Below are 57671 nucleotides of genomic sequence, written 5' to 3'. Positions count from 1 at the left end.
CGCGCGCAACGTTGCATTCTGCTTTTCGACGAAAAGCTCCGGGGAACACGACAGCACCCAGCCGTTACCAGGCATCGCGATCAATGCGCCGTACCGAACGGGTTGACGCGCCCGCAACCGCCGATAAAGCGCGATAGGCGAGCCGAATACGTCGAAGCCGAGCCGGTATGTGTAGTTGACCTGATAGGACTCGCCGTCGCGCAGGGCGGCATGAATTGCGCCGATGGCCGCATTGAACTCCGCGGGTTCGACACTCTCGCGCACATTGGCTGTGCCCGCCACAGACGGCTCTGCGAGGTCGCCGTCTTGTTTTACGAGCCACGCGTCCACTTCGTCGCGTGAGAGTTTCTCGCAACGCTCGAACAATAAAAAACGCAGCGTGGCGTCGCCATGCTGCGTTTTGAACGACGGATCTGATGCCCCGCCGAGAAGATGCCGGCCGAACTCGTAGTCGGCGAGCACGATAGCGTGCAGGCCGTGGCGTGCATCCGATTCGGCGGCCTCGCAAACGGCTTCCATCTGCGCGGGGTCGGCGCATACCCGTTCATGCGCGAAACCGGTGTACAGCCTGCTCGAGCGGCGCGCCGCCGACGCGTCGCAATCATCGAGCAATGCAAATACAGCGCCGCGCTCATCTGCCGTCATGCGTACCGCCAACTTCTAACTGCCGTTAATCGAAGAAGCTCTTCACCCGATCGAACCAGCTCTTGCTTTGCGGGCTGTGCCGCGCGCCGCCTTCCACCAAAGCTTTTTCGAACTGCTTGAGCAGATCGCGCTGCGGTTCCGTGAGCTTGACCGGCGTTTCGACCTGCACATGCACGTACAGATCGCCGGCAATGCTCGAACGCAAGCCCTTGATACCCTTGCCGCGCAACCGGAACGTCTTGCCCGACTGCGTGCCTTCGGGCACCGTGAAGCTCGCGCGGCCCGCGAGCGTGGGCACCTCGATTTCGCCGCCCAACGCCGCCGTGGTAAACGGAATCGGCATCTGGCAATGCAAATCGTCGCCGTCGCGCTCGAATACCGAATGCTGCTTGATATGAATCTCGACGTACAGATCGCCTGACGGCCCGCCGTTGATGCCCGGTTCGCCGTTGCCGGCCGAACGGATGCGCATGCCGTCGTCGATACCTGCCGGAATCTTTACTTCGAGCGTCTTGGTTTCCTTTACCTTGCCCGCGCCGTGGCAGTGCGCGCACGGCTCAGGAATATAGGTGCCGGTGCCGTGACACTTCGGACAGGTTTGCTGGATGCTGAAAAAGCCTTGCGACATCCGCACCGCGCCCGAACCGCTACAGGTCGGGCAGGTTTCCGGCTTGGTGCCGGGCTTCGCGCCCGAACCGTGACAGACTTCGCACGAGACCCAGCTCGGCACGCGAATCTGCGTGTCGTAACCGTGCGCCGCCTGTTCCAGCGTGATTTCCATGCTGTAGCGCAGATCGGCGCCGCGATACACCTGCGGGCCCGCACGTCCGCCGCCGCCTCGCGCCGCGCCGCCGGCCGCCTGGCCGAAGATGTCGCCGAAAATATCGCCGAACGCATCGGCAAAGCCGCCGAAGCCTTGCGCACCGGCGCCGCCCATGTTCGGATCGACGCCCGCGTGACCATACTGGTCATATGCCGCACGCTTTTGCGAGTCCGAGAGCATTTCATAGGCTTCCTTCACCTCCTTGAAATGCTCTTCCGCATCCTTGTTGCCCGGATTGCGGTCGGGGTGGTGCTTCATCGCCAGCTTGCGATAAGCCTTCTTGATTTCGTCGTCGCTCGCGTTCTTTGCGACGCCCAGAACCTCGTAGTAATCCCGTTTCGCCATATCGGTTCAACGCCCCTCGCGAGAGTGCCGCGCGGTGGCTCCTCTTGAATGCTGGAGTCTCACGACTCGTCCGGTCGTGTTTCGTGCCGCCTGAACGCGGTTCAAAACAACGGCCTCCATAAAACAAATGTGCCCGGAGAGCCTAAAAGGCTCGCCAGGCGTGATAACCGCTCTTGCACGTTCCCGCGTTCAGATGCCCGCGGTCCTTCGTGCAGCCGGGCCGCACACATGACCCGTGTGCGGCTTTACGGTCGGAATGCGACCTGGCTTTAGTCTTTCTTGACTTCCTTGAAGTCGGCGTCGACCACGTCGTCCTGCTGCTGGCTCGCGCCACCAGCCGACGGGCCTGCGCTCGCGCCCGCCGCGCCTGCTGCCGCAGCTTCGGCACCTTGCGCAGCCTGCATGTCGGCGTACATCTTTTCGCCCATCTTCTGCGAGGCAGTCGCCACCGCTTCGATCTTGGCTTCGAGTGCAGCCTTGTCGGTCGAACCGCTCTTCAGTGCGTCTTCCAGGTCCTTCAGCGCGGTTTCGATCTTTTCCTTCTCGCCGGCTTCCAGCTTGTCGCCGTACTCGGTGAGCGCCTTCTTCGTGCTGTGGACGAGCGCGTCGCCCTGGTTGCGGGCGTCGGCCAGCTCACGCAGCTTGTGATCTTCTTCCGCGTTCGCTTCGGCGTCCTTCACCATCTTCTCGATTTCGGCTTCGGACAGACCCGAGTTCGCCTTGATCGTGATGCGGTTTTCCTTGCCGGTCGCCTTGTCTTTCGCGCCGACGTGCAGAATGCCGTTCGCGTCGATGTCGAAGCTCACTTCGATCTGCGGCGTGCCGCGCGGTGCCGGCGGAATGCCTTCAAGGTTGAACTCGCCCAGCAGCTTGTTGCCCGCCGCCATTTCGCGCTCGCCCTGATACACCTTGATCGTCACGGCGCTCTGATTGTCGTCAGCCGTCGAGTACACCTGCGAATGCTTGGTCGGGATCGTGGTGTTCTTGTTGATCATCTTCGTCATCACGCCGCCGAGCGTTTCAATGCCGAGCGACAACGGGGTCACGTCGAGCAGCAGAACGTCCTTGCGGTCGCCGGACAACACCTGACCCTGGATCGCGGCGCCAACGGCCACGGCTTCGTCCGGGTTCACGTCGCGGCGCGGATCTTTGCCGAAGAATTCCTTAACCTTTTCCTGCACCTTCGGCATGCGGGTCATACCGCCGACCAGAATCACGTCGTCGATTTCGCCGACCTTCACGCCTGCGTCCTTGATAGCGACGCGGCACGGTTCGATCGTGCGCTCGATCAGTTCTTCAACCAGCGCTTCGAGCTTGGCGCGCGTGATCTTCAGGTTCAAGTGCTTCGGACCCGACGCGTCGGCCGTGATGTACGGCAGGTTGATTTCGGTTTGCTGGCTCGACGACAGTTCGATCTTTGCCTTTTCAGCCGATTCCTTCAGGCGCTGCAACGCGAGCACGTCTTTCGAGAGATCGACGCCCTGCTCTTTCTTGAACTCGCCGATGATGTAGTCGATGATGCGCTGGTCGAAGTCTTCACCGCCGAGGAACGTATCGCCGTTCGTGGACAGCACTTCGAACTGCTTTTCACCGTCGACATCGGCGATTTCGATGATCGACACGTCGAACGTACCGCCGCCCAGGTCATACACGGCGATCTTGCGGTCACCCTTCTCGTTCTTGTCGAGACCGAACGCGAGCGCGGCTGCGGTCGGTTCGTTGATGATGCGCTTGACTTCCAGACCGGCGATGCGGCCTGCATCTTTGGTTGCCTGACGCTGGCTGTCGTTGAAGTACGCGGGAACCGTGATCACAGCTTCGGTGACCGGCTCGCCGAGGTAGTCTTCAGCGGTCTTCTTCATCTTGCGCAGCACTTCCGCGGAGATTTGCGGCGGAGCGAGCTTCTGATCGCGTACTTCGACCCATGCGTCGCCGTTGTCGGCCTTCATGATCTTGTACGGCATCAGGCCGATATCTTTCTGAACTTCCTTCTCTTCGAAGCGGCGGCCGATCAGGCGCTTAACCGCGTACAGCGTGTTCTTCGGATTCGTGACCGACTGACGCTTGGCAGGCGCGCCGACGAGAATCTCGCCGTCTTCCATGTAGGCGATGATCGACGGCGTGGTGCGTGCACCTTCCGAGTTCTCGATCACCTTGACCGAATTGCCTTCCATGATCGCCACGCACGAGTTGGTCGTGCCGAGGTCGATACCGATGATTTTGCCCATTTTTACTAATCTCCTGACTTTGATCGCTGCGGGAATCGCCCTGTTTGCCGTCCGGCGGCAAGGCAATCCGCCCTAAATTCATACCTGCACTCAACATAAGTGCGTCCGCATCGTTTTCAAGACCTCTTTTGCGATGCGGTCTTTAATTTTTTTCAATCGACCGAACTTTTGCCCGAATCCGCTCCGTCGGTTTGCGAACCGCCTGCGGCATTGGCCGGGCGGATCTTCTCGCGCGCCGCGGCGACCGCCGCCTCGAACTGCGCGAGGCCGTGCCAGCCTGTCGCCCTACCCAGCCGTTTGCCGCGGTGAAAGAAGAACCACGTCGGCACACCATGAAGCATGAAACGCCGGCCAAGCTCGCGGTGCTCGTAGACATTGCTGTGAAACCACCGCAAGCCGAGCGCACGGATCGCGTCCGGTTGCGCAAGCATGGCCTTCTTGGCGATCTCGCAGTTGAAGCAGTCGAGTCCCCAGAAGAACACCACCGCGAGTTGGTCACCCGCTTCGGCGAGACTGGCGTCGAATGACTCGGCGCTTAGCTCCTGCATGTCAAACGCCGAAAACGCGGTTGCGTCGACGGGAATTTTGGCCATGACGATGCCTACTTGATGCCTACTCGTTGTCTACGGCTGTGTCTAGCGAACGCCGGCGAAACCCGAACGGAATACGGAGCAAACCGGCCTTACTTCGGCGCGGCGACAGTGACGAGCGCCGGGCGCAGCACGCGATCGGCAATCACGAAGCCCTTTTGCAGCACGGCAACAACCGTGTTCGGCTCCTGGTCTGCCGGCACCATGGAGATAGCCTGATGGCGGTGCGGGTCGAACTTCTCGCCCACCGGATTCAGCGCGACGACGCGGCCCTTCTCCAGCGCGCCTGTGAGCTGACGCAGCGTGAGTTCGACACCTTCGCGCACTTTCTGAAGGTCGTCGGTCGAGTGAGCGACGGCTGCTTCCAGACTGTCGATCACCGGCAGCAGATGCTCCGCGAAGCTCTCGATTGCAAACTTATGTGCCTTCGCAACGTCTTCTTGCGCGCGGCGGCGCACGTTCTCCGTCTCGGCTTTCGCGCGCAGGAAGCTTTCCTGCAATTCGGCGATCTTCGCCTGCGCTTCGGCCAATGCAGCTTCCGCACCCGTCGCCGGCGTGTCCGTGGCGACGCTCGCAGCGGCTTCCTGCTCCGGAGTGACCGCCTCGGCGGCCTGGCGCGCGGTTTCGTCCGCGGGCGTGGGATTCTGGCTCGTCGGGTTCTCTTGCGTGTTTTCCATGTCGCTGAAAGTCGTTAAAAAATTAAAAGCCAACGGCAGCAACGGCGCATGACACCAACGCGATTTGTGCGTTGCAAAATCGCGACAGTTATCCAGGCGCGCTACCACGTATCGAAACGGCAGTTGGGGCCGCAAATGCGCCATTTCAAGCGCCTTCGCCGAAATTTTCAAACCGGCAGCAGCCGGCCGAAACGCGCGGTTACAACCATGAGTGCGCGGCGATCAGATTCAGATTGAGCGCGGCGTGCAAGTGACCTATGCTCCAGTTACGCGGCGGAAAAACAGCGTTAACCCTAATCTGACATAAACCTTTCCGCCTTTTTGCAATTTCCACCTGGCTAGCTCGTTTCTTTTCCGCACCATCCCAAAAGGGGGTACCGTGAAACTGACCTTTGCAATCTCGGTGGTCGCACTGGTACTCGTTGCGGGCACCACGACCATCTGTATGTCTGGGGCGGTCAACGATCACACAACCGAATACGGCGGCGTGAACGCGACCATGGAACAACTGTTCAATCCCCACCTGAAAATCTGTCGATAGTCCGGCGGTCGCGCTTGGTCGGGCGGCCGTGTAGTGCCTCGGCCGGCTCTCGATAGGTCTTGCGGCGTTCGTGCTCGGCCTGCCGCTTTTGCCGGCTCTCGTCCGTCTCGGCGTAAAGCGTCTGCGCGACGCTTGCTGGGCCGCGCACGTCGCATACGCCCAGCACCTGCACTTGCCATACGAATCGCTCGATTTCGATCTCGACGAGATCGCCGACCCGCACGTCCTTGGCCGGCTTCACGTTGGCTCCGCCTATGCGGACGCGCCCCTTCTCGACCGCGTCCGCGGCAAGCGATCGCGTCTTGAAGAAGCGTGCCGCCCAAAGCCACTTGTCGATGCGCAGCTTCGCGCCCGGTTCCGTCGAAATTCGGTAGTTCATAAGCGTGCTCAAGCCGGAGTGTGATGCGGTACGGGGACCGCCTGCACCGGCCAGCCTTGCAGATTCTGCGCGACGATTTCGCCAAGCGCGGCAATCCACGCCTGCGACGCGTTCACGCAAGGAATGCGATGGAACTCCTTGCCGCCGGCATGCAGGAACTCGTCACGCACTTCCATGCCGATCTCTTCGATCGTCTCGAGGCAATCAGCGGTGAAGCCGGGACAAAATACGTCAGCACGCCGCACGCCTGCTGCCCCGAGCTCCTTCAGCGTGGGTGCCGTATACGGCTGCAACCACTCCGCCTTGCCGAAACGCGACTGGAACGTGATCCGGCATTCCACCGGCGTGAGGCCGAGCGCCTGCATCAGCAGCGCGCCTGTCGTCTGGCACTGCTCGTGGTACGGATCGCCAAGATCGAGCGTTCGCTTGGGCACGCCATGAAAACTGAGAACGAGCTTGTCGCCGGCAGCGAAATCCGGACGGCCATGGAGATGCCAGTAGTGGTGCACCTGCGCAGCGAGCGCTGAAACGTACGCGGGATGATCGGCGTACTGGCGCACCGTGCGGATCTCGGGCTGGTTACGCATGCGCTTCAGGGCGGAGAACGCGTCGTCGAATGCGGTTGCCGTGGTCGACGACGAGTATTGCGGATACATCGGCACCAGCAGCACCCGTTCGGCACCGGCGAGCTTCAGCTGATTGAGCATGGCGGGAATGCCGGGCGTGCCGTAGCGCATGGCGTACTCGACGAGCACCGTGTAGTCATTCAATTGCAGCAGGTGGCGCAAACCTTCCACCTGCTTTTCCGTGTAGACGCGCAGCGGCGAGCCTTCGGGCATCCACACGGCCGCATATTTCTTCGCGGATGCGCGACCCCGGAACGGCAGGATCAGAAGCCGCAAAATGATTTGCCATAGCAGCGCCGGAATTTCCACCACGCGAGGATCGGAGAGGAACTGCGCGAGATAGCGGCGAACCGCTCGAGGCGTTGGCGCGTCGGGCGTGCCGAGATTGATCAGCAGCACGGCAACGCGGTGCGACGTGGCGTTCTGCGAGGGCCGCTCGAGGTCGAAGCGCATAGGCAGCAGGGACAACCGCTCAAGGCGGGAAGTGGAATCAGGTGAGATTCATTATAGCGGCGCGCCTCGTGGCCGCGCGCCCTGGAGACCCCTGGCCGTTCGGCCAATTGGCAGGCGGCGCCGGCTCGCGCATCATGTACTGGATGAAACGCCGCAGCGCCGACGCGCTACTGCTGACTGAGCGTCAGCGAGAGCAGTCTCGCGGTGATGTCCACGATCGGGATCACGCGGTTGTAGGCCATTCGCGTGGGTCCGATCACGCCAAGTGTGCCGACGATCTTGCCATTCACCTCGTACGGCGCGGTAACGACGCTCATTTCCTCGATAGGCACGAGGTTCGACTCGCCGCCTATGAAGATCTGCACGCCAGCCGCATGACTCGACACATCCAGCAACTGAAGGAGACTGGTCTTTTGATCGAACACATCGAAGAGCTTGCGCAAGCGCGCCATGTCCGAGGAAAGATCCGCGACCTCGAGCAGATTGCGCTCGCCCGAAATGAGCACGGTCTCGCCGGTGTCCGATTCGTCGGTGCTCGCGGTGACGGCCGCGTGCATGAGCGTGGTCATGTCGCCGCGCAACTGGTCGATCTCTTCGCGCAGGCGGCGGCGCACTTCGTCGAACGAAAGACCGGCGAAGTGGGCGTTGATGTAGTTGGACGCTTCGACCAGTTCGGACGGCGTGAAGTCGCGTTGGGTCGCCATCATGCGGTTCTGCACGTCGCCTTCGGGCGTAACGATGATCAGCAGAATGCGCTTGTCCGACAGGCGCATGAATTCGATCTGCTTGAACACGTGGCTGCGTCGCGGCGTGAGCACGACCCCGGCAAACTGCGACAGATTCGAGAGCACGCTCGCCGCCGCAGCGACGATTTTCTGCGGCTCACCGGCCTGCAGCGTAGTCTTGACGGTACGCGTGACTGCTTCTTCGTCTGCGGCCGACTCGACAGTCAACATTGTGTCGACAAAAAGCCGGTAGCCGCGCGGCGTGGGAATGCGTCCAGCCGAAGTATGCGGGCTGATCACAAGGCCCAGATCCTCGAGATCCGACATGACGTTGCGGATGGTCGCCGGACTCAGCTCCAGGCCGGAATAGCGCGACAACGTGCGCGAGCCGACCGGCTGACCTTCGGCAATGTAGCGCTCGATCAGAGTTTTTAGGAGGGTTTGTGCGCGAGGATCTAGCATGACGGAAAATTTTAGCTCAATGGTGCGACTACCGCGAGCGCTAACGGCGCCCAACACCGGCGGATCAACCGCCGCTCGCCAGGACTGCGTCTTGCGCTGGTTTCAGCGCCGGTCTCAACGCCCGGTGCCGCGTTCGGTCCGGTGCGCCGCCAGCCCTGTTGCCGACGGCCCCGCCCGCAGCGCGCCGTTGCAGTTTGCAGGGCGCGCATGTCATCAAGGCTTCACCATTCTAACGATAATCCCTAACTGCGCTGGCGGCCTGCCCGTGCCGGCGGGCCACCGGGTCCGCGCGCGGTTCTTTTCGGGCCTTACCTATGGTGTAATGCCGGCATGCAAGTAACCAGCCAGTTCAAGACCGTGGCGCTCGTCGGGCGCAACAACACCCCGGGCATTCGCGAGCCCCTGACGGCGCTCGCCTCCTGCATCGCGAAGCGCGGCTTCGAAGTCTTTTTCGAAGCCGACACCGCCGCGGAAATCGGCGTCACCGAGTATCCGGCGCTGCGTCCGGCCGAGATCGGCGCGCGTGCAGATGTGGCGATCGTGTTGGGCGGCGACGGCACGATGCTGGGCATCGGGCGGCAGCTGGCGCCTTACCGCACTCCGCTCATCGGCATCAACCACGGACGGCTGGGTTTCATTACCGACATCCCGATCTCGGACATGAGCGAGATCGTGCCGCAAATGCTGGCGGGCAACTTCGAACGCGAGGAGCGCGTGCTGCTTGAGGCGCGCATCATGCGCCAGGGCAATCCGATCTATCACGCGCTTGCCTTCAACGACGTGGTGGTCAATCGCAGCGGCTTCTCCGGCATGGCGGAACTGCACGTTTCGGTGGACGGGCGCTTCATGTACAACCAGCGCTCGGACGGCCTGATCGTAGCAACGCCCACCGGCTCGACGGCTTATGCGCTGTCGTCGCAAGGGCCGATTCTTCATCCGCAGCTGCAGGGCATCGTACTCGTGCCGATCGCGCCGCACGCGCTGTCAAACCGGCCCATCGTGTTGCCGGACGATTCGAAGGTCAGTATCCAGATCGTTTCGGGGCGCGAGGTCAACGTCAATTTCGACATGCAGTCGTTCACATCGCTCGAACTGGGCGACGCGATCGAAGTGCGCCGCTCGCGTCATACGGTGCCCATGCTGCATCCGGTCGGCTACAGCTATTTCGCGACGCTGCGCAAGAAGCTGCACTGGAACGAATACCCGTCGCACGAAGAAGACGGCAAGCTCTGACCGGCGGAATGCCCGGATACAAGCGCCGCCAGAGAAACCCGAATATCAGGCTCACAGACCACCTTCATGCTTCGCCACCTCTCGATACGCGACTTCGTCATCGTCGCCGCGCTCGATCTTGAATTCGACAGCGGCTTTACCGTTTTTTCCGGCGAGACCGGCGCCGGCAAGTCGATCCTCATCGACGCGCTGGCACTCGCGCTCGGCGCGCGCGCCGACGCGAGCGTCGTTCGCACCGGCGAGAGCCGCGCCGACATCACCGCGGAATTCGACACGCACGCGCAGGTGGATCAGTGGCTCGACGAGCAGGCGTTCAGCGCGTCGGCAGCCGACGGCCAGAACGGCGGCACGGTGATGCTGCGCCGCGTAGTGGATGCAAATGGGCGCTCGCGCGCTTTCATCAACGGCACGGCCGCGACACTGGCGCAACTGCGCAAGGTCGGCGAAATGCTGGTGGATATTCATGGCCAGCACGCGCACCAGTTGCTGATGCGTCCCGACGCCCAGCGCGAACTGTTCGATACCCACGCGGGCCTGAGCGAACTTTCCGCGGGCGTCACGCGCGCGTGGCGCACATGGCGCGAGAAGGTTCAGGCGGTCGAGCATGCGCATACGCGCGACCGCGAGTTGCAACTGGAACGCGAGCGGCTTGCCTGGCAGCTTGCGGAGCTGGACAAGCTGTCGCCCCAGCCGGGCGAATGGGAAGAAGTTAACACGGAGCATCGGCGGCTGTCGCATTCGGCGAATTTGATCGACGGCGTGCAAGGCGCGCTGACTGCGTTATCCGAATCGGACGAAGCCATGATCACGCATCTTGCGTCGATCGTGTCGAAGGTGCGCGACCTCGCGGAAATCGATCCGGCCTTGAACGACGTGCTGGCCGCGCTCGAACCCGCCGAGATTCAACTTCAGGAAGCTGCGTACTCGCTGAGCCACTACGCACAAAAGCTCGAACTCGATCCCGACCGGCTTGCCCAGGTCGAAAAGCGCCTCGACGCATTGCATTCGGCGGCGCGCAAGTTCCGCTTGCAGCCCGAAACGCTGCCCGACGAACACGAAACACGCCGTGCGCAGCTTGCCGCGCTTGACGCTGCCGCCGACCTCGATAGCCTGCATGCAGCAGAAGCGAAGGCGCGTGAGGTATTCGTCGCGGAAGCTAAAAAGCTGTCCAAGGCACGCGCAAAGGCCGGCAAGGCCCTCGGCGCGGCGGTCACCACGGGCATGCAGGAACTGTCGATGAAAGGCGGCAGCTTCGAAGTAGCGCTCGTGCCGCTGCCGGAAGGCGGCGCGCATGGGCTGGAGCAGGTCGAATTCCGCGTTGCCGGGCATGCAGGTGTGCCGCTGCGGCCGCTTGCTAAAGTCGCATCGGGCGGCGAACTCGCGCGGATCAGCCTTGCGCTGGCCGTGATTGCCAGCGCCGCAAGCCCGACGCCCACGCTGATCTTCGACGAAGTGGATACGGGCATTGGCGGCGGCGTCGCCGAAGTGGTCGGACGGCTACTGCATCAACTCGGAGAAGCGCGCCAGGTGCTTTGCGTGACGCATTTGCCGCAGGTCGCCGCACGGGGCGATCATCATTTCCAGGTCGCGAAGACCGGCAATGGCAAGGGCGGTACGGTCAGCAGCGTCGTTTCCCTCGACAAGGCGAGCCGCGTGGAAGAAGTCGCGCGAATGCTCGGCGGGCTCGAAATCACGCCGACCACTCGCAAGCACGCGAAGGAAATGCTGGCGGCTTAGTCGCCCCGAGGCTGCGGCGAAGGCCGGCCTTCAGCGCGGGCACAGGTCTTTACCGCCGCAGCGGCAAGGGGCAAGCGCCGGCAACACGCGCTTGTGCCGCGGCCCGCCATAACGCACGTCTCCTTCAACGCTCGCCAAACACCCGCTCCCAAAGTCCGAGCACGGCATCGCGTTCCGTCGCGACGAGAGCCGGCTCCACGCGCGCCTTCTCCATCCCATCCAGCCGCAGCTTGTGCTGCAGCTTCCGGTACGTGCGGTAAGCCGCGCCGACCGTCTCGGCTTCGGCCTCGCTCATCAGCCCGAGGCGCGACACTTCGCGCAGCAAAGCAATGTTCCCGGTATTGCGGATCAACTCGGGATCGCGCGCCGCGTGCAGCAAGACCCAGTACTGCACAGTGAATTCGATATCCACCATGCCGCCGCGATCATGCTTGAGGTCGAACAGCGTCGTATGGTTAGGGTGCCCGGCTATCACCCGCTCGCGCATCTCGACAATCTCGGCGGCAAGCTGCGCGGCGTCGCGCGGCGTGGTCAATACCTGTTCACGGATCGCCTCGAACTGCGCGCCGATCTGCGCGTCGCCCGCACAGTAACGCGCGCGGGTCAGTGCCTGGTGCTCCCAGACCCACGCGGTGTTGGCTGCGTCGCCCTCGCGCAACTGATAGCGGCGGAACGCGTCCAGATCGGTGACGAGCAAACCCGACTCGCCGTTCGGCCGCAGGCGCAGGTCGATATCGAACAATGTGCCTGCGCCGGTCGCCGTGGTCAGCCAGGTAATGAGCCGGCGGGTGTACGTGGAATAGATATCGGCTGCGGCGTCGTCGGGATCGTCGTAGAGGAAAATGACGTCGAGGTCGGACGCATAGCCCAACTCTTTGCCACCCAGCTTGCCGTATGCGATCACCGCGAAACGCGGCACCTCGCGGTGGCGCTTCGGCAACTGGTTCCACACGGCTTCGAGCGTTACATCGAGCACAGCATCGGCGAGTTCGGACAGGCGGTCGCTCACATGTTCGACGCTCAGCTTGCCGGCAAGGTCGATCAGCAGAATCCGGAACACTTCGGCCTGGTGCGCATGGCGCAGCAAGTCCATTTGCTGCTCGACGCCGTCCGCGGCGGCAAGCCGCAAGCGCAACGTGCGCTTGAACTCCGACCAGTCGAATGGACTATTGATCGCTTCGTCGTCGAGCAGCTCGTCGAGCAATTGCGGATGGCGGATCAGATAGCCGGCCGCCCAGCGCGAGGCGCCCAGCACCGACAACACCCGATGCAGCGCTTGCGGATATTCGGTCAGCAGCGCCAGATACGCACCGCGCCGGCTCACGGCTTCGAGCAGATCGAAAAGACGTGCGAGCGTATCGCCGCGCCGCTCGGGCGGCTCCAGCGTGCGTGCGGCTTCGAGTGCGCGCTGCGCGACGATGTCGAAACGCTGCCGGCTGCGCTCCGCGAGCCCCGCATAACGCGACGATTGCCACACGCCGCGCAGCCGCGCGAGCAGATCGCCCGGCTCCGCCACACCCAGTTCGACGATACGCGCGCGCAACGCATCTTCGGCGCTGTCGTCCGAGAGTGCGCTGCTCCAGACCCAGGCCGCCGCGCCGTCTTCGGGGGCGCCGCAGCCATCGCGGCCGCTTACCTTGTCGGCAAATATCTGATCGAACTGCTGTTCGACAAACTCGCGATGCGCGTCGAGCCGAGCCATCAACGTCGAATAGTCGTCGCAGCCCATGGCACGGGCGAGCGCCGCACGGTCCTCGGGATCGACGGGCATCGCGTGAGTTTGCGCGTCGTTGCGATATTGCAGCCGGTGTTCCAGTTCGCGCAGGAACCGATACGCCTGCGAAAGCTTCACGCAGACCGACGTGTCGATCAACCCATGCGTCGCGGCGTGCCGCAACACGGCGAGCGTCGGACGCACACGAAAACCGGCGTCCTGGCCGCCGCGGATCAACTGGAACACCTGCGCGCTAAATTCGATTTCGCGGATGCCACCGCGCCCTAGCTTGATGTCGTCGGCCTTGTCAGGGCGCATCGACGCGCGGCGCTGCGCCTCCTGGCGAATCTGCAGATGCAACGCGCGAATCGCGCTGATCACGCCAAAGTCGAGATAGCGGCGATAGACGAACGGCGTGACGATCGCATCGAGCTGTTTCGAGAGACGCCGCGCCGCCTCGCTCGTGGCTTCGGAAACGAGCCGGCCCTTGATCCACGCATAGCGTTCCCACTCGCGGCCCTGCACGTAGAAATACTCTTCGAGCATGCCGAGGCTGCAGACGAGCGGCCCCGAATCGCCGTTCGGGCGCAAACGCATGTCGACGCGAAACACATAGCCATCGGCGGTGACTTCAGCGAGAGCGCCGATCAGCCGCTTGCCGAGCCGTGTGAAAAAGTCCTGCGTGGCAATCGCCGCGCGCTGCCCGCCGCCGGTCTCGCCGTCCTCTTCATATATGAAGATCAGGTCGATGTCCGACGACACGTTCAGTTCCCGACCGCCGAGCTTGCCCATGCCGACCACACCCAGCGTGAGCCGCTCGCCCTGCGGGCCGCGCGGCTCGCCAAAGAGGGCCTCGAGTTCGGCGGAAAGCACGGCAAGCGCGCGCTGGATTGTCGTCTCGGCCAGATCGGTCATCGCTCCGGTGACTTCGGCGACGTCCGCCTCGCCAGCCAGGTCGCGCTCCATCACGGCGCAAAACACCTCGGTGCGCAACCGGCGCAGCGCCCGTTTCAGTGCCTCTTCGGTCAAGGGAACGGAAGCGCCGCCGGCGGCCTCCGCGCAAAGCATGTCAAAGCGGGCGTCGATGCGCTCGCGGGTCAGCGGCGCGGACGCAAGCTCCGCCACCTGCACGGCGAGTTTGGGATGCGCCGCGGCGGCGCGCGCCGCATAGTGCGAATAGTCGGAACTCAGAAGAGTAGCGTGAGTCATCAAAGGTCTGGCTCGCTCGTTGCTTGATTGTCGGGGACTGTGCGCCAGAGTCATGACCGCTTCGTCGCACCACGACTTCCCGCACGCGGATGAAGCTCGCGCGGCGGCGTGCTGACAGGGCTTGCACGAAGTCCTGCCGACGCTTTCCCGTGTGTTACATTTCGTCGTTAAATCGCAAAACTACCATACGCCCACCCGCCGCAGCATGTCCGAGCGAAACGAATCCGCCGACCCGCAGGAAACCGGGCAGGCCCGGCCTCTGAGCGGAAGCGACCACGTCGTGCTGCGCCGGACTCTTCACGTCGTTCTGGCGCTGGCGCTCGTCCTCTATTTCATCGCGGCTGGACTGTACCTCGGCTTGCGCTATGTGGTGTTGCCGCGCGCCGACGCTTTCCGCCCGCGCATTGAAGCCGCCGTCTCCGAAAAGCTGCACGCGCAGTTCACCATCGGCAAGCTGGCGCCGCATTGGACCGGGTTCCAGCCAGGGCTCGACATCACTAACCTGGTGATTCGAGACCGTGAAGGCAAACCCGCGCTCACCATACCGCACGCCACCGCGAGCTTGTCGTGGCGCTCGCTCTGGCAGTTCTATCCGACGCTCTCCAGCCTGATCGTCGATCAACCGGATGTGCTGATTGCGCGCGGCGGCGACGGAGAACTGTCGGTCGCCGGCGTGCCGGTGCCGACTCGTCACAGCGGCAACGACACGTTGTCGACGTGGCTCGTGCGACAGCAGGCGATCGTCGTGCGCGGCGGTGTGCTGCGCTGGCGCGACGTCCAGCGTGACGAACCGGAACTCGCGCTGCGCGACATTCGCATAGCGATTTTGAACGACGGCTACGATCACCGTCTTGCGCTGCAGGCGCCGCCGGACGGCCGGTTGCTACACGGCCCAATCGATTTCCGCACGCATTTCCGGCACACGCCGCTCGCGGCGATCGGCAAGCCGATCAACTGGAAGGGACAGGCCTATGTGTCGACCGGGCCGGTCGATCTGCCGACGCTTGCGCGTTACGTCAGGTTTCCGATCGAAACGTTCGCAGGCCGCATCGACAACGCAATCTGGGTCGATTTCGCCGACGGCCGCATGAAGTCGGCCAGCGGCCAGATGGCCGGCGCAGATGTCGCGTTACGCGTGCGGCCCACGCAGCCGAAGCTGCTTGTGCCGGTCGCCCATTTCGGGTGGCGCATGGAAGCCGATCAGGGCGACTACAAGCTTCAACTGAGTGACATGCGCGCCGAACTCGGCCAGCCGCCGCTCGAGGACGGCACGCCGCTTACGCGCACACTGACGTTCAACACGCTCGACGGACGCTATCGCAAAGCTTCGCAGCAAAACGGACAGCTCATGAGCGTGTCGGGCGACCGCGTGGACCTGGGCATTCTGGCGGAATTCAGCCGCGCGTTGCCGCTGCCGCGGCCCCTTCTGAACGGGCTGGTGCGGTTCAACCCGCGCGGCATCGTCGCCAACTATCTGATCGAAGTGGAACGCGGCAAGCCGGAATCGGGCGAGCCTGGCGGCGACCGTCACGCGACAGGCGCCGAGCCAGTCGAGCGTTATCGCTTCAAGGGCGATCTGCAAGGCATCAGCTTCGCCGCACAAGAACCGCCGCCTGGGCTCACCGCGCGCAATCACCCGCGTGCGGGCATTCCGGGTATCGAAAATCTTTGGGGCACTGTCGACGCCGATCAACGTCACGGTACGGCTTTGCTCGACACGTCCAACGTGGCGATCACGCTGCCAGGCGTCTTCGACGATCCGCGCCTCAAGCTCGACCATCTGCACGGTCGCGCCGACTGGACCATCGGCAAGAAAGCGCCCGGCGACAATCACCCGGCGTTCACAGTGAAACTGGCCGACTTCGGCGTCTCGAATGCAGACGTCGCGGCGAGCGCCACCGCCGACTACAGCAACCCCGGCCACGGCCGCGGCTCGCTTGATCTGAAAGCGGACTTCGAGCGCGCGCAGGTCTCGCGCATCGCCCGCTATCTTCCGACCAGCATCAGCGAAAAGCTGCGCATCTATCTCGGTCACGGCTTGCAGGCCGGCATGTCGCGCGGCGCGACGATCGAGATACATGGCGATCTGACGAAATTCCCCTACTCGCGCGATCCCGACGCGGGCGTCTTTCACATTGTCGCGCCGTTCAAGGGCGGCAAATTCGATCCTTCGCCATACCCGCCGCGCAAGATGAGGAACGGCACGCCGAACGTGTGGCCGCCGCTCGACGGCATCGACGGCGTGTTCGAACTCAAAGAGAAGATGTTGCGCTTCGACATCGACCGCGCACGCTACAAACGCGTGGCGCTGCATGGCGTGAACGGCAGAATCGAGGACCTCGGTACGCGCGAGTCGAACCTCGTGATCAAGGGCGACGGTCTAGGGCCGCTCGCCGACATGCTCGACTACGTGAACGAAAGCTCGCTCGGCATCATGGCGCGGCACCAGACCGAGAAGATCCGTGCCGAAGGGCCGGCCTCGCTCGCGCTCAAGCTGACGGTTCCGCGCACCCCCAAGCCGCATATCGGCGTGGAAGGCGCGATTGGCTTCGAGAATAATCGACTGACGGTAGAAAACGTGCCGCCGTTGTCGCAGGTAAGGGGCAAAGTGCACTTTACCGAACGCAGCGCGCAGACCGACCGGCTCACCGCGCAGTTTCTTGGCGGCGACTTGCGGGCAAGCGGCGGACTGAAGCAGGACGGCACTTACGCGCTCGATCTGGACGGCCATCTCGCCGTCGATGCGGCGCGCGGTCTCGGCCTGCATGGTCCGGCGGCTCAGGTGCTCTCGCGCATGAGCGGCAGCGCCCCTTACGCGCTCAATGTGAGCGGCGCAAAAGGCAGGCTGCCGCAACTCACCATGAACTCGGACCTGACCGGCCTCGCGCTCGACTTTCCGGCGCCGTTCAACAAGCCGGTCGGCGCACCGATGCCGCTACGGCTCGCCGCCGGGCCGTCCACGGTTGCCGGCGAAAGCGGGCTGGAGCGTGCGGAACTCAACTTCGGTCCGATCGCCGCGCGCTACTTGCTGGACTACAAGCCGAAAAGCCCGCCGACGGTGCTGCGCGGCGCAATCGGCGTGAACCGGCCGGCCGACCTGCCTTCAGAAGGGGTAATCGCCGCGGTCGACCTCGAAGCATTCGATGCCGACGCATGGCGCGCGCTCGTTACACAGATGCGCAACAAGGAAGCGCCCGCCGCATCGGCCACGCCTTCCACCCCCAACCCGACTGTCGCGCAATTCCTGCCGAGCCGCTTCGCGCTCCACATCGGCACCTTGACGCTGCTCAAGCGCCATTGGGACAGCGTAATCGTCGGCGCTTCGCACGCTGACGGCAAATGGCAGGCGAATATCGCGTCCAATCAGGTGTCGGGTCACGTTTCGTGGCTGCCGGGCGCCGACAAGGCGTCGCCGGGCACGCTGCAGGCGCGCTTTGCGCGCGTCGTGATTCCGTCGGTGGCCGACAAGGATCTGCTCGGTCAAGCTATCTCGGCTCCGGCGCAGAACATGCCGTCGATCGATCTGGTCGTGAACGAACTGATCGTGCGCGACCGCGATATCGGCCGGCTCGAAGTGCTGGCGCACAATTTCAACGAAGACGGCGTGCCCGTCTGGCAACTCGACAAGCTGGACATTGCAAACCCCTCGGCGACGCTCACCGCGACGGCGAACTGGCGCACGTCGGCGGAACTGGCCAACTCCGCCGACGACACCACGTCGCGGCGCACCGTGTTCGATTTCAAGCTCGACATCAAGGACGCGGGCGGATTGCTCCAGCGCTTCGGCCAGCCGCGCACGCTGAAGGCGGGCAGCGGCACGCTATCGGGCAAGATGGTGTGGCGCGGTGGCCCGACCGCGATCGACTACCCGACGCTAAACGGCAATATGGCCGTCGATCTTCGTCACGGCCAGATTCTCAAGGTCGATCCGGGCGTCGCCAAGCTGCTCGGCGTGCTCAGTCTGCAAAGCCTCGCGCGCTTCGCGACGCTGAACTTTCGCGACGTGATCGGCGAAGGTCTGCCGTTCGAGCACGTCACGGGAACCGCGCAGATTCACAACGGCATCGGCCACACCGATAACTTCGAAATGGTGACCGCGCCGGCCCGCGCCGAAATGAAAGGCTCCGTCGATCTGGCTCAGGAAACGCAGGATCTGCATGTCCAGATCGTGCCGACGGTGAGTGCCGGCGCAGCGGTCGTCGCGGCCGCGGTAATCAATCCATTGCTCGGCCTTGGCGCGCTGGTGGCGGATCTGGCGTTCAGCCAGTCGATCTCGCACGCGTTCGCGCGGGAGTACGCGATCACCGGCTCGTGGTCGAAACCGCACATCGAGCGGGTCAAGAACGATCGGGGTAAGATGGACGCTCCAGCTTCGACCGCGGTCGCGCAGTAAGTGTCTTCGGTTGAAGCGTTGGCTCGAGCTTCAAGTCGGCGGCGGGTTCGACGCTGTCGGTGGGTTACGGAGTGCCCAAGCCAGCCACAAACGACGTACGCGGCGCCAGCATTTCGCGCCGCCGCCTTTGCCGGGAGTTTCTCGAAACGCTCATGAGCGAAACACACGTCTCTTCATCTTCGTCCCCTGCTTTGTCGGCCGCAGCACCTGGCGATTCACAGCTTGGGCAGGCAAACGGCACACAGAGCACGTTCCGCGTCGCGGCGCTGCAGATGGTGAGCACGCCGGATCGCGATCGAAATCTGGCCGACGCCGAGCGCCTGATTGCTGAAGCCGCGGCCGATGGCGCGCAGCTTGTCCTCCTGCCGGAATACTTCTGCTTCATGGGCTTCAAGGACACGGACAAGCTCGCCGTGCGCGAGGCTTACCGCGACGGCCCGATTCAGCGCTTTCTCGCGGATGCCGCGCGCCGTCACAAGCTGTGGGTGATCGGCGGCACGCTGCCGGTCACGGCGCCCGAACCGTCGCGAGTGTTGAACACCACACTTGTATTCGATCCGCAGGGACACGTGGCGGCCCGCTACGACAAGATTCATCTGTTCAACTTCGAGAAAGGCGAGGAATCGTTCGACGAGGCGCGCACCATCTGCCCCGGTGACGAGGTCCGCACCTTCCAGTCGCCCTTCGGCCGTGTCGGTCTGTCGGTCTGCTACGATTTGCGCTTTCCCGAGCTGTACCGGCGCATGGGCGATTGCGCGCTGATGGTGGTGCCATCGGCGTTTACCTACACGACCGGCCGCGCGCATTGGGAGATGCTGCTACGCGCCCGCGCCGTCGAAAATCAGTGCTATGTGCTGGCTGCGGCGCAAGGCGGCAAGCACGAGAATGGCCGCCGTACGTGGGGCCACAGCATGTTGATCGACCCGTGGGGCGAAATCGTGGCAGTGCGTGACGAAGGCGCCGGCGTGGTCGCCGGCACCCTGGAGCGCACACGTATCGACGAAGTGCGGCAGAGCCTGCCCGCCTGGCGTCACCGGGTGCTGAGCTAGACTCATTGACATTGAAACTGCGGCGCCCCTCACCCATATAGTGTTGGTAGTGTTGGTGGCGCTAACCGAATCCTTCGTATCGAGCAGAACATACTTCGCATGAATATCATCGAACCCGGTATCCGTAATCTCGCCACCGCCAAGGACATCCTCCTGACGCCCTACGGTCTCGACGAGTCCCTGCTCACCCGCACACTGGCTGAGATCTTCACGCATCGCGTCGACTACGCGGACCTGTACTTTCAGGCAACCCGCAGCGAAGCATGGAGTCTGGAAGAAGGCATCGTGAAGTCGGGCAGTTTCAGCATCGACCAGGGCGTCGGCGTGCGCGCCGTGTCGGGCGAGCGCACGGCTTTCGCGTATTCGGACGACCTGTCGCCCGAAGCGATCCGCCAGGCGGCCATTGCCACACGTGCAATTGCCAAGGCCGGCGGCGGCAAGCAGAAGATCAAGGTGGCGTCGTCGTTGACCGGCATTGCCGGGCGCGATCTGTACCTGCCCGCCGATCCTCTGCATTCACTCGACGCGACCGCCAAGGTCAAGCTGCTCGAACGCATCGAACACATGGCGCGCGGTCGCGACCGGCGCATCCAGCAAGTCATGGCGGGCCTCGCCGGTGAATACGACGTCGTGCTGGTCGCGCGCGGCGACGGCGGGTTCGCAGCAGATATCCGTCCGCTCGTGCGGGTGTCGGTCACGGTGATCGCCGAGCAGAACGGTCGCCGCGAGATCGGCAGCGGCGGCGGCGGTGGCCGCTTCGACTACAGCTACTTCACCGACGAAGTGCTGTCGCGTTACGTCGACGACGCGGTGCACGCAGCGCTCGTGAACCTCGAAGCGCGCCCGGCTCCGGCCGGCGCGATGACTGTCGTGCTCGGACCGGGCTGGCCCGGCGTGCTGCTGCACGAAGCGATCGGCCACGGTCTGGAAGGCGACTTCAATCGCAAGGGATCGTCGGCGTTCGCGGGACGCATCGGCGAGCAGGTCGCGGCCAAGGGCGTGACCGTCGTCGACGACGGTACGCTGCCGAACCGGCGCGGCTCGCTCAATATCGACGACGAAGGCAATCCGACGCAGTGCACGACGCTGATCGAAGACGGCATTCTCAAGGGCTATATTCAGGACACGCTCAACGCGCGTCTGATGAAAATGCCGGTCACGGGCAATGCACGCCGTGAGTCGTACGCGGCGCTGCCCATGCCGCGCATGACCAACACGTACATGCTCAACGGCGACAAGGACCCGCAGGAAATCATCGAATCGGTGAAAAACGGTTTGTACGCGGTGAATTTCGGCGGCGGCCAGGTCGACATCACCAACGGCAAGTTCGTATTCTCGGCCTCCGAGGCCTACATGATCGAAGACGGCAAGATCACGTACCCGGTCAAGGGCGCGACGCTGATCGGCAGCGGTCCGGAATCGCTGAAATACGTCAGCATGATCGGCAACGACATGAAGCTCGATTCAGGCGTCGGCGTGTGCGGCAAGGAAGGCCAAAGCGTGCCGGTCGGGGTCGGGCAGCCGACGTTGCGCATCGACCGGATGACGGTTGGCGGCACGGCTTAAAACTGAACTCGCCGCATGATTCGTGCATCGATTGCATGAATCATGCGGGTTTTCCGCATTTTCTCGCCCTACAGCTTGTCAGTCGAGCTTAGCCGGGTTATAAAGTCACTCACCCTTTTTGACCAGCGACTCCATTTCGCCATGTCCGCCAAGTTTTATTTTTACTTTTTCTGGTATCTCAGACCGCTGGCGGATCGAGAGGGGTGTTAGTGCACGTAGAACACCGAGAATTCCCGAAAAACCGCCAGCGAGTCTGGCGGTTTTTTTTCGCCTTCCGTCTTTGAACATTATGTTTTGCACGCACCGCCTGCGCGAACACGCTACGAACCGATTCAGGAGAACAACATGCCCCCGCACAACACCGACGATGTCCGCATTCGCGAATTGAAAGAGCTCACTCCTCCCGCGCACCTGATCCGCGAATTTGCCTGCGACGAAGCGGTGTCCGACCTGATCTACAACTCACGCACCGCCATGCATCGCATTCTGCACGGCATGGACGACCGCTTGATCGTGATCGTCGGGCCGTGCTCGATTCACGATACGAAGGCGGCGCTGGAATACGCGGGGCGCCTCGTCGAACAGCGCAAGCGCTTCGCGGGCGAACTCGAAGTCGTGATGCGCGTGTACTTCGAAAAGCCGCGCACGACGGTCGGCTGGAAGGGTCTTATCAACGACCCGCATATGGACAACAGCTTCAAGATCAACGAAGGGCTGCGCACGGCGCGCGAGCTGCTGTTGCGCATCAACGAACTGGGTCTGCCGGCCGCCACCGAGTATCTCGACATGATCAGCCCGCAATACATCGCCGATCTGATCTCGTGGGGCGCGATCGGCGCGCGGACCACCGAGTCGCAAGTGCACCGCGAACTCGCTTCGGGACTGTCGTGCCCGGTCGGCTTCAAGAACGGCACGGACGGCAATGTGAAGATTGCCGTCGACGCAATCAAAGCCGCGTCGCAGCCGCACCATTTCCTGTCGGTCACCAAGGGCGGCCACTCGGCGATCGTATCGACGGCGGGCAACGAGGATTGCCATATCATCCTGCGCGGAGGCAAGACGCCGAATTATGACGCGGACAGCGTCAACGCGGCGTGTTCGGACATCGGCAAATCAGGTCTCGCCGCGCGCCTGATGATCGACGCAAGCCATGCGAACAGTTCGAAGAAGCATGAGAACCAGATTCCGGTGTGCGCGGACATCGGCCGGCAAGTTGCTTCGGGTGACGAACGAATTATCGGCGTGATGCTGGAATCGCATCTGGTGGCCGGCCGCCAGGACTTGCAGGAAGGCTGCGCACTCACGTACGGGCAGAGCGTGACCGATGCATGCATCGGCTGGGACGAAAGCGTTGCCGTACTCGAAGGTCTCGCCGACGCCGTCAAGCAACGGCGCGTGGCGCGCGGAAGCGGCAATTGATCGCTATTCGGCCGCGTCGTGTGACGCAATTGGCAGATGAAAAACCCGGCTCGTCGAGCCGGGTTTTTTGTTTGGTTGGCCAAACGGATGAATGTCGCTCGATGGACCGCCTAAGTACCGTGACAAGTCGTGGTCGCTCTCAGCATGACTTGCGTTGGGCCGAAGCCGCCGGTTACGTGGACACTGCCTCGCATGGCTCGCTTCTTCTTTTTGGAGCTTGCCATGCACGGCTACGTTTCACTCGACCACGCCCGAACCGAAGACTTCAGTGTGAATCCGCGCCGGGTCCACGCCGAGCGCCGCCAGCGCATCGCACTGCGCGCGCATGAACGGCACCGGTCCACAGATGTAGTAGTCGGCATCCGGCACGATGACCTGACCGGCAATTCCTGCTACGTCGAGACGACCGTCGAAATCGTAGTCGACGCCCCGCCGGTCGCCCTCGCCGACCGCTTCGTAGAACACCACGCGCTTCACGTTCGAATGCGACGCGACCGTCTCGTTGAGCCACTGACGGAACGCGTGCACGCGGCCGTTGCGGCATGCGTGAACGAAAGTCACGCTCCGCTCGCTGCCGTCGGCGAGGATAGTTGAGAGCATCGAGGTCATGGGCGTCACGCCCACGCCGCCGCTCATCAGCACCACGGGCGTGGTTTTCTTGCGATCGAGCGTGAAGTCGCCCATCGGCGCGCTCACATGCACGACGGTGCCCTCTTCGACATCTGCGTGCAGCAGGTTGGACACGTGGCCGGGCGCTATGTCTTCGCGGCCGTCTTCGCGCTTCACGGAGATGCGCAGCCACTTGCCATGCGGTGCGTCCGACAAGCTGTACTGACGCGGCTGATCGACACCGAGCTTGTCGACGAAACGTTTCACGCTCACGTACTGACCCGGTTCGAAATCACACGCGGCCGAACCGTCGGCTGGCGTCAGATAGAACGACGTGATTTCGTCGCTCTCCACCTGTTTGCGCGCCACCTTGAACGGGCGGAAGCCGCTCCACGCCGCGCCTTCATACAGCTTCGCCTCGGTGCCCACAAAGATGTTCGCGAGCTGACCATACGCGACTTGCCAGGCGTCGAGCGTGGGTTGATCGACCGCGTCGCCGAGCACGTCGACGATCGCACCCAGCAGGTGGCGGCCCACAATCGGGTAATGCTCGGGCCGTATGTTCAGGCTCGCGTGCTTATTGGCGATCCGCGAGACAGTCGGGCCGAGCGCGCCCAGATTGTCGATGTTGGCTGCGTACGCATAGACCGCGCGCGCCAGCGTTTCGGGCTGGTTGCCGCTTTGCTGATGCGTCTGGTTGAACAGATTCTTCAGTTCCGGATGACGCGCGAACATGCGCTTGTAGAAGTGCTTCGTGATGGTCGTGCCATGTTCAGCAAGCACGGGCACCGTGGCTTTGACGCGGGCAATCTGTTCGGCGGTCAGGGCGGTCATTTGTACTTCTCCTTAAAGATGCACATACAATACATCTTTAAGCCGTGACTTGCTCTGACAGATTGTCGCAGGCCACTGCAGACTGCTGAAAGCCGGCCGTGCGCCTAGTTTTGCCCGCGATCGTGCTGCCAGAGCACGTCCGCGCCGCCGTCAGCGCGATTGAGCACGCGTGCGAGGACAAACAGAAGGTCCGACAGACGGTTCACATACTGACGCGGCGCGGCGTTGACGGCCTCCTCGTCACCGAGGGCGACGATGGAGCGTTCGGCGCGGCGGCAAACCGTACGGCAAACGTGGGCGAGAGACGCCGCGCGCGAGCCGCCCGGCAAGATGAACTCCTTCAGCGGCGGAAGCGCGGAGTTGTAGTCGGCAAGCCAGCCGTCAAGTTGCGCGAGATGGCGGTCGGTAATCATTGTGTGACCGGGAATGCAAAGTTCGCCGCCGAGATCGAACAAGTCGTGCTGGATCGAGATCAGCGCCGCTTGCACGTCATCTGGCAAGGGCTCGCACAGCAGCACGCCAAGATTCGAATTGAGTTCGTCGACGTCGCCGATCGCCGCAATGCGCGCGCTGTCCTTGCGAACCCGCCGGCCGTCGCCGAGACCGGTGGTGCCGTCGTCGCCGGTACGAGTGGCAATCTTGCTCAGACGGTTACCCATGATTTCTCCCTGCGTTCAATGATGAAGCCCGCGTCGATAGCGCACCGGTCGCCGACTGCAGTCCCGGTTTCTTGCACTGTGGCGGCGGCAGACCGGTTACCGCATCATCTGCCGCGTTATCTATGTCTTCTCACCGCGTTAACCATGTTGCGCGGAGCCACTAGCCGCCGCCATTATAGGAGCGTTAGCCGGCGCGAAACCCCAGAAGCAACCGAAGCGGCCCACCCCGGCAGAAAGCGATCGGCGTAAAATGAAGTGCCTGCTGCAAAAAGCAGCTTCGCCTGACAACTACTAACAAACCTTTTCATGCGGCTGACCGGCGTAAGTGCTGAAGCACTAACGTGAATGCACGTTATTGATGGGACCGGCGTAAGTGCTGAAGCACTAACGTGAATACACATTATTGATGGGACCGGCGTAAGTGCTGAAGCACTAACGTGAATACACATTATTGATGGGACCGGCGTAAGTGCTGAAGCACTAACGCCGGTCGACACAGGAGACATGCGTGAATCATTCCGTTTCGCCGGCCACGCTGCGCCGGCCATTCCCTGCCGAATTGCTGAGCGCGCTCACCAACGCCTTCGGTGAGCGCGTGTCGATCGCGCAAGCCGTACGCGAACACCACGGCCGCGACGAATCGCCGTTCGATCCCCAACTGCCCGACGCCGTCGTCTTCGCACGCAACACCGAAGACGTGCAGACCGCCGTCAAGTTGTGCGGCCAGTACAACGTACCGATCATTCCGTACGGCAACGGCTCGTCGCTGGAAGGGCATCTGCTTGCGGTGCAGGGCGGCGTGTCGATCGATCTGTCGGAAATGAACCGCGTGCTGTCCATCAACGCCGAAGACCTCACGGTCACCGTCGAGCCGGGTATTTCGCGCAAGCAGTTGAACGAAGCGCTACGCGACACCGGCCTCTTTTTCCCGATCGATCCGGGCGCGGACGCGAGCATCGGCGGCATGTCGGCCACGCGTGCGTCAGGTACCAACGCCGTGCGCTACGGCACGATGCGCGAGAACGTACTCGGGCTCACCGTGGTGCTGGCCGACGGCCGCGTGATCAAGACGGGCACGCGGGCGCGCAAATCGTCCGCAGGCTACGACCTCACGCGTCTGTTCGTCGGTTCGGAAGGCACGCTCGGCGTGATCACCGAAGTCACCGTGCGCCTTTATCCGCAGCCGGAGGCCGTGTCCGCCGCGGTCTGCGCATTTCCGTCGATGGGCGATGCGGTTCGCGCCGTCATCGAAACAATTCAGATCGGCGTACCGATTGCGCGCGTGGAATTCGTCGACGCGCTTGCGATCCGCTCGATTAACCGGCATTCGAATCTCACGCTGCGCGAGGCGCCCACACTGTTCTTCGAATTCCACGGCACCGAGGCCGGCGTCAAGGAACAAGCCGAACTCGTGCAGGAACTCGCCGCGCAGAACGGCGGCGAAGGATTCGAATGGGCGACCCGTCCAGAAGACCGCAGCCGTCTGTGGAACGCGCGTCACAATGCCTATTTCGCCATGCTGCAACTGAAGCCCGGTTGCCGCGCCGTCACGACCGACGTCTGCGTGCCGATCTCGCGACTTGCCGAATGCGTCGTCGAAACGGAGCAGGACTTGAAGGCGTCGCCGCTGCCCTGCCCGATTGTCGGCCATGTCGGCGACGGCAATTTCCACGTCGCGATCCTGATCGATCCGAACAAGCCGGAAGAACTCGCGGAAGCCGAGCGGTTGAACCATCGCATCGTGCAGCGCGCGCTGCGCATGGACGGCACCTGCACCGGCGAGCACGGAGTCGGTCTGCACAAGATGGGTTTTCTGCTGGAAGAACATGGCGACGTTGCGGTAGACACCATGCGCTCTATCAAACACGCGCTCGATCCGCACAATCTGATGAACCCCGGCAAGATTTTTAGCTGGGCCGCATGACGCGTCGTTTCAAGGCGCGTTGCCGCGAACGATTGGGCAGGACTGAACGCGGCTGAGCGTTATCAAGCCGCGGCGGCCGCAAACGGGCCGCCACGCAAGCGCCGGATAGCGCTGGGTGAAACAGGAGGAGACGACTCACATGAATGCACCCGCCGAACTGTCAGCAGAGGTTCTCGCCCAGCGCCAGCGCGAAGTCGTGCAGGCGCTGATGGCGGTGTTGCCAAACCACTGTCTGCTATATCGCGACGAAGATACCGTCGCGTACGACTGCGACGGCCTCGCCGCCTATCGTCGTCTGCCGCTCGCCGTCGCGTTGCCCGAGACGGAGTCGCAAGTGCAGCGCATCGTGCAGATCTGCCATCGTCTCGGGGTGCCCATCGTGCCGCGCGGCGCCGGCACGGGCCTGTCCGGCGGTGCGATGCCGATTCGCCACGGCGTGGTGGTATCGCTCGCACGCTTCCGGAAGATCATCGAGGTGGACTCTTACGCGCGAACCGCCACGGTGCAACCCGGCGTGCGCAATCTGTCGATTTCCGAAGCCGCTGCGCCGTATGGTTTGTACTACGCGCCGGACCCGTCGTCGCAGATCGCCTGCACGATCGGCGGCAACGTGTCGGAGAACTCGGGCGGCGTGCATTGCCTCAAGTACGGCCTCACCGTGCACAACGTGCTGCGCGTGCGGGCCGTGACAATGGAAGGCGAAATCGTCGAGTTCGGCTCGCTCGCGCCCGACGCGCCCGGCCTCGATCTGCTTGCGGTGCTGATCGGCAGCGAAGGCATGTTCGCGATCGTCACCGAGGTCACCGTCAAGCTGATCCCAAAACCGCAAACGGCGCAGGTCATCATGGCCAGCTTCGACGACGTCGTAAAAGGCGGCGATGCGGTCGCCGGCATCGTTGCCGCGGGCATCATTCCGGCCGGCCTCGAGATGATGGACAAGCCGGCCACGCGCGCGGTCGAGGAATTCGTCCACGCGGGCTACGATCTCGACGCAGCGGCAATCTTGCTGTGCGAATCCGACGGCACGCCCGAGGAAGTCGCCGACGAAATCGTCCGCATGACCGCGGTGCTGCGCGAGCACGGCGCAACCCGTATCCAGATTTCGCGCACGGAAAACGAGCGGCTGCGCTTCTGGTCCGGTCGCAAAAACGCGTTTCCGGCTGCGGGCCGGATTTCGCCGGACTACTACTGCATGGACGGAACCGTGCCGCGCCGCAGTATCGGACCGCTGCTTTCGCGCATCGAGGAGATGGAGAAGAAGTACGCGCTGCGCTGCATCAACGTCTTTCATGCGGGCGACGGCAACATGCATCCTCTGATTCTCTTTAACGGCAACGACCAGGATGAATGGCACAGAGCCGAGGCGTTCGGCTGCGACATCCTGGAAGCATGCGTCGAACTGGGCGGCACGGTGACGGGCGAGCACGGCGTCGGCATCGAGAAGATCAACTCGATGTGCGTGCAATTCTCGCCGGAAGAGCGCGATGCATTTCACGCGGTCAAGCGCGCCTTCGATCCACCGGGTCTGCTGAACCCGGACAAGGGTATCCCCACGCGAGCGCGGTGCGCGGAGTACGGCAAGATGCATGTGCGCGGCGGTCTGTTGCCGCATCCGGAGCTACCGCGCTTCTAACACCACGCAATACGCATAGCCCGCCGCGGCGGCGTTTGCCGCCATCCCACCCTGATTACCCGATGCGGGTCCGCTCCGGGTTGTCAGCGAGCCCCCGCCCGGTACAATCGATCGAAACATAACGAAGCAGGGCATCATGGAAGAGGACGACATCGTCGCCATGTGGTCGGAACGCGTGCGTTCCGCCAGCGCCGCAGGCCGCGCGTTGCGCGTTCGCGGCGGCGGTACAAAAGACTGGTATGGTCAGACGCTGGAAGGCGAGATCCTCGACACGCGCGCTTATCGCGGCATCATCGCTTACGACCCGGCGGAGCTGGTCATCACCGCGCGCGCCGGCACGCCGTTGCTCGAAATCGAAGCCGCGCTCGCCGAACACCATCAGATGCTCGCTTTCGAGCCGCCGCACTTCGGACCGCAAGCCACCTTCGGCGGCTGCATCGCTGCGGGCATCGCCGGCCCGCGCCGTCCGTCGGCCGGTGCGGCGCGCGACTTCGTACTAGGTGCGGTCGTCATGAACGGCCAGGGACAAGCGCTGCATTTCGGCGGCCAGGTGGTGAAAAACGTCGCCGGCTATGACGTCTCGCGCTTGATGGCGGGCTCGCTCGGCACGCTGGGGCTCATCCTCGAACTCTCGGTGAAGGTGCTGCCGCAGCCCCAAGCTGAAGCCACGCTCAAGTTCGACGTGAACGGCACCGACGCTGTCCGTAAGCTCAACGAATGGGGCGGCCGCCCATTGCCGATCACCGCGAGCGCGTGGCGTCACGGCACGCTTGCCGTGCGTCTCGCGGGCGCAGAGAGCGCGGTCAAGTCGGCGCGTGCGTCGCTGGGCGGCGAGGTTGTCGATGCTGTCGAGGCAGAACGCTTCTGGGCAGGCCTGCGCGAGCAGACCGACACATTCTTCGCCGCAATTCCGCCGAAAGCCGCGCTGTGGCGGCTCGCGCTGCCGTCCATCACCGAGCCGCTTCAATTGCCCGGTGCTCAATTAATGGAATGGGGCGGCGCGCAGCGCTGGTGGATCACGGACACCGATGCGCAAACCGTGCGCATCAGCGCGAAGCAAGCCGGCGGTCACGCGACCATCTTCCGCACCGGCCACGGCTATGACCGCGGAGCCGGGGTGTTCACACCGCTGCCCGCGCCGCTGATGAAAATCCATCGCGGCCTGAAAACCGCTTTCGACCCGGCCCGCATCTTCAATCGCGGCCGTCTCTACCCCGACTTCTGAGCGCGCGATGCAAACCAATCTCGCGGACTTCATTCGCAACACGCCCGACGGCGACGAAGCCGACGCCATTCTGCGCAATTGCGTTCACTGCGGCTTTTGCACGGCCACGTGCCCGACTTATCAACTGCTCGGCGACGAACTCGACGGCCCGCGCGGCCGCATCTATCTGATCAAGCAGATGGTGGAAGGCGCCGAAGTCACGCGTAGCACGCAGGTTCACCTCGACCGCTGCCTTACTTGCCGCAATTGCGAATCGACCTGCCCGTCCGGCGTGCAGTACGGCAAGCTGGTAGAGATTGGCCGCAAGATCACCGAGAAAAAAGTGACGCGTCCGCTCGGTCAGCGTCTTACGCGCCGCTTCCTTGCGAGCTTCGTGCCGAACAGCGCGCTATTCACGCCGGCCATGCGTCTCGGCCAGCATTTCCGGGCGCTGCTGCCGCGAAAATTGCGCGACAAGGTGCCCGCGCGACAGCGTCCGCTCGAGTGGCCGACCGCAAGACACACGCGCAAGATGCTGATGCTCGCGGGCTGCGTGCAACCTTCGATGATGCCCAACGTCAACGTCGCCACCGCGCGCGTGCTCGATGCGCTCGGTGTGGAAACGCTCGTCGCGCCCGACGCCGGCTGCTGCGGTGCCGTGCGCCTGCACCTCGGCTATAACGACGAAGCGCTCGTGGACATGCGCGCGAATATCGACGCATGGTGGCCGTATGTCGAACAGGGCGTCGAGGCGATCGTGATGAACGCATCGGGCTGCGGCGCGACCGTCAAGGAATACGCGCATCTGTTGCGCCATGACCCGGCGTATGCGGAGAAAGCGCGCCGCATCGTCGAATTGACACGCGACATTGCCGAGATCCTGCCGGACTTCGAGGAACAACTCGCGTCGATCACGCGCCGCCGCGCGATCCACACGGTCGCGTTTCATCCGCCCTGCACGTTGCAGCACGGACAGCAGGTGCGCGGCACAGTGGAACATCTGCTGACGCGACTCGGCGTCGAAGTGCGCCTGCCCGCCGACAACCACCTTTGCTGCGGTTCCGCCGGCACTTACTCGCTCACGCAGCCGAGGCTCTCGTATGCGTTGCGCGATCAGAAGCTCGAGCGACTGCACGCGCAGGAGCCGCAAATGATCGTGTCCGCGAATGTGGGCTGTATTTCTCACCTGCAGAGCGGCACGTCCACACCGGTCGCGCACTGGATCGAACTGGTGGAGCACATGCTGTCCGTATAATCGGGGCATCGACTTCCGTCCGTTCCCCGTTCGCTCCATGCCAGATCTGATTCATAACCTCGAAGCGGTTAAGCAGCGCATCGCAATGGCCGCACACGTGGCCGGGCGCGACGCGCGTTCCATCGCGCTTCTCGCGGTCTCGAAAACTTTCCCCGCCGAAGACGTGCGCGCGGCGCACGCCGCCGGTCAACGCGCATTCGGTGAAAACTACGTGCAGGAAGCCCTCACGAAGGTCGAAGCGCTCGCCGATTTGCGCGGCTCGCTCGAATGGCATTTCATCGGGCCGTTGCAGTCGAACAAGACACGTCCGGTGGCCGAGCAGTTCAACTGGGTGCATTCGGTCGATCGCCTGAAGATCGCGCAGCGGCTTTCCGAACAGCGGCCCGATAACCTACCGGCGCTGAATGTCTGCCTGCAGGTCAACATTAGCGGCGAGAGCTCGAAAAGCGGCGTGAGCGTCGAGGAAGCCGCCGAAGTCGCCCGGGAAATCGCCACGCTGCCCAAGCTGAAGTTGCGCGGCCTGATGGCAATTCCCGAACCGGTGGGGAGCATCGACGAACAGCGCGTGCCGCATCGCCGGTTGCGCGAACTGTTCGAGCGTTTGCGCGAAGAAGGTCTCGCGCTCGATACGCTTTCGATCGGCATGTCGGGCGACCTGGAGGCTGCTGTGCTCGAAGGCGCGACCATCGTGCGGGTGGGCACCGCCATTTTCGGTGCGCGCGATTACTCGAACTAGCGGCTGCAAACGTGGTTGCAAGCGCGGCTGCAAGCGCGGCTGCAAGCGCGGCTGCAAGCGCGGCTGCAAGCGCAGTTTCAACTGCGGCTGCAAGCTCATTTGTAAGCGCGAACTCATACGCTCAATCAAACCTTCCGGACCATCATGAAAATTGCTTTTATCGGCGGCGGCAACATGGCTGCGGCGTTGATCGGCGGCCTTATCAAGCGTGGCGTCGCGCCCACCGATCTCTATGCGATCGACCCTAACGAAGACGCGCGCAAGCGTAACGAAGAACAGTTTGGTATCAATACCGGCGCCGCCGCCGACGCGGCGCTCACTGCGTATGACGCCGTCGTGCTCGCGGTGAAGCCGCAAATTCTGAAGAGCGTTGCCGAATCGCTCGCGCCGCATCTCAAGGCGTCGCAACTGGCAATCAGCATTGTCGCCGGCATTCGCATGGACGACATGTCGCGCTGGCTGAACGGCCATACGCGGATCGTGCGCGTCATGCCGAATACGCCGGCGTTGATCGGCATGGGCGTCGCCGGATTAGCCGCAACCGCGAGTGTCGACGAAGCGGGCCGCGCGCTTGCATCGCAAGTGCTAGGCGCCGTCGGCGAAACGGTATGGTTCGACGACGAAGCGAAAATCGACGCCGTCACCGCCATTTCGGGAAGCGGCCCGGCCTACGTCTTCTATTTCATCGAAGCGCTGCAGGAAGCCGCGCGTCAGCTCGGCATGAATGAAGCGCAAGGCCGCGCGCTCGCCGTGGCGACCTTCACGGGAGCCGCGCAACTTGCAGCCAATTCGGACGAGCCGCCGAGCCTGTTGCGCGAACGCGTGACGTCGAAGGGCGGCACGACTGCGGCAGCGCTTGCCTCGTTTGACGCAAGCGGCGTGAAGGAAGCAATCGTTCGCGGCGCGCTCGCCGCCGACGCACGTGCGAAAGAAATGGGCGACGAGTTCGGTAAGCAATAAGCGCGGCTATCGCTGGTTACTGTCTATCGCTTACTGCCTGCTGCAATGGGATAGGCCGTGCGACGCGGAGTCTGTTCAACCCACTCCGCGTCCAGCGAAAAACGACATGCGGCCAATGGACAGGCCGCACCAAAACTCAGAACGACGCCACCGCATAATGCGCGGCAATGCCCACGAACAACGCGCCGCCCAGCCAGTTGTTGTGCCGGAACGCCGCGAAGCACGCCATCCGGTCACGGTTGCGAATGAGCGTGTAGTGATAGACCGCGCAGCCCGCCGCAGCAACCCAGCCTAACCAGTACAGAACGCCGAAACCCAGCATCACGCCGATGCCGACGTAGATTCCAAGCGTCACCGCATAGCAGAGCATGATCGCGGCCACGTCGAAGCGGCCAAAAGTGAGCGCCGAAGTACGGATGCCGATTTTGATGTCGTCGTCGCGATCGACCATTGCATATTCGGTGTCGTAAGCGACCGACCAGAACACGTTCGCCAGCAGCATGACCCAGGCGAGCATCGGCACGTGGTTCTGCACGGCGGCGAACGCCATCGGAATGCCGAATCCGAATGCGATACCCAGGTACGCCTGCGGAATCGCGAAGAAACGCTTGGTGAACGGATACGAGCCGGCAACGAACAGCGCGGCCACCGACAACTCTTTCGTCAACGCATTGAGCGGCAGAATCAGCAGAAAAGCCAGCAAGGACAAACCGGCGGCGAGCGCGACCGCTTCCCATGCTTTGACCTTGCCTGAGGTGATCGGACGATTTTCGGTGCGCTTTACGTAGCGGTCGAAATCGCGATCGGCGTAGTCGTTGATCGCACATCCCGCCGAGCGCATCAGCACGGTACCGACCGTGAAGATGACGAGAAGCGGCCACGACGGACGACCGTCGGACGCGATCCACAGCGCGTTGAGCGTCGGCCACAGCAGCAGCAGACTGCCGATAGGCTTGTCCATACGCACAAGGCGCAGATAGAGCGGAAGTCGGGCGAACATGGCGGACTCTGTAAAAGCGGGCGGAATGCGGAAACAGTGCCGACATTTTACGGGATGCAGCCGGCGTCCAGCGTCGTGCGGCCCGCGCGGTGAACGCTCATGCCGCAACTGCGGTTGCGAAAGCGGCGTCGGAAAAGACAAAGCCTCCCGCGAGGGAGGCTTTGACCGGCTGTATCTGAGTGCGTCTGGACGTTTTCGCCTGTGCCGCCGGCCGATTCCGGTTCCTGGAACCGGAATCAGATCGTGCTCCGGCCGGCGACGGACCGGCAAACGAACGGCCGCAGCGCGAAATCAGGCCAGCATCGAGCGCAACATCCACGCGGTCTTTTCGTGCGTCTGCATGCGCTGCGTCAGCAGGTCGGCGGTCGGCTCGTCGTTCGCGGCTTCCGTCGACGGGAAAATTGCGCGCGCGGTACGCACCACCGCTTCCTGACCTTCCACCAGCTGGCGGATCATTTCCTCTGCAGCCGGCACGCCGTCCGCTTCGGGAATGGACGACAGCTTCGCGAAATCCTTGTAGCTGCCCGGCGCATGCACGCCAAGCGCACGAATCCGTTCAGCGATCGAATCGACGGCGAGTGCCAGTTCGTTGTATTGCGTTTCAAACATCAGATGCAGCGTGTTGAACATCGGACCCGTCACGTTCCAGTGGAAGTTGTGGGTCTTCAGGTACAGCGTATAGGTGTCAGCGAGCAAACGCGACAGACCTTCCGCAATCTTCTTGCGGTCCTTGTCGCTGATTCCAATATTGACGTGTTGTACAGCTTCTTTTTTGGCCATGATGACTCCTTTGAAGAGTGATACGAACCGGTGGCAAAGTAACGGCGTGCTATGGACTGACTGACGACGAAGCCGGTAGAACGGGCGCTCGACAGTTTATCGTAGAAAAGTGCCTGACTCGTGTGACGCGTGGTCACTACGGCGCGCACTAGCGGGCGCGCGGTGTTGCGCAACTGGCAACGGTGGCCCGCCCTGCCCCGCCCTACCCGCCCTTCACACATTGCTACGCGCCCACACGCGCCCGCTGTTGCATGTCGCTGCCTGCCATCGCCCGCTACCCGCCCACTGCATGCTGCAGCACCTGCGCCGCGATAACCGCGAGCCCGCTCGTCACAATCGCGAAACCCACGGCTCTGCGCAATCCCAGCGCGTAGTGCAACTGCGCGCGATGAGCGGTTCGTGATTTGCCCGCAGTGGCTTTCATCATCTCGATCATCAGCGTGCTCCTCGGTTAGCGCCGTTCACTCCGTTCACCCATCGCGGGACCCCATTGCGTCCCGCTCGTGCTGCCTGTTACTTCTTGCCGCCTTCCGCGAGTTCTGCCATCGCGGCGATCACGCCTTCGGCATAAGCGGGATCGATGCGGCGGAAATGTTCAACCGCGCGCGCAACGATGTCTTGCGGTACGCCGTTGATGTGACGCGCGATGTTGCCGAACAACCGCTCGCGTTGAGCCGCGTCAAAGAGCGCAAACAGCATGCCCGGCTGCGTGTAGTAGTCGTCGTCCGCGCGATGATCGTAGCGGTCGACCGCACCTGCTGCGAGTGCGGGCTCCAATGCGTTGGTGTCCTGCGCGAAGTCGCCGAAGCGATTCGGCTCGTAGTTCACGTTGCCGCCGAGGTTGCCGTCCGTACGCATTGCCCCGTCGCGATGGAACGAGTGCGGGTTCGGCACGCGCGACGCATTCACCGGAATCTGGTGGTGATTGATGCCGAGACGATAGCGCTGCGTGTCGCCGTACGAGAAGAGACGCCCCTGCAACAGCCGGTCCGGCGAGAACCCGATGCCTGGCACCACATTGGCCGGCGTGAACGCTGCCTGCTCCACATCCGAGAAATAGTTGGCCGCGTTGCGGTTCAACTCGATCATGCCAACGTCGATCAGCGGATAGTCTTTCTGCGACCACACCTTCGTGATGTCGAACGGATTGAAGCGATACGCTGCGGCTTCCGCCTCCGGCATCACCTGGATCGCAAAGCGCCATTTGGGGAAGTTGCCCGCGTCGATGTTGCCCACCAGATCGCGCTGCGCACTTTCACGGTCTTGCGCGACCACTTGCGACGCTTCGCCATCGGTGAAATTTTCAATGCCTTGCTGCGATTTGAAGTGGAACTTCACCCAGAAACGCTCGTTGTTCGCGTTGATGAACGAGTACGTGTGCGAACCGAACCCGTGCATCTGACGGTAGTTTTTCGGAATGCCGCGGTCGCTCATCAGGATCGTGACCTGATGCATCGACTCCGGATGGCGCGTCCAGAAATCCCACGCGGCGATGTTGCTGCGCAGGTTGGTGTACGGGTCACGCTTTTGCGTGTGGATGAAGTCCGGAAACTTCAACGGATCGCGAATGAAGAACACCGGCGTGTTGTTGCCCACCACGTCCCAGTTGCCTTCTTCGGTGTAGAACTTGATCGAGAAGCCGCGCACGTCGCGTTCCGCATCGGCCGCGCCGCGTTCGCCCGCGACCGTCGAAAACCGCATGAACAGCGGCGTTTCCTTGCCCACTTCGGCGAACACTTTGGCCTTCGTGTAGCGCGAAATATCGTGGGTCACCTTCAGCGTGCCGAACGCGCCCGAGCCCTTTGCATGAACGCGGCGCTCGGGAATCACTTCGCGGTCGAAGTGAGCGAGTTTTTCGATCAGCCATACGTCTTGCAGGACGACCGGGCCGCGCACGCCGGCTGTCATCGAGTTCTGGTTATCTGCGACGGGCGCGCCGGCGGCATTGGTGAGCTTCTGTTCTGACATGCGGAACTCCTGGATGGTTTTCGTTGGAAAGGAATGTGGGGAGAAGCGCGGCAAAGCAATGCCGAAGGCTTATGCGAACAATCAGGCCGACAGAGCGCGGTCGACGAGGAGAGAAAGCGCGACCGTGCGCATACCGAGCAAGGCGGCGGCAAAACCGGTGTTGGCGCCGGCTGCGTTGGCGGCGAATGTCTGAGTTTGCGGCGAGTCTGATTGAGTCATGGTGTTCTCCGGGCCTTGGGGATCTTGCGATCCATGGAAAACACTATATCAATACTATTGGAAACGCGTGTTTTATAAATTTAATCTATCCAATAGGCGCACCCCGGCGCACCGCGGCGAAGATTGGCGCGCCGCAGCCAGGCGAAGCGGGGGCTGCGGCGAGAAGCCGTCAGCGCCCGTGCGCCTTGCCGCCGTTCAGTTCACGGCGACCGGCAAATCCAGCTTTTTGACGCCCGGCAGGTCGCAGGCGCTGATTGCGTCGCAAATTGCGTCGATGGCAGGCATCCGTGTAAAACTCTTTCGCCACGCGAGCACGACGCGGCGGTCGGGCACCGGTTCGCCGAACGGGACATACGACAAAAGCCCCGAGTCGATGCCGCCCGCGTGCGGCTTGACCTCGTGCACGGACATGCGCGGCAACACGGTGATGCCCACGCCGCTTGCGACCATGTGGCGAATTGTTTCCAGCGACGATCCTTCGAACGTCTTCTGGATGCCGTCGGCGTTCTGCGAGAAACGCATCAATTCCGGACAAACACCCAGCACATGATCGCGGAAGCAATGGCCGCTGCCGAGCAGCAGCATGGTTTCCTGCTTGAGATCGTCGGCGTCGATCTTCTGACGGTTTTCCCACGCGTGACCCGACGGCAGCGCGACGACGAACGGCTCGTCGTAGAGCGGACGCAGCATCAGTCCGGTTTCGGGAAACGGCAGCGCCATGATTGCAACGTCGATCTCGCCCTGCTTGAGCAGTTCGATCAGCTTCAGCGTGTAGTTTTCCTGCAGCATCAACGGCATTTGCGGAACGCGCTTGATCATCTGCTTGACGAGCGTGGGCAGCAGATACGGTCCGATCGTGTAGATCACGCCGAGGCGCAGCGGTCCGACGAGCGGATCTTTGCCCTGCTTCGCGATTTCCTTGATGGCGAGCGTCTGTTCCAGCACCCGCTGAGCTTGCGTGACGATCTGCTCACCGATCGGCGTGACGCTCACTTCACTGGTACCGCGCTCGAAAATCTGTACGTTGAGCTCGTCTTCGAGCTTCTTGATGGCCACCGACAGGGTCGGCTGGCTGACGAAACACGCTTCGGCGGCCCGGCCGAAGTGCCGTTCGCGGGCAACGGCAACGATGTACTTCAATTCGGTGAGCGTCATTGGGGGACCAATCAGTGCAGTGGATTCGATAGGTTTCAGTTATACACCCATAGGGTCGGTTCGCCAACCCGGTACGCGGGCTTTCAATATCCGCGAAACGCGCCACGGGTGCGGCACCAGGCGAAGGCCGACGGCCGGTGCGTTCGTTTATGCCTTCAGATACTGCTCGCGAGCCCCCAGCCAGCGCGCCAGATGCTGAGTGACGACATCCGGATACGTCTCCAGCAAAGCCGCAGCCGCTTCGCGCGCGGGCTCGATCAGCCATTGATCGTTCTGCAGATCGGCAAAACGAAGCATCGCCGCGCCGGATTGCCGTGCGCCGAGGAACTCGCCCGGACCACGAATTTCGAGGTCCCGGCGCGCGATTTCAAAGCCGTCCGTCGTTTCGCGCATGGTCTGCAAGCGCGCGCGCGCCGTCATCGACAACGGTCCGGTGTACAGCAGCACGCACACCGACGCCGCGCTGCCGCGTCCGACACGCCCGCGCAACTGGTGCAACTGTGCGAGGCCGAAGCGCTCGGCGTGCTCGATCACCATCAACGACGCATTAGGCACGTCGACGCCCACTTCGATCACCGTCGTCGCGACCAGCAACTGCACTTCGTTGCGCGTAAAGGCGTCCATGACAGCCGCTTTTTCAGCCGGTGCCAGCCGGCCGTGCACGAGTCCGACGTTCAGTTCAGGCAGCGCCGCGACCAGAGTTTCGTACGTCTCGACCGCGGTCTGCAGTTGCAGCGTTTCGCTTTCCTCGATCAGCGGACAGACCCAGTAGACCTGACGCCCGGTCAGCGCGGCCTCGCGCACCCGGCCGATCACTTCTTCACGGCGCGCGTCGGACACGAGCTTGGTCAGGATCGGCGTGCGCCCGGGCGGCAATTCGTCGATGGTCGATACGTCCAGATCCGCGTAGTAGGTCATGGCGAGCGTGCGCGGAATCGGCGTGGCGGACATCATCAGTTGATGCGGCTGGAAGTCGCGCGCGCCGTCGGCAGCGTTCTTCGCTTTTGCACGCAACGCGAGCCGCTGCGCGACGCCGAAACGGTGCTGTTCGTCGACGATCACGAGCCCGAGACGCGCGAATTCCACGGCGTCCTGAATGATCGCGTGCGTGCCGATCACGAGTTGGGCAGTGCCGAGCGCCGCGGCTTCGATCGCGGCGCGTTTCTCCTTGGCCTTCAGACTACCGGCGAGCCACGCGACGTTCACGCCGAGCGGCTCCAGCCAGCCGCGCAATTTGCGTGCGTGCTGTTCGGCGAGGATTTCGGTCGGCGCCATCAGCGCGGCCTGATAACCGGCGTCGATAGCCTGCGCCGCGGCCAGCGCGGCCACAATTGTCTTGCCACTGCCGACGTCGCCTTGCAAGAGCCGTTGCATCGGATGCGGCTGCGTCAGATCAAGCGCGATCTCGCCGCCGACGCGCTCCTGCGCGCGGGTCAACGAAAACGGCAACGCCTTGAGCAGACGTGCGACCAAAGCGGATTCGTCGCCCAGCTTGCGGCGCGGCATGGGCGGCGCGGAGCGCGTGCGGCGCTCTTCGTGCGCGCGCTTGAGCGACATCTGCTGCGCGAGCAATTCCTCGAATTTGATGCGCACCCATGCCGGATGCGTGCCGTCGATCAACGCGGTTTCATCGGATTGCGCGCCGGGATGATGCAGCGTGCGCACCGCGTCCATCAGCGAGGGCACGCCAAGCGGCTGCAACCATTGACGCGCGACCGCCTCGGGCAGCAGTTCCGGCAAAGACGTGCGCGACAGCGCGTTGTCGATCGACTTGCGCAAATACGCCTGCGTCACGCCGGCTGTGCTGGGGTAGACCGGCGTGAGCGCTTGCGGCAGCGGTGTGTCTTCGTCGACCACACGCACCACCGGATGCACCATCTCCATGCCGAAGAAGCCGCCGCGCACGTCGCCGCGCACGCGCAGCCGCGCGCCGATCGCCATCTGCTTGACCTGCGAACCGTAGAAGTTCAGAAAGCGCAGCACGAGTTCGTCGCCCGCGTCGTCGCGCAATTTGACGAGCAACTGCCGACGCGGACGATAGGCGATCTCGTTGTCGAACACGACGCCCTCGGTCTGCGCAATGCCGCCTGGCAGCAGGTGGCCGATCGGCGTCAACGAGGTTTCGTCTTCGTAGCGCATCGGCAGATGCAGCACCAGGTCGATGTCGCGCGTGAGGCCGAGTTTGGCGAGCTTGTCGACGGGTTTGGCGGCGGGCTTGGCGGACGATTTCGCCGATGACTTCGCCGCCGATTTCGCCGACGCCCTCGCTTTTCCAGCCGCAGCCTGCGGTGCGGGGGCGGTCATTCCGTCTGGTGTTTGCTGACGCGCTTGCTGCGATGTTCGCCGGGACGCTTCATCAGGCTCGTCACCGGATGTCTGGTCCGCTCGCTTCACAGCGCGCGCCGTCCGCCCGGGTTGCGCCGCGCCGTCGGCCTGCCCGCTTGCATCCGCCGCCGTGCCGCCTCGCGCGACCGGGGCTGCCGGTTCGGCGCTGACTTCATCGGTAGCGGAGGGCAATCGGCGGTCGGACAAAGGCATGGGCTGCTTCGCAAGTACAATATCGGCTGTCAAAAGTATCGAAGGGCGCGTCGCTATCTGGCTGGCGCGCAAGCGCGGGCTCGCGGCACGCCGTGGCGCCCCGCAATCATAGCCGCCCGGCCCGGCCTTCGGCTCAATTCAGTCTCCATTCGCTTCCAGTCGTTCGCATGTTCAAGCTTTCCGATTTCGATTTCGATCTGCCGCCTGAGCTGATCGCGCAAGTCGCACTACCCGAGCGCAGCGCCAGTCGCCTGCTTCAGGTGGACAACGCGGCACATGCCGACGGCGCCGCGCGTCTCGTCGACCGCCGCTTCGCCGAACTGCCCGAATGCATTTCGGCCGGCGACCTGCTGGTCTTCAACGATACCAAAGTCCTGAAGGCGCGCTTCCTCGGCCAGAAGGCCAGTGGCGGAAAGATCGAAGTTCTGGTCGAACGCCTCACCGGCGAGCGCACGGCGCTCGCGCAGATCCGCGCGAGCAAGAGCCCGCAGCAGGGCACGACGATTCGTCTCGCCGATGCGTTCGACGTGACCGTCGGCGAGCGCGTCGAGCCGTTCTACACGCTGCATTTCCCCGACGACTGCCTGACGCTGATCGAGCAGTTCGGGCGTTTGCCGCTGCCGCCGTACATCGAGCACGACCCCGACTCGACGGACGAAACCCGCTATCAGACCGTGTTCGCGCAAAATCCCGGCGCGGTCGCGGCGCCCACGGCGGGCCTTCACTTCGACGACGCGCTGCTCGCGCGGCTCGACACCGCGGGCGTTGAGCGAGCCACACTGACGCTGCACGTCGGCGCCGGTACGTTCCAGCCGGTGCGCGTCGAGAATCTGGCCGAGCACAAGATGCACAGCGAGTGGTATCACTTGCCGCAGTCTCTGGCCGACAGAATCGCGGCGACGAAGGCGCGCGGCAACCGCGTGATAGCAGTGGGCACGACGTCGATGCGCGCACTCGAAGCCGCCGCGCGCGACGCCGAAGCGGCCGGCCGCCCGCTTGCTGCGGCGAGCACCGAGACAGACATTTTCATCACGCCGGGCTACCGGTTTCGCGTCGTCGACCGGTTGGTAACGAACTTTCATTTGCCAAAGTCGACGCTGCTGATGCTGGTGTCGGCATTCGCGGGCGTCGAGACGATTCGTGCCGCGTATCGCCATGCGATCGAGGAGCGCTACCGCTTTTTCAGTTACGGCGACGCGATGCTGTTGACGCGGCGCGACGACCGAGCCGTCTGACGCGCCGTCCACGAGTTTGCAGTTTCCTCAGCCGCCGAACATCTTCGGCGGCGTTTCATTGTTTGCGCCGGACTGTTTTCCGGTTGCCCATGGAGTTACCTCAATGACCTCCGGTCACCACTCGCAACAGACAACCACCGAGCGCCCCGCCAACGGCCTCCACTTCGAATTGCTCGGCACCGACGGCCAGGCGCGCCGCGGCCGCGTCACGCTGAATCACGGCGTCGTCGAAACGCCGATCTTCATGCCCGTCGGCACGTACGGCACCGTGAAAGCCGTCCAGCCGCGCGAACTCGAGGAAATGCATGCGCAGATCATCCTCGGTAATACGTTTCACCTCTGGCTGCGCCCGGGCCTCGAAACGATCGGCGCGCACGGCGGCCTGCACGGTTTCATGGGCTGGAAAAAGCCGATCCTGACCGACTCCGGCGGCTTCCAGGTGTTTTCGCTCGGCGACCTGCGCAAAATCACTGAAGACGGCGTCACGTTCGCGTCGCCGATCAACGGCGACAAGCTGTTCCTGTCACCGGAAGTGTCGATGCAGATCCAGAAGGTGCTGAACTCGGACATCGTCATGCAGTTCGACGAATGCACGCCCTACGCAACGAACAACGTGCCGACTTCGCACAAGGAAGCGGCCGACTCCATGCGCATGTCGATGCGCTGGGCGCAGCGCTCGATCGACGAATTCCAGCGGCTCGGCAATCCGAACGCGCTCTTCGGTATTGTTCAGGGCGGCATGTTCGAGGACCTGCGCGACGAGTCGCTCGCGGGTCTCGCGGAGAAAGACTTCCACGGCCTCGCGATCGGCGGCTTGTCGGTCGGCGAGCCGAAAGAAGACATGATGCGCGTGCTGAATCACATCGGCCCGAAGCTGCCGGCCGACAAGCCGCACTATCTGATGGGCGTCGGCACGCCCGAAGATCTGGTGGCCGGCGTGGCTGCAGGCGTCGACATGTTCGATTGCGTAATGCCTACCCGCAACGCGCGCAACGGCTGGCTCTTCACGCGCTTCGGCGACATCAAGATCCGCAACGCCACGCACAAGAATTCGCTGCGTCCGCTCGACGAGCAATGCGGTTGTTACACGTGCCGAAATTTCACTCGCGGCTACCTGCATCATCTGCATCGCGTGGGGGAAATTCTCGGCGCGCAACTGAATACGATTCACAACCTGCACTACTACCTGGAACTGATGCAGGAAATGCGCGACGCCATCGACGCAAAAATGTTCGAGCCGTTCCGCAAGCGCTTTCACGAGAACCGCGCGCGCGGCATCGACGAGGCGCCTTGATCGCCTGGTTGTTCGGATTCGGCGGAAGAATCCGTCAGATGCTTGCGGAAAACCTTACAATCTACTTTCGCGGACGGCGAAAAACGGCTTTAAACGATTGATCCCAAAGCCGAATCGCCGCGCCGACGCGCGCAATGCCGGTGGTAGAATAACCGGCTGATTTTTTTGATTGAATTGATCTATAACGGAGAGACCAACGTGTCGTTCATTTCCAATGCCTTCGCCCAAGGCACAGCCGCAGGTGGCATCGAATCGAACTTGATGAGCTTCCTGCCGCTGATCCTGATGTTCGGCGTGCTGTACTTCATCATGATTCGCCCGCAAATGAAGCGCCAGAAAGAACATCGCAACATGCTCGCCGCCATGGCCAAGGGCGACGAAGTTGTGACGAACGGCGGCATCGTCGGCAAGGTGACCAAGGTGGGCGAGGCTTACGTCGGCGTCGAAATCTCGGAAGGCACGGAAATCACCGTGCAAAAAGCGTCGGTCACGACGATTCTCCCGAAGGGCACGATCAAGTCGCTGTAAAGGCCTGCTCTCTCGCGTCCGGCGCGGCCTCGCCGGCGATCAGGCAAGCAGACGCCGGATCGCCCGCGCTCATCGCCGGGCGCATCGCTTTCAAGCCAACCTTCCGTTGGACTACTCATGAATCGTTACCCCCTCTGGAAATATGCCGTGATGCTGGTGGCTCTCGTCATCGGCCTCGTGTACACGCTGCCCAACCTGTTCGGCGAAGCGCCGGCGGTGCAGGTGTCGAGCGGCAAGGCAACGGTCAAGCTCGACTCGACCACGCTGTCGGCAGTCGAAGCCGCGCTCGCAGCCAATCAGATCAAAGCAGACGACGTCACGTTCGACAACACGTCGGCCAACGCAAACATTCGCGTGCGCCTGCCCGACACCGACACGCAATTGCGCGTGAAAGACCTGCTGCAGAAGTCGCTGAACAGTGATCCCACCGACCCGCAGTTCATCGTGGCGCTCAACCTGCAAAGTGCGTCGCCGCGCTGGCTGACCGCATTGCACGCGCTGCCCATGTACCTCGGTCTCGACTTGCGCGGCGGTGTGCACTTCCTGCTGCAGGTCGACATGGCGGGCGCGCTGAACAAGAAGCTCGACTCCGACGCGTCCGACGCGCGCACGCTCCTGCGCGACAACAACATTCGCGACGGCGGCGTGAACCGCGTCAACCAGACGGTGGTGATCAATTTCGCCGACCAGGCCACGGCGGACAACGCAGCGAAGCAACTGAGCCGCAGTATTAGCGAGCTCCAGTGGACGTCGCAGAACAGCACTGACGGCTCCGTGCAGCTCGTCGGCACCTTCACGCCGGCTGTGCAAAGAGCCGTGCAGGACGCCGCGCTCAAGCAGAACATCACCACGTTGCATAACCGCGTGAACGAACTCGGCGTGGCCGAGCCGGTGATCCAGCAACAGGGCGCCGACCGCATCGTGGTCGAACTGCCGGGCGTGCAGGACACGGCGAAGGCGAAGGACATCATCGGCCGCACGGCAACGCTCGAAGCGCGCCTCGCCGATCCGGTCAACACGCATCCGAATCCGTCCGACCCGGTGCCCCCGGGCGACGAGCTGTTCACGCACGGCAACCAGACGCCGGTGCTGCTCAAGAAGCAGATCATTTTCACCGGCGACCGCATTATCGACGCGTCGGCGGGCTTCGACGAACATCAGCGTCCGTCCGTCAACATTCGCCTCGACTCGGCCGGCGGCCGCGCGGTGCGCAGCGTGTCGCGCGACAACATCGGCAAGCCGATGGCAATGGTGCTGTTCGAAAAAGGCAAGGGCGAAGTGCTGACGGTCGCGACCATCCAGTCGGAACTCGGCGATCGCTTCCAGATCACCGGCCAGGCCACGCCGCAAGGCGCCGCCGACCTCGCGCTGCTGCTGCGCGCCGGTTCGCTGGCCGCGCCGATGGACATCATCGAGGAACGCACGATCGGCCCGAGCCTTGGCGCCGACAACATCAAGAAGGGCTTCCACTCGGTCGTGTGGGGCTTCGCGGCGATCGCCGTCTTCATGATTGCGTACTACATGCTGTTCGGCGTGATCTCGATGATCGGCCTGTCCGTGAACCTGTTGCTGCTGATCGCGGTGCTGTCGATGCTGCAGGCCACGCTCACGTTGCCCGGCATCGCCGCAATCGCGCTCGCGCTCGGTATGGCGATCGACGCCAACGTGCTGATCAACGAACGCGTGCGTGAAGAACTGCGCAACGGCGCGCCGCCGCAACTGGCCATCCAGAACGGCTACGCGCATGCATGGGCGACGATTCTCGACTCGAACGTCACCACGCTGATCGCTGGTATCGCGCTGCTCGCATTCGGCTCAGGCCCCGTGCGCGGTTTCGCGATCGTGCACTGTATCGGCATTCTGACGTCGATGTTTTCGGCAGTGTTCTTCTCGCGCGGCATCGTCAACCTTTGGTACGGCGGCAAGAAGAAGCTGAAGTCGCTGGCAATCGGCCAGGTGTGGCGTCCGGACACGGCGCCTGCGGGCTCCGCTGCTTATCTCGGCACCGACGACGCAGCGACCGACACGGCTCAGGCCATGCGTGCCGCATCGGCCGCCGCCGTGAAGCCAAAAGCGCCGGCCGCTGCCGCGCAGTCGCGCGCGGGCAAGCCGACCGTACGCCGCCGCAATGCACAGGGCACGCCGAACACGCCGCAGAAACCGGGTTCATCCCGCTGAGTCCCGGAGAACAAGACCATGGAATTTTTCCGCTTTCGTAAAGACATTCCGTTCATGCAGCGTGCGTTGATCTTCAACGCAATTTCGCTGCTGACGTTCCTCGCCGCGGTGTTTTTTCTCGTGCACCGGGGACTGCATCTGTCGGTGGAGTTCACCGGCGGTACCGTGATCGAAGTCCAGTATCCGGGTGCCGCGCCGCTCGATCCGGTGCGTGGCACGCTGAGCAAGCTCGGCTACGCCGACGCGCAGGTGCAGAACTTCGGCACCTCACGCGACGTGCTAATCCGTTTGCCGCTCAAGCAGGGTTTGACGTCCGCGCAGCAAAGCGATCAGGTCATGAGCGCGCTGAAAACCGAAACGCCGCAGGTGCAGTTGCAGCGCGTCGAGTTCGTCGGTCCGCAGGTCGGCAAGGAACTCGCCACCGACGGCTTGCTGGCGCTCGCCTGCGTGGTCGCGGGCATCGTGATCTATCTGTCGTTCCGCTTCGAATGGAAGTACGCGGTGGCGGGCGTGATCGCGAACTTGCACGACGTCGTGATCATTCTCGGTTTTTTCGCGTTTTTCCAGTGGGAGTTCTCGCTGTCGGTGCTGGCCGCCGTGCTCGCGGTGCTCGGCTATTCGGTGAACGAATCGGTGGTTATCTTCGACCGGATTCGTGAGACGTTCCGCCGCGAGCGCAAGATGACCGTGATCGAAGTGATCAACCACGCAATCACGAGCACCATGTCGCGAACCGTCATCACGCACGGATGTACGCAGATGATGGTGCTGTCGATGTTCCTGTTCGGCGGCCCGACACTGCACTACTTCGCTTTGGCGCTGACGGTCGGTATTCTGTTCGGTATCTACTCGTCGGTGTTCGTTGCCGCGGCGCTTGCCATGTGGTTCGGCGTGAAGCGCGACGATCTGATCAAAGACAAGAAAGATCGCGTCGATCCGAACGATCCGAACGCGGGCGCTCAGGTTTGATCGCGTTAAAGTAAGTAACGCATTGGCAACAAAAAAGGCCGGTTCATCGCGAACCGGCCTTTTTGTTTGTGGCGTTGTCCTCAGCGCTTCACTGTCCGACTCGCCGGGCTCGCCGACTGACTGAAACCGCCGACATTCTACCGAAAGCCCAATTTGCGCCGCGCCGCAATCAGCGCCGCGACACTCAGGAGCGCGGCAAAAATCAGGTAGTAACTGGGCGCGGCCTTCGAACCCGTGAAGCCGATCAACCACGCGATGATGAACGGCCCGAAGCCGCCGAAAACGGTCACCGCGATGTTATAGGCAAGCGACATGCCGGTCGTGCGTGTCTGCACCGGAAACATCTCAGACAGCAAACCCGGCAACGCCGCGAAATAGCCTGTCATGAGAAAGCCGAGCACCACCTGGAGTGCGATCAGCGTGCCAAAGGTTGGATGCGCGACGAGATACACGAACGCCGGATAAATCAGTACGAGAAGCAGCACTGCCGAAATCAGCATGATCGTGGTGCGCCCATGCCGGTCCGACAGATGCCCGACCACCGGCGCAAACACCATCTGAATCAGGCCCGTCAGCGCGATGGCGGAGAACGCGACCGAAGGTGCGAGCCCCAGTTGCTTCACGCCGAAGGTCGGCATGAACAGCACGAGGTAAGTCGACACAGTCCCAAGCACCACCGCGCCGATTGCGATCAGTAGCCGCAGTTTCTGACTCGTGAACGTGTCGCGCAGCGGCGTGCTCGTCGTTTCGGCAGCGAGAAACTCCGGCGTTTCATCGAGCTTCGTGCGGATGTACCAGGCGACTGGTCCGATCAGGAGCCCGAAGAAGAACGGCACGCGCCATCCCCATGACGCCATCTGGTCCGGCGTCAGATTGCCCGTCAGTGCGACGCCGAAACCCGCGGCAAGCAGCGTAGTGAGCCCCTGGCTTGCGACCTGCCAGCTTGCGAAAAAGCCGCGCCGCCCCGGCACATGTTCCGCGAGGAAGGCGGTGGCGCTGCCGAACTCACCGCCCGCCGAAAAACCCTGCATCAATCGCGCGATGACGAGAATCACGGGCGCGGCAATGCCAATGCTCCTGTAAGTCGGCAAAACCGCGATGATCAGGGTGCCGCCCATCATCAGCAGAATGGACAGCGTGAGCGCGGCCTTGCGCCCGGCGCGGTCCGCGTATGCGCCAATCACGATTGCACCGAGCGGACGCATGAAGAACGACACGCCGAACGTGCCGAGCGTGAGCAGCAGCGAAACGGTGTCGTTGCCGGCGGGAAAGAACAGCTTGGCGATGACCACGGCGAAAAAGCCGTAGACGACCAGATCGAACCACTCCAGCGCGTTGCCGATCGATGCGGCGATCACCGCCCGCCACGAATTTCGCCGGCTTCCCGCAAGGCTTGCTGCTGTCGTTGCGTTCATGCAGATCTCCAGTTTGCGCGAATATTATGGATGCGGACTCAGGCCCCATCTCGCCGTATTGGATGCGCGCACAACCAACGCGGTGCCAGCGCTCTATGTACCCGAAAAATTAAACCGAGGCGAGCGGCAAATTACGCGCCCGCGCCGCATAACGCTCGCACGGCTTGATGCGCGGCCGGCTCCATGAAAAAACCGCTTCGTCGCGGAAGCGAACGAAGCGGTCATATATTCAGCGAGACGCGAAGCGCTGTTCGTGCTGCGCCGCAACGGCGGCGTCATCGCGTCATTGTGAATCGGTGCGCATGCACGCACCTCAGCGGTTACTGTTGCTTGATGCCTTCAGCCTGAATGTGCAGCTTGGTGTCCATATTGAAGCCGTACTTTGTGCCGAAGTCGATACCGTAGTCCGCGCGGTCGAAATGACCGCTCGCTTCCACGCCGCACACTTCGCGCTTGAGCACCGGGTGCTGCATGCACTTGAACGACTCGACCTTCAGGTTCAGCGGCTTCGTCACGCCGTGCAGCGTCAAGGTGCCGATCACTTCCGAAGGCTTGTCGCCGTCGAACTTGATGTCCGTTCCTTTGTAGGTCGCGGCGGGAAACTTCGACACGTCGAAGAATTCAGCCGACTTCAGATGGTCGTCGAGCTTGCCGTTCCCGGTGGCGATCGAAGCGGGATCCACGTTCACTTCGACGGTACCCGTCTTTGCGGTGCGGTCCAGCGTGACAGTGCCGGAACTCTTCGTGAACTTGCCGCGCCACACGGACAGGCCGCCGAAGTGGTCTGCTTCGAAGCTCGGATAGGTGTGAGTCGGGTCGAGCTGATAAGTGTCCGCGGCGGCGAATGCGCTGAGCGAAACACAGGAGGCCAATGCACCGGCGGCGATCAACATGGATGTCTTCAATTCATGCTCCCAGTCAGTTAAAAACGGCTGCACTGAACCGCGCGGCGCAAGTTATTTATGTGCGGCGACGATATGAAACTTGATGACCACGTCATCGGCAACAACCGACGTGTCTTTCCATTCGCCCGTGCCGATGTCGAATTGCGAGCGCTTGATCGGCAATGAACCGTCGAACGTTTGCGTCGCGCCTTGCTGCGTCACGGTGACCGGCACCACCACCGTCTGCGATTTGCCCTTGATGGTCAGCTTGCCAGTCACTTTGTACTGGTTGCCGCCGGCCGGCGCAATGGCGCTGGAAACGAACGTGGCGCTGGGATAGCTCTTTGCGTCGAACCATTCCTTGCCGCGCACCTGATCGTTGTAGCTCTCGTCGCCTAGATCGTAGCTGCCGACGTCGATGTTCAGCTGAGCGCTGCCTTCGGTCGGCTTGGCCGGGTCGAACTTGATCTGCGCGCTGAATTTGCCGAACTTGCCTTCCACCGGCACGTTCATCTGCTTGGACGTGGCCGTCACCGAACTCTTTGCGACATCGACCTGGGCCAGCGCGCTGCCAGTTGCGGTCAGCGAAAGCGCGGCAAATGCGGCGAGCATATAGCGATAAAACGAGACCTTCATGGTTGTCCTTATTTGAGGAAGGGAAGCATGCGCGACAGCAAGCCGTCGCGGTCCAGCCACTGATGCTTGAGCGCCGCCGCTACATGCAGTCCGACCAGCACCAGCAATGTGTAATTCAGCGCGATATGGACGTTCTTGAGCAATTCCTTCAGATGCGGGTCCGGCGCGATCAGACGCGGCAGCGGAATCAACCCGAGATAGACAACCGGCACATTTGCCGCCGAGCTGTACAGATAGCCGGAAACGGGAATCGCGATCATCAATACATAGAGCAGCACATGCACGAAGTGCGCGGCGCCGCGCTGCCAGGCGGGCATGCGGCGCGGCATCGCCGGAGCGCCATGCGTTGCGCGCCAGAGAATGCGCACGATAGCCAGCGCAAATACCGTCACGCCAATCCATTTATGCCACGAGAAATAGCGCAGTTTGGTCGGCGTGAAGCCAGGGATGTCGGTCATCACCCAGCCGAGCGCAAAGCCGCAGACGATCAGCAATGCGATCAGCCAATGAAAGGCAATGGCAGTCCGCGTGTACGACTCCCGGCCACCGAATGAAGGGTTGTGTGCCATGACAGGTGAACGCTTGCTAAGAGAGGTTAACGGTGCGGCAGGCCCGGCTATTCCGTGCCGATGCAAAGTCTATCGGCGGATAACCCGGTGCCGCGGCCTTCGAGACACGCCAGGCCGCCATGCTACCCGAAGCGGAAAAAGCTGGCTGCGGCAACGCGAAATTTACCGAAAGGCGACTTGGGGCGCGCCTCGCCACGCCGTTGAACAATTGGGGACGGACGCTGTCAGAGCTTTCATTCACAAGGCGCAGCGCCCACGCGCGCGCCTGCAACGCGTTTGGTACTATTGCTGCACAAATTTTTTCGAACTGCGTTATTCGCCCACACTTGCGACCGGCATTGCACGCTTACTCACATATCGTTGGCCCGCTGCCGTATGGAAAATGACAACCTGATTGCGTGCCACGAGTGCGATACGCTATTCCGCAAGCCGCGGCTTGCCGGGCGCAAACTCGCGCGCTGTCCGCGTTGCCGTGCGACGCTCTACAGCGGCGTGTCGCGCAAGCTGGAGGGCATCAGCGCCATGACGCTCGCCGCGCTGATCACATTCCTGATCGCGCAGGGATTTCCCATCGTCGAACTCGAGACCAATGGCATTACCTCGCAGACCACGCTGTTCGGCGCGCTCGTCGCGCTCTGGAACGAGGACATGCAGATCGTCGCCGTCATGGTGTTCTGCTCGACCATTCTGTTTCCGCTCACCGAACTCGTCGCGCTGCTCTACGTTCTGATCCCGCTGCGCTCCGGCTATGTGCCTGCGGGCTTCAACCGCGTCTTGCGCGCAATCCAGTTCGTGCGTCCCTGGGGGATGATCGAAGTGTTCATGCTCGGTGTGCTGATCACCATCGTGAAGATGGTCAGTCTCGCGCGCGTGATACCCGAGGCGGCGCTCTTCGCGTTCGGCGCGCTGACACTGATGTTCGCCGTGGTCGTCACCTTCGACCCGCGCATTCTGTGGGATCTCGCGGACGAACTCGGCGCACGCAGTCAGCGGCCACTGCCGCGCAGTTCGGCCGATAGCGCGGCACTCGCGGTCGGCGCGGTTGCCGGCCCGCCCGCTCCGCCCGCGCTGCAAGTCGACGCTGAGCCGGGCGTAGACCGCGGCCAGGCCCCCGACGCAAGCCCCGGCGTACCGCCGGCGCCGCATCGAGGGTGAGCCGCGCATGAAATACATCACCGCAAGACGCGCGGGCCTCGTCGCCTGCCACGCGTGTGGACGTGTCGAACCGCGCATCCGCTCGATCACGCCGCAGCATTGCTCACGGTGCGGCTCGCGCCTGCACTCACGCAATCCGGACAGCCTCATGCGCACGTGGGCGCTGCTGATCGCGGCGGCGTTGCTGTATATTCCGGCAAATTTGTTGCCGGTCATGCATACCTCGTCGCTGCTGGGTTCGGAGGACGACACCATCATGAGCGGCGTCGTGTACTTCTGGACGTCCGGCGACTGGCCGCTTGCGGTAATCGTGTTCGTCGCCAGCATCATGGTGCCGATGCTCAAGCTGAGCGTGCTCGCGCTCCTCACCATTACCGCGCAGCGCCGCTCGCGCTGGCGTCCGGAGCAACGCACCACGCTTTACCGGATGGTCGAACGGATCGGCCGCTGGTCGATGCTCGACGTGTTCGTGGTCACATTGACGGTCGCGCTGGTGCGCTTCAAGTCGCTTGCAGTCATCACGGCTGGACCGGGCGCGATCGCGTTCGGCTCGGTGGTGATCCTCACGATGATGGCATCCATGCAATTCGATCCACGGCTCATCTGGGACGACGTGGACGGCAGTACTCAAAAACCTCAGGATCTCGAACATGACTAGCCCGCCAGGACCGACGCCCGCCTCCGATGCGCCGCGCAACGATTCGAACGGACCGCAGTTGCCGCCCCAACTCCCAGACCCCCAGATCGAGCCGCGCAGCCGCTGGCTGCCGTCGCTCGTCTGGGTGATTCCCTTGATCGCCGCGCTGATCGGTATTGCGCTCGTCATCAAGTCGGCGACGGAGAAAGGCCCGACCATCACGATCAGTTTCGTCAGCGCCGAAGGGCTCGAGCCCGGCAAAACCAAGGTCAAGTACAAGGACGTCGACGTTGGCGCGGTGAAGTCGATCACGTTGTCGAAAGATCTTTCTCACGTACTCGTGCAGGTGCAGTTGACGAAGGAAGGCGAAGACTTCGCGGTCAAGGACTCCCGCTTCTGGGTCGTGCGCCCGCGGGTGGGCGCAAGCGGCGTGTCCGGGCTCACCACGCTCCTTTCGGGCGCCTATATCGGCGCGGACGCCGGCCATTCGCCCGACAGCGAGAAAAATTTTGTCGGCCTCGAGACGCCCCCACCTATTACCGGCGACCAGAAGGGTCACCAGTTCATCCTGCACGGCGATTCGCTAGGCTCGATCGACATCGGTTCGCCGATTTTCTACCGTCGCGTGCAGGTCGGCCAGGTGGTGGGCTTCTCGCTCGACAAGGACGGCACCGGCGTGACGATGCAGGTGTTCGTGTCCGCACCGTTCGACCAGTACGTCGGCACCAATTCACGCTGGTGGCATGCGAGTGGCGTCGATCTGCGGCTCGATTCGAGCGGTTTCAAGCTGAATACGCAGTCGCTCGCGACGGTGATCGTCGGCGGTTTGTCGTTCCAGTCGCCGCCCGGCCAGGGCGTGGGCGCGCAGGCGCCGAACAACATGACGTTCCGCCTCGGCTCGGACGAGGGCGACGCGATGCGCGAGCCGGACGGCGAGCCGCTGCGCGTCGTGATGAACTTCAACCAGTCGCTGCGTGGGCTGTCGGTCGGCGCCACGGTGGACTTCCGCGGCATCGTGCTAGGTCAGGTGACGAACATCGGCATCGACTACGATCCGAAAACGCGCAGCTTCACGATGCCCGTGACCATGAACATCTACCCGGACCGCCTCGGCAAGCGCTTCCGCGAAACGGCTCCGGCGCCGGGCAGCCTTGCTGGTCAGAACCTGTTGCAACAACTGGTCAAACACGGTCTGCGCGGCCAGTTGCGCACGGGCAATCTGATCACGAGCCAGCTCTATGTTGCGCTCGATATCTTCCCGAAGGCGCCGCCGGCCACTGTCGACGTAGCAAGCGATCCGCTCGAATTGCCGACCATTCCGAACACGCTCGACGAGTTGCAGCTCCAGGTGGCGGACATCGCGAAGAAGCTCGACAAGGTACCGTTCGACCAGATCGGCAACAACCTGAACAGCGCGCTCAAGAATGCCGATCAGCTCTTCAAGCGCCTCGACACGGAAGTCGTGCCGCAAGCCCGCGACACGCTGGCGGCGGCGAAGCAGACCTTCGGCTCGGCGGAGGCGACGTTGCAGCAGGACTCGCCGTTGCAGTCGGACGTGCATCAGGCGTTGCAGGAATTGACGCGGACGTTGCAGTCGCTGAATGCGCTGTCGGATTATCTGGAGCGCCACCCCGAATCGTTATTGCGCGGTAAAGCAGGAGATAAACCATGATGTTTGCCCGCCTTTCCAGACTGTCCCGGCTTTCGCGCCTGCCGGGCGGGCCCGCGCGCAACGCTTTCCAAGCCGGTGCACTCGTCGCCGTGCTCGCACTGGCGGCGTGTGCATCGCCGAGTAGCCGGTTCTATACGCTCGGCGGCGCAAGTGTGGGCGCTTCAGGGAGCACGCCAGCGGGCGCGTCGAGCGTGCGTACGGCGGCGGCGCCGGCGTGGCTGATCGAAGTCGCACCGATCGACGTGCCGCCGCAAGTTGCCAAGACGCAGTTGGTCGTGCAGACGGGACCGACCCAGGTGAAGGTGCTGGAAGAAGAGCGTTGGGCGTCATTGCCAGGCGACGAACTGCGCCGGGCGTTGTCGACAAGTCTCACGCAGCAGTTGAATACGATCGATGTGTATGGCACCGCTTATTCGGATACGACGCCCGTGTATCGGGTCAGCGTGAATGTGCAGCGGTTCGAATCGTGGCCGGTGTCGCATGCGCTGATCGACGCGGTGTGGAGCGTGCGGGCTGTTCGGAGTACTGCTGTGATGACTTGTCGCAGTGTCGTGAGCGAGCAGGTCGGGAGTGGGTACGACTCGCTTGTCGATGGGCATCGGAGGGCTTTGCAGCGGGTTTCCGAGCAGGTGGCGGGGGCTTTGCGGGCGATGGCTGCTGCTTCTTCTGCTTCTGCCGGTGCCGCTGCTGCTGGCGCTTCTGCTTCGCAGGCAAAGGGGGCGGCGCGGGTCAATGTGCCGGCTTGTCCCTCCGACGGGGCAGCTGTTGCTGCGGGGTAGGTTTCGAAGGAGCTTGGGTTCCTTTGCCGTTTGAACCCCTTGGCCTTTCCTTGATTTCACGGTGGTCTATTGGCACTGCCCCTGTGCGGGGCGGCACTTACTTTCTTTGCATGCCGCAAAGAAAGTAAGCAAAGAAAGCGGCTTTGCACCGCTAGCTCATAAGCGGGTCCCCTGGCTCGGAGGGGGTAGTGGTGCATCTGGAATCTGTGCCCTCGCACACCCCGCGTTTTTGACAAGGCAGTCATACCTCCCGCCTTGCACCGCGTGCTCGTCGGAAAGGTCTGCTCTCGAACCGCTCGCCTTGATTCCGTCAGCGAAAAAACGCGCCAGCCAACCGCGTACAATACGCCCTTACCCAACGCCCACCGGCTCGCCCCACCCCATGTCCTTTGATTTCTTCCTCCCCTGCCCGCGCGGCCTCGAAGCCTCGCTCGCCACTGAACTCGCCGAAATCGCCGCGAAACATCTGAACGGCGCGCCATTCTCGGCGGGGTCGCAAGTCCCCGGCGGCGTGCACTTCCGCGGCGGTTGGGCGGCCGGCATGGCGGCCAATCTGCATTCGCGCATCGCGAGCCGCGTGTTGCTGAAAATCGCGCATCGCCCGTATCGCAGTGAACAGGACATCTACGCGCTCGCCGTCGAACAACGTTGGGAGCAGTGGTTCTCCGCGAACGAAACTTTGCGCGTCGACGTTACCGCGATCAAGTCGCCGCTGCGCAGCCTCGAATTCACCACGCTGCGCGTAAAGGATGCCATCTGCGATCGGCTGCGCGAAGTCAGCGGCGCGCGCCCGAACATCGACACCGCGACGCCCGACGTCCGCGTGTTCGCGTTTCTCACGGCGACCGACTGCACGCTCTACCTCGACACGTCCGGCGATCCGCTCTTCAAGCGCGGCTGGCGCCTCGACAAGGGCGCCGCGCCGCTGCGCGAGAATCTCGCGGCGGGCATCCTGCGTCTGACGGGCTGGAATGCAGGCACGCCGCTGTACGACCCGATGTGCGGCAGCGGCACATTCCTCGCCGAAGCCGCGCAAGTCGCGCTGAACATCGCGCCAGGCGCGGAACGCCGCTTCGGCTTCGAAAAGCTCAAGCAATACGACAGCAAAACCTGGCAAACACTGAAGGCCGCCGCGCTCGACGCCAAGCACGCCGCTCGTACCTCGCGCGCCGATCTGCAAATATTCGGCAGCGACATTTCCGGCGACATGCTCGACAAAGCGCGTGCGAATTTCCAGCGCGCAGGCTTGCCGTCGATCCCGCTCAAACAGGTCGACGCGCGCGGCATGACGCCGCCGAGCTCCGAGCCGGGCATTCTCGTCGCGAATCCCCCGTACGGCGAACGGATCGAAGTGCGCGGACGCAACGCGCGCGGCGAAATCCGCGAACCGCGCAACCGCGATAATCGCGATGACGACAGCTTCCGCCGCGCCCAGGAAGAAACGCCGGACAGCGAATTTTTCCAGTCGCTCGGCGACGCGCTCAAGCAACGCTTTACCGGCTGGCACGCGTTCATCCTGACTTCGGACCGCAAGTTGCCCGGCCAGTTGCGTCTGCGCGAATCGACCAAGACGCCGCTTTTCAACGGCGCGCTCGAATGCCGACTGTTCCGCTTCGACCTCATCGCAGGCAGCGTGCGCCAGCGGCCGCAGAACGACACGCCCGCCGATTGACGCTAGCCGCTCGCCACGCACCGTTTTTCCGGCGTAGAGGCGCGGCTTGCGCACCTCATAAACCCGAGCACAGACCGAAGCACAAGTAAAAGCAGAAGCAGGCCAAAGAAACCGCGGAACCGACTCCCGCGGTTTTTTTTCGCGTCGCCGAAACCGCACGCCCGACTCCTCCTTCTCGCACCCTACTGACACCACGCTGTCAGCAGCACGCCCGCACACTTCTCCTCACGCCATCCGGCGCTTTATACGGCTTATCCGCCGTCCATCCACCGAACCATCTTGCATGGGACCAGAGCAAGCGCTGAAGCACTGGCTCGGTCAACAGGAGAGTGTCATGTCTGCATCGTCGAAAGTTGTTGCATGGTTTGAGATCCCGTCCGTCGATTTCGATCGCGCTGTCCGCTTCTATGAAACCGCGCTCGACGTCAAACTGAATCGCCAGGAAATCGGTGGCCAGCCGATTGCGGTGTTCGGCTACGAAGAACCGGCCACGGGCGGCGCGATCGTCCATAGTCCGTCGATGACGCCGAACGGCGACGGCGTGCTCGTCTATCTGAACGCGCAGCCGACCGTGGACGCCGCTCTTGCCCGCATCGAAGAAGCCGGCGGCAAGACCGACGGTCCGGTCGTCAAGCTGCCGCAGGATATCGGCTATATCGCGTTCTTCACCGATACCGAAGGCAACCGCCTCGGCCTGCACTCGCGGACCAACGGCTAGGTCGCAGAGTGCACGCAGCGCAGCGCTAAACACCACGCGCACAGCGCCCGAAACGCTGACCGGAGCGCGGCATGCGGCGCTATCATCGCGGGACTGTCCCTGTCCTCTTCTACAAGACGCCCACGATGACGCGCCGCGCCGACCGCCTGTTCCAGATCGCCGAACTGCTGCGCGGCCGGCGTCTGACCACCGCGCAACAACTCGCCGACTGGCTCAACATCTCGCTGCGCACGGTCTATCGCGATGTGCGCGATCTGCAATTGTCGGGCGTGCCGATCGAGGGCGAGGCCGGCATTGGCTACCGGCTGAGCCGCGCGGCGAGTTTGCCGCCGCTCACCTTCACCGCCGACGAACTCGCGGCACTCGCCGCCGGCGCGCGCATGCTGGAATCCTGGGGCGGCTCCGACTTTGCAAGTGGAGCGCGCGGCGCGCTCGCCAAGATTGCCTCGGCGATGCCGGCGGACAAGCGCGCGTCGCTCGAAAGACTCGCTGTCTTCGCGCCGTCGTTCCATATCAGGAGTGATTTCTCGGCACAGCTCGACACGCTGCATCGAGCAATCGACACCCGGCAAATGGTGAGCTTTTCGTACACCGATGCAAACGGCGCGGCAACCGAGCGCCGCGTGTGGCCGCTCGCGCTCGCGTATTGGGGTGCGCGCTGGACGCTAGGCGCGTGGTGTGAATTGCGCGGCGACTTCCGCAACTTTGGACTGGAGCGGATTCAGGAACTGGAAGTGCGCGAACCTTATCCGGACCAGCAAGGCAGGCGGCTCGCGGACCTGTTGCGGCACGTCAACGCAAAGCCGCGCTAGCGCGACAATGCGAGCGATGCGTCGCGGCGGCCGGATTTTGAAATACAGACTTCCGGTGTGGATGGAGTCCCGCGTCAAAGGTCAAGAATCCGCGAGACTCCACACGCTTCTAGTCGACCGCCTTCACCATATCTTCGATCACCTTCTTGGCGTCGCCGAACACCATCATCGTCTTGTCCATGTAGAAGAGGTCGTTGTCGAGCCCGGCATAACCCGCCGCCATCGAGCGC

The 57671-nt window shown here is 63.0% G+C and carries 48 protein-coding genes (2 of these 48 cut by a window edge); 25 read left to right on the top strand and 23 right to left on the bottom strand.

Annotated features, from left to right (window positions below; all coding sequences use genetic code 11):
• The 5 genes from pabB to grpE all read right to left on the bottom strand — a co-directional run.
• Nucleotides 1-645 carry the 5' end (the start) of an aminodeoxychorismate synthase component I gene (gene pabB, locus H281_RS0124170; RefSeq protein ID WP_020069712.1) on the bottom strand. 1245 nt of this gene lie to the left of the window's left edge, so only the first 645 of its 1890 coding nucleotides appear in the window; the start codon lies at nt 643-645; its stop codon lies off the left edge, out of view.
• Nucleotides 646-670: 25 nt separating this feature from the next.
• Nucleotides 671-1813: a molecular chaperone DnaJ gene (gene dnaJ, locus H281_RS0124165; RefSeq protein WP_020069711.1), complete on the bottom strand. Its 1143-nt coding sequence runs from the start codon at nt 1811-1813 to the stop codon at nt 671-673.
• A 269-nt stretch (nt 1814-2082) separates the two neighbouring features.
• Entirely contained in the window at nt 2083-4041 is a 1959-nt protein-coding gene (gene dnaK, locus H281_RS0124160) for a molecular chaperone DnaK (protein WP_020069710.1), read from the bottom strand.
• 152 nt (nt 4042-4193) lie between these two features.
• Entirely contained in the window at nt 4194-4634 is a 441-nt protein-coding gene (locus tag H281_RS34820; protein WP_020069709.1) for a thioredoxin family protein, read from the bottom strand.
• A gap of 89 nt (nt 4635-4723) precedes the next feature.
• Nucleotides 4724-5308 (bottom strand): nucleotide exchange factor GrpE, encoded by a 585-nt coding sequence (gene grpE / locus H281_RS0124150; protein ID WP_027804896.1) that lies wholly within the window; start codon nt 5306-5308, stop codon nt 4724-4726.
• A gap of 379 nt (nt 5309-5687) precedes the next feature.
• Here grpE and H281_RS36970 point away from each other — a divergent pair, with 379 nt between their 5' ends.
• Nucleotides 5688-5849, top strand: a complete 162-nt coding sequence (locus H281_RS36970) for a hypothetical protein (protein WP_006047884.1) — start codon at nt 5688-5690, stop codon at nt 5847-5849.
• Here the strand turns inward: H281_RS36970 and H281_RS0124145 are convergent.
• From H281_RS0124145 to hrcA, 3 genes are all read right to left on the bottom strand, one after another.
• Nucleotides 5821-6228, bottom strand: coding sequence for an RNA-binding S4 domain-containing protein (locus H281_RS0124145; protein WP_020069707.1), 408 nt, complete (start codon nt 6226-6228; stop codon nt 5821-5823). The two genes, H281_RS36970 and H281_RS0124145, sit on opposite strands and share 29 nt — an antisense overlap.
• 8 nt (nt 6229-6236) lie before the next feature.
• Nucleotides 6237-7307 carry a ferrochelatase gene (hemH, locus tag H281_RS0124140; protein ID WP_020069706.1) on the bottom strand — a complete coding sequence of 357 codons (1071 nt, stop codon included), beginning with the start codon at nt 7305-7307 and terminating at the stop codon, nt 6237-6239.
• Between the two features lie 167 nt (nt 7308-7474).
• Nucleotides 7475-8494: a heat-inducible transcriptional repressor HrcA gene (gene hrcA, locus H281_RS0124135; RefSeq protein WP_020069705.1), complete on the bottom strand. Its 1020-nt coding sequence runs from the start codon at nt 8492-8494 to the stop codon at nt 7475-7477.
• Nucleotides 8495-8824: 330 nt separating this feature from the next.
• On the opposite strand from hrcA, the gene H281_RS0124130 reads away from it, so the two are divergent.
• Nucleotides 8825-9727 carry an NAD kinase gene (locus tag H281_RS0124130; protein ID WP_027804895.1) on the top strand — a complete coding sequence of 301 codons (903 nt, stop codon included), beginning with the start codon at nt 8825-8827 and terminating at the stop codon, nt 9725-9727.
• Nucleotides 9728-9793: 66 nt separating this feature from the next.
• Nucleotides 9794-11464, top strand: a complete 1671-nt coding sequence (gene recN / locus H281_RS0124125; protein ID WP_020069703.1) for a DNA repair protein RecN — start codon at nt 9794-9796, stop codon at nt 11462-11464.
• Between the two features lie 124 nt (nt 11465-11588).
• On the opposite strand, the gene glnE is transcribed toward recN, so the two are convergent.
• Nucleotides 11589-14441 carry a bifunctional [glutamate--ammonia ligase]-adenylyl-L-tyrosine phosphorylase/[glutamate--ammonia-ligase] adenylyltransferase gene (gene glnE, locus H281_RS0124120; RefSeq protein ID WP_277394741.1) on the bottom strand — a complete coding sequence of 951 codons (2853 nt, stop codon included), beginning with the start codon at nt 14439-14441 and terminating at the stop codon, nt 11589-11591.
• Between the two features lie 151 nt (nt 14442-14592).
• Here glnE and H281_RS0124115 point away from each other — a divergent pair, with 151 nt between their 5' ends.
• The 4 genes from H281_RS0124115 to aroG all read left to right on the top strand — a co-directional run bounded on the left by H281_RS0124115 (nt 14593) and on the right by aroG (nt 22814).
• A complete protein-coding gene (locus tag H281_RS0124115) occupies nt 14593-18780 on the top strand; it encodes a YhdP family protein (protein ID WP_020069701.1) in 4188 nt (1395 codons plus the stop codon).
• Between the two features lie 272 nt (nt 18781-19052).
• A complete protein-coding gene (locus H281_RS0124110; protein WP_408735246.1) occupies nt 19053-19829 on the top strand; it encodes a carbon-nitrogen hydrolase family protein in 777 nt (258 codons plus the stop codon).
• A gap of 99 nt (nt 19830-19928) precedes the next feature.
• Nucleotides 19929-21395 (top strand): metalloprotease TldD, encoded by a 1467-nt coding sequence (gene tldD, locus H281_RS0124105; protein ID WP_020069699.1) that lies wholly within the window; start codon nt 19929-19931, stop codon nt 21393-21395.
• Nucleotides 21396-21740: 345 nt separating this feature from the next.
• Entirely contained in the window at nt 21741-22814 is a 1074-nt protein-coding gene (gene aroG / locus H281_RS0124095) for a 3-deoxy-7-phosphoheptulonate synthase AroG (protein ID WP_020069697.1), read from the top strand.
• A 237-nt stretch (nt 22815-23051) separates the two neighbouring features.
• Here aroG and hmpA read toward each other — a convergent pair whose 3' ends face one another.
• Together hmpA and H281_RS0124085 are read right to left on the bottom strand one after the other, a co-directional pair.
• A complete protein-coding gene (gene hmpA, locus H281_RS0124090; RefSeq protein ID WP_020069696.1) occupies nt 23052-24257 on the bottom strand; it encodes an NO-inducible flavohemoprotein in 1206 nt (401 codons plus the stop codon).
• A gap of 104 nt (nt 24258-24361) precedes the next feature.
• Entirely contained in the window at nt 24362-24916 is a 555-nt protein-coding gene (locus H281_RS0124085; protein ID WP_020069695.1) for a cob(I)yrinic acid a,c-diamide adenosyltransferase, read from the bottom strand.
• A 508-nt stretch (nt 24917-25424) separates the two neighbouring features.
• Here H281_RS0124085 and H281_RS0124080 point away from each other — a divergent pair.
• The 6 genes from H281_RS0124080 (at nt 25425) to proC (ending at nt 32628) form a co-directional block, all read left to right on the top strand.
• Entirely contained in the window at nt 25425-26840 is a 1416-nt protein-coding gene (locus H281_RS0124080) for an FAD-linked oxidase C-terminal domain-containing protein (RefSeq protein WP_020069694.1), read from the top strand.
• Between the two features lie 139 nt (nt 26841-26979).
• The gene (locus tag H281_RS0124075; protein ID WP_020069693.1) at nt 26980-28473 is read left to right on the top strand and encodes an FAD-linked oxidase C-terminal domain-containing protein; all 1494 of its coding nucleotides are present in this window, start codon (nt 26980-26982) and stop codon (nt 28471-28473) included.
• 136 nt (nt 28474-28609) lie between these two features.
• On the top strand, nt 28610-29698 hold the full coding sequence (gene glcE / locus H281_RS0124070) for a glycolate oxidase subunit GlcE (RefSeq protein WP_020069692.1): 1089 nt from the start codon (nt 28610-28612) through the stop codon (nt 29696-29698).
• A 7-nt stretch (nt 29699-29705) separates the two neighbouring features.
• Nucleotides 29706-30932: a glycolate oxidase subunit GlcF gene (gene glcF, locus H281_RS0124065; protein ID WP_020069691.1), complete on the top strand. Its 1227-nt coding sequence runs from the start codon at nt 29706-29708 to the stop codon at nt 30930-30932.
• A 37-nt stretch (nt 30933-30969) separates the two neighbouring features.
• Nucleotides 30970-31668 carry a YggS family pyridoxal phosphate-dependent enzyme gene (locus H281_RS0124060; protein WP_020069690.1) on the top strand — a complete coding sequence of 233 codons (699 nt, stop codon included), beginning with the start codon at nt 30970-30972 and terminating at the stop codon, nt 31666-31668.
• 144 nt (nt 31669-31812) lie between these two features.
• Complete coding sequence (proC, locus tag H281_RS0124050) at nt 31813-32628, top strand: pyrroline-5-carboxylate reductase (protein WP_020069688.1); 816 nt, start codon at nt 31813-31815, stop codon at nt 32626-32628.
• A 136-nt stretch (nt 32629-32764) separates the two neighbouring features.
• On the opposite strand, the gene ubiA is transcribed toward proC, so the two are convergent.
• The 7 genes from ubiA to recG form a co-directional block, all read right to left on the bottom strand.
• Complete coding sequence (gene ubiA / locus H281_RS0124045) at nt 32765-33628, bottom strand: 4-hydroxybenzoate octaprenyltransferase (protein ID WP_020069687.1); 864 nt, start codon at nt 33626-33628, stop codon at nt 32765-32767.
• 291 nt (nt 33629-33919) lie between these two features.
• The gene (locus H281_RS0124040; RefSeq protein WP_006047907.1) at nt 33920-34408 is read right to left on the bottom strand and encodes a Dps family protein; all 489 of its coding nucleotides are present in this window, start codon (nt 34406-34408) and stop codon (nt 33920-33922) included.
• 274 nt (nt 34409-34682) lie between these two features.
• Nucleotides 34683-34844, bottom strand: coding sequence for a hypothetical protein (locus H281_RS36965; protein WP_020069686.1), 162 nt, complete (start codon nt 34842-34844; stop codon nt 34683-34685).
• 77 nt (nt 34845-34921) lie between these two features.
• On the bottom strand, nt 34922-36376 hold the full coding sequence (locus H281_RS0124030; protein WP_020069685.1) for a catalase: 1455 nt from the start codon (nt 36374-36376) through the stop codon (nt 34922-34924).
• A gap of 81 nt (nt 36377-36457) precedes the next feature.
• Entirely contained in the window at nt 36458-36595 is a 138-nt protein-coding gene (locus H281_RS36960; protein ID WP_020069684.1) for a hypothetical protein, read from the bottom strand.
• A gap of 195 nt (nt 36596-36790) precedes the next feature.
• Complete coding sequence (locus H281_RS0124020; protein WP_020069683.1) at nt 36791-37750, bottom strand: LysR substrate-binding domain-containing protein; 960 nt, start codon at nt 37748-37750, stop codon at nt 36791-36793.
• Between the two features lie 147 nt (nt 37751-37897).
• Nucleotides 37898-40288, bottom strand: a complete 2391-nt coding sequence (gene recG / locus H281_RS0124015) for an ATP-dependent DNA helicase RecG (RefSeq protein WP_020069682.1) — start codon at nt 40286-40288, stop codon at nt 37898-37900.
• A gap of 167 nt (nt 40289-40455) precedes the next feature.
• Here recG and queA point away from each other — a divergent pair, with 167 nt between their 5' ends.
• From queA to secF, 5 genes are all read left to right on the top strand, one after another.
• Entirely contained in the window at nt 40456-41523 is a 1068-nt protein-coding gene (gene queA, locus H281_RS0124010) for a tRNA preQ1(34) S-adenosylmethionine ribosyltransferase-isomerase QueA (protein ID WP_020069681.1), read from the top strand.
• A 103-nt stretch (nt 41524-41626) separates the two neighbouring features.
• Nucleotides 41627-42817 carry a tRNA guanosine(34) transglycosylase Tgt gene (gene tgt, locus H281_RS0124005; protein WP_020069680.1) on the top strand — a complete coding sequence of 397 codons (1191 nt, stop codon included), beginning with the start codon at nt 41627-41629 and terminating at the stop codon, nt 42815-42817.
• Nucleotides 42818-43015: 198 nt separating this feature from the next.
• A complete protein-coding gene (gene yajC, locus H281_RS0124000; protein ID WP_020069679.1) occupies nt 43016-43345 on the top strand; it encodes a preprotein translocase subunit YajC in 330 nt (109 codons plus the stop codon).
• A 117-nt stretch (nt 43346-43462) separates the two neighbouring features.
• Nucleotides 43463-45523: a protein translocase subunit SecD gene (gene secD / locus H281_RS0123995; RefSeq protein ID WP_027804893.1), complete on the top strand. Its 2061-nt coding sequence runs from the start codon at nt 43463-43465 to the stop codon at nt 45521-45523.
• 18 nt (nt 45524-45541) lie between these two features.
• The gene (gene secF / locus H281_RS0123990) at nt 45542-46492 is read left to right on the top strand and encodes a protein translocase subunit SecF (protein WP_020069677.1); all 951 of its coding nucleotides are present in this window, start codon (nt 45542-45544) and stop codon (nt 46490-46492) included.
• Between the two features lie 137 nt (nt 46493-46629).
• Here the strand turns inward: secF and H281_RS0123985 are convergent, their stop codons facing one another.
• The 4 genes from H281_RS0123985 to H281_RS0123970 all read right to left on the bottom strand — a co-directional run bounded on the left by H281_RS0123985 (nt 46630) and on the right by H281_RS0123970 (nt 49996).
• Nucleotides 46630-47907, bottom strand: a complete 1278-nt coding sequence (locus H281_RS0123985) for an MFS transporter (protein ID WP_020069676.1) — start codon at nt 47905-47907, stop codon at nt 46630-46632.
• 320 nt (nt 47908-48227) lie between these two features.
• Nucleotides 48228-48800, bottom strand: a complete 573-nt coding sequence (locus H281_RS0123980) for a YceI family protein (protein ID WP_020069675.1) — start codon at nt 48798-48800, stop codon at nt 48228-48230.
• Between the two features lie 63 nt (nt 48801-48863).
• Entirely contained in the window at nt 48864-49427 is a 564-nt protein-coding gene (locus H281_RS0123975; protein ID WP_020069674.1) for a YceI family protein, read from the bottom strand.
• Between the two features lie 8 nt (nt 49428-49435).
• Nucleotides 49436-49996 (bottom strand): cytochrome b, encoded by a 561-nt coding sequence (locus H281_RS0123970; protein ID WP_020069673.1) that lies wholly within the window; start codon nt 49994-49996, stop codon nt 49436-49438.
• Between the two features lie 375 nt (nt 49997-50371).
• On the opposite strand from H281_RS0123970, the gene H281_RS0123965 reads away from it, so the two are divergent.
• The 7 genes from H281_RS0123965 to H281_RS0123935 all read left to right on the top strand — a co-directional run bounded on the left by H281_RS0123965 (nt 50372) and on the right by H281_RS0123935 (nt 57441).
• Complete coding sequence (locus tag H281_RS0123965; RefSeq protein ID WP_020069672.1) at nt 50372-51151, top strand: paraquat-inducible protein A; 780 nt, start codon at nt 50372-50374, stop codon at nt 51149-51151.
• Nucleotides 51152-51158: 7 nt separating this feature from the next.
• A complete protein-coding gene (locus H281_RS0123960; protein ID WP_020069671.1) occupies nt 51159-51809 on the top strand; it encodes a paraquat-inducible protein A in 651 nt (216 codons plus the stop codon).
• Nucleotides 51802-53460: a PqiB family protein gene (locus H281_RS0123955; protein WP_020069670.1), complete on the top strand. Its 1659-nt coding sequence runs from the start codon at nt 51802-51804 to the stop codon at nt 53458-53460. Before H281_RS0123960 ends, H281_RS0123955 begins: the two co-directional genes overlap by 8 nt.
• Nucleotides 53457-54239 (top strand): PqiC family protein, encoded by a 783-nt coding sequence (locus tag H281_RS0123950; protein WP_020069669.1) that lies wholly within the window; start codon nt 53457-53459, stop codon nt 54237-54239. Before H281_RS0123955 ends, H281_RS0123950 begins: the two co-directional genes overlap by 4 nt.
• A 382-nt stretch (nt 54240-54621) precedes the next feature.
• The gene (locus H281_RS0123945; protein WP_020069668.1) at nt 54622-55911 is read left to right on the top strand and encodes a THUMP domain-containing class I SAM-dependent RNA methyltransferase; all 1290 of its coding nucleotides are present in this window, start codon (nt 54622-54624) and stop codon (nt 55909-55911) included.
• A gap of 334 nt (nt 55912-56245) precedes the next feature.
• Complete coding sequence (locus H281_RS0123940) at nt 56246-56629, top strand: VOC family protein (protein WP_020069667.1); 384 nt, start codon at nt 56246-56248, stop codon at nt 56627-56629.
• A gap of 71 nt (nt 56630-56700) precedes the next feature.
• Nucleotides 56701-57441: a helix-turn-helix transcriptional regulator gene (locus H281_RS0123935; RefSeq protein WP_020069666.1), complete on the top strand. Its 741-nt coding sequence runs from the start codon at nt 56701-56703 to the stop codon at nt 57439-57441.
• Nucleotides 57442-57550: 109 nt separating this feature from the next.
• Here H281_RS0123935 and H281_RS0123930 read toward each other — a convergent pair whose 3' ends face one another.
• Nucleotides 57551-57671: the 3' end of an NAD(P)(+) transhydrogenase (Re/Si-specific) subunit beta gene (locus H281_RS0123930; protein WP_020069665.1), read on the bottom strand. It continues 1334 nt past the right edge of the window; 121 of the gene's 1455 nt are visible here — the last part of the coding sequence; its start codon lies off the right edge, out of view; its stop codon occupies nt 57551-57553.

The sequence above is a fragment of the Paraburkholderia caledonica genome, assembly GCF_000383275.1.
Lineage (GTDB): Bacteria > Pseudomonadota > Gammaproteobacteria > Burkholderiales > Burkholderiaceae > Paraburkholderia > Paraburkholderia caledonica.
Note: the sequence above shows the minus strand (reverse complement) of the source record. Positions and strands in the feature narration are given on the sequence as shown.

Coding starts and splice junctions, on each gene's coding strand:
- H281_RS0124030 (WP_020069685.1), bottom strand. CDS start 36,376: ATGTCAGAACAGAAGCTCACCAATGCCGCCGGCGCGCCCGTCGCAGAT.
- grpE (WP_027804896.1), bottom strand. CDS start 5,308: ATGGAAAACACGCAAGAGAACCCGACGAGCCAGAATCCCACGCCCGCG.
- hmpA (WP_020069696.1), bottom strand. CDS start 24,257: ATGACCGCCCTGACCGCCGAACAGATTGCCCGCGTCAAAGCCACGGTG.
- H281_RS34820 (WP_020069709.1), bottom strand. CDS start 4,634: ATGGCCAAAATTCCCGTCGACGCAACCGCGTTTTCGGCGTTTGACATG.
- dnaJ (WP_020069711.1), bottom strand. CDS start 1,813: ATGGCGAAACGGGATTACTACGAGGTTCTGGGCGTCGCAAAGAACGCG.
- ubiA (WP_020069687.1), bottom strand. CDS start 33,628: ATGTTCGCCCGACTTCCGCTCTATCTGCGCCTTGTGCGTATGGACAAG.
- H281_RS0123980 (WP_020069675.1), bottom strand. CDS start 48,800: ATGTTGATCGCCGCCGGTGCATTGGCCTCCTGTGTTTCGCTCAGCGCA.
- tgt (WP_020069680.1), top strand. CDS start 41,627: ATGACCTCCGGTCACCACTCGCAACAGACAACCACCGAGCGCCCCGCC.
- glcE (WP_020069692.1), top strand. CDS start 28,610: ATGGAAGAGGACGACATCGTCGCCATGTGGTCGGAACGCGTGCGTTCC.
- H281_RS0123940 (WP_020069667.1), top strand. CDS start 56,246: ATGTCTGCATCGTCGAAAGTTGTTGCATGGTTTGAGATCCCGTCCGTC.
- H281_RS0123985 (WP_020069676.1), bottom strand. CDS start 47,907: ATGAACGCAACGACAGCAGCAAGCCTTGCGGGAAGCCGGCGAAATTCG.
- recN (WP_020069703.1), top strand. CDS start 9,794: ATGCTTCGCCACCTCTCGATACGCGACTTCGTCATCGTCGCCGCGCTC.
- H281_RS0124130 (WP_027804895.1), top strand. CDS start 8,825: ATGCAAGTAACCAGCCAGTTCAAGACCGTGGCGCTCGTCGGGCGCAAC.
- aroG (WP_020069697.1), top strand. CDS start 21,741: ATGCCCCCGCACAACACCGACGATGTCCGCATTCGCGAATTGAAAGAG.
- glnE (WP_277394741.1), bottom strand. CDS start 14,441: ATGACTCTGGCGCACAGTCCCCGACAATCAAGCAACGAGCGAGCCAGA.
- glcF (WP_020069691.1), top strand. CDS start 29,706: ATGCAAACCAATCTCGCGGACTTCATTCGCAACACGCCCGACGGCGAC.
- recG (WP_020069682.1), bottom strand. CDS start 40,288: ATGCCTTTGTCCGACCGCCGATTGCCCTCCGCTACCGATGAAGTCAGC.
- dnaK (WP_020069710.1), bottom strand. CDS start 4,041: ATGGGCAAAATCATCGGTATCGACCTCGGCACGACCAACTCGTGCGTG.
- H281_RS0123950 (WP_020069669.1), top strand. CDS start 53,457: ATGATGTTTGCCCGCCTTTCCAGACTGTCCCGGCTTTCGCGCCTGCCG.
- H281_RS0123975 (WP_020069674.1), bottom strand. CDS start 49,427: ATGAAGGTCTCGTTTTATCGCTATATGCTCGCCGCATTTGCCGCGCTT.
- H281_RS0124110 (WP_408735246.1), top strand. CDS start 19,053: ATGGTGAGCACGCCGGATCGCGATCGAAATCTGGCCGACGCCGAGCGC.
- H281_RS0124020 (WP_020069683.1), bottom strand. CDS start 37,750: ATGACGCTCACCGAATTGAAGTACATCGTTGCCGTTGCCCGCGAACGG.
- H281_RS36965 (WP_020069686.1), bottom strand. CDS start 34,844: ATGATCGAGATGATGAAAGCCACTGCGGGCAAATCACGAACCGCTCAT.
- tldD (WP_020069699.1), top strand. CDS start 19,929: ATGAATATCATCGAACCCGGTATCCGTAATCTCGCCACCGCCAAGGAC.
- H281_RS0124075 (WP_020069693.1), top strand. CDS start 26,980: ATGAATGCACCCGCCGAACTGTCAGCAGAGGTTCTCGCCCAGCGCCAG.
- H281_RS0123965 (WP_020069672.1), top strand. CDS start 50,372: ATGGAAAATGACAACCTGATTGCGTGCCACGAGTGCGATACGCTATTC.
- secD (WP_027804893.1), top strand. CDS start 43,463: ATGAATCGTTACCCCCTCTGGAAATATGCCGTGATGCTGGTGGCTCTC.
- H281_RS0123935 (WP_020069666.1), top strand. CDS start 56,701: ATGCGGCGCTATCATCGCGGGACTGTCCCTGTCCTCTTCTACAAGACG.
- H281_RS0124040 (WP_006047907.1), bottom strand. CDS start 34,408: ATGGCCAAAAAAGAAGCTGTACAACACGTCAATATTGGAATCAGCGAC.
- queA (WP_020069681.1), top strand. CDS start 40,456: ATGTTCAAGCTTTCCGATTTCGATTTCGATCTGCCGCCTGAGCTGATC.
- proC (WP_020069688.1), top strand. CDS start 31,813: ATGAAAATTGCTTTTATCGGCGGCGGCAACATGGCTGCGGCGTTGATC.
- H281_RS0124060 (WP_020069690.1), top strand. CDS start 30,970: ATGCCAGATCTGATTCATAACCTCGAAGCGGTTAAGCAGCGCATCGCA.
- H281_RS0124145 (WP_020069707.1), bottom strand. CDS start 6,228: ATGAACTACCGAATTTCGACGGAACCGGGCGCGAAGCTGCGCATCGAC.
- H281_RS0124115 (WP_020069701.1), top strand. CDS start 14,593: ATGTCCGAGCGAAACGAATCCGCCGACCCGCAGGAAACCGGGCAGGCC.
- H281_RS0123955 (WP_020069670.1), top strand. CDS start 51,802: ATGACTAGCCCGCCAGGACCGACGCCCGCCTCCGATGCGCCGCGCAAC.
- H281_RS36960 (WP_020069684.1), bottom strand. CDS start 36,595: ATGACTCAATCAGACTCGCCGCAAACTCAGACATTCGCCGCCAACGCA.
- H281_RS0123970 (WP_020069673.1), bottom strand. CDS start 49,996: ATGGCACACAACCCTTCATTCGGTGGCCGGGAGTCGTACACGCGGACT.
- H281_RS0123960 (WP_020069671.1), top strand. CDS start 51,159: ATGAAATACATCACCGCAAGACGCGCGGGCCTCGTCGCCTGCCACGCG.
- hrcA (WP_020069705.1), bottom strand. CDS start 8,494: ATGCTAGATCCTCGCGCACAAACCCTCCTAAAAACTCTGATCGAGCGC.
- H281_RS0124085 (WP_020069695.1), bottom strand. CDS start 24,916: ATGGGTAACCGTCTGAGCAAGATTGCCACTCGTACCGGCGACGACGGC.
- hemH (WP_020069706.1), bottom strand. CDS start 7,307: ATGCGCTTCGACCTCGAGCGGCCCTCGCAGAACGCCACGTCGCACCGC.
- H281_RS0123945 (WP_020069668.1), top strand. CDS start 54,622: ATGTCCTTTGATTTCTTCCTCCCCTGCCCGCGCGGCCTCGAAGCCTCG.
- secF (WP_020069677.1), top strand. CDS start 45,542: ATGGAATTTTTCCGCTTTCGTAAAGACATTCCGTTCATGCAGCGTGCG.